A 52,802-nucleotide genomic window follows, 5' to 3' on the forward strand; every position below is an offset into this window, starting at 1 on the left:
TTATCAAATAACAGTAACAAATATTTCACTTTTTGATTAAATTCAACTTGCTTTTTTTCAATCAAATCATCAATTGTTCCCATAATGTTAACTATGTGATGTTGTTTTTGCAAATCGGGAACAAAAATATTAATATCTTTTAAATCGTTTAAAAAGAGACAAGGTTGAGCAGCTCCCTTAATTCTTGTATTAATTGATATTTTCCCAGTGTTTGAATGAAAAAAATAATTAAGATATTCAGACAAGATAATTGAATTATTAGGTTTTAAAATAGCGACATTGCATTGAAATTCATAATTAGGTTCCAAATCATTTATGCAAGCGGATTGACCAACTGTCCCTATTTTAGTAATAACAACATCTTTATATTCTGTTTTTGTTCTTTTTCTAATTTGAAGGAAGGTATTATTATTGATTTTTCTATCATTATCATTAATAAATATTTTTCCTCCTTTAATATTTTTGCAACTTAATAAATAACTGCTGCCATTCTCATCATCTATAACAGTTGAGTGGGTTCCATCAGTTATATTAATACATATATCATTTAACTTTTTATTAGCCATAAAATTATGAGAACATACAAAATTAAAGATTTAGGAAAAGTAATAACAGGCAAAACACCTTCAACCAAAGTAAATATATTTTGGAATTCTAATGATTTCCCTTTTATTTGTCCACCTGATATTAAAAATAATAGATATATATCAAAAAGTATTAAATATATAAGTAACTATGCACTAAATAAATTCAATTCAATAAAATTGAAAGAAAATAGTATTGTTATTAGTTGCATAGGTTATATAGGGTATGTTTCAATTACTAAAAAACTTAGTATTTCAAATCAACAAATTAATGCTATTACTAATATCAATAGAAATATAGTGTCAGAACTTTACTTATATTATCTATTACTAACAAAAAAAGATTATTTCAATAGCATAGGGCAAAATGGAACAACAATGCCCATAATTAATAAAACACTATTTGAGAACATAGAATTATCTATTCATTCTATTGAACAACAACATCACATAGTTAACACTATCCTTTATTTCATCTCTTTTTCTAAAATCTCTTTAACTTTTTCTTCTAGTTCCTTACCCTCCTTTATTAATTCAAACAATTCTGTAGAAGCTTTTCTAAGTTCATCTTGAATCTCTTCGGGTGACAATTTATTAGATTCATCTGCTCCTACATATCTTCCGGGATTTAAAGAATAATCATTCGATTTTATTTCTTCCAAACTTGCTTTTTTACAAAATCCTGGTATATCTTCTAATGTATTAGACTTAAAATCTTTATATGTTTTAACTATTTTATTAATATCTGCTTCTTCTAATACTCTAATTTTTCTATTTAAAAGCTTGCCCATAGAATCAGCATTTATAAATAAAATGTCAGTGTTAGTCTTTTCTTTATTTAGTACTCAACATTGAACTGAGATACTAACATTTGAGAATAATTTATTAGGTAAAGCTAATATAGCATCAATTTTTCCTGCTTCAATCATGGCTTTTCTAATTTTATAATCATCTTTCGTATTAGATGTAGTTGCACCGTTAGGCATAAGTATTGCAGCCTTACCATTATGTGAAAGTTTTGAATACATTAATGAAATTCAAGCATAATTTGCATTCTTCTCATCAGGTTTACCAAACTCTACTCATCTAGGGTCACCATCAAGATAAGGTTTTCAATATTCTTTTAGATTATATGGTGGATTTGCAATAATGTAATCTGCTTTTAAATTTTTATGTAAATCATCAGTAAATGAATCAGCATTTCTATCTCCAAGATTTCCTTCAAGACCACGAATAGCCAAATTCATCTTAGCCATCTTTCATGTTCCTGGATTAGATTCTTGACCATAAATTGAAATGTTGTCGATTAATCCTTGATGTTTTTTTACAAATTTTGAACATTGTACAAACATTCCGCCCGAACCGCAACAAGGGTCATATACTCTTCCTTTATAAGGTTCAAGTATATCAACCATAAGTTCTACTAATGATTTAGGCGTAAAGAATTCACCACCTTTGGTTGCAATATGTTTAGCAAATTCTCCAACATAATATTCATATACTTGACCAAAAAAATCACCATCAGCATCTTCCATATTTAGGTGATTAGTAAAAAAGTCAACTAATTCACCTAATGCATTTTTATCCAAATCACTTTTAGAATAAGTCTTAGGTAATATTCCCTTTAATTGATTATTATTTTTTTCGAGTTCTATAAATGCATTATCAATTACTTGACCTAAATCAACCTGCTTAGAATGTGATGCTACATAACTTCATAGTGAATTTTTAGGTACAATAAAAACATGGTCGGCAATATAATAATCATCTTCTTTTTCACTACCATCACCATTTTTCTTTAATTCATTATATTTGGCAATGTATTTATCACTAACATATTTTAAGAAAACAAGCCCTAAAACTACATTTTTATAATCAGCCGGGTCTACTTTATCTCTAAGTTTTTCAGCTGCTTTTCATAAAATATTTTCATCAATAATTTGAGACATTATTTATTTTTCCACTCTCTTTCAAACTCCATTCAATGTTTTTATAATAAATTTATTTAATCAGTTTCTTTTATAACTTATTTTATCAATTAAATTGATAATAGTTTTTATCAAAATTGTATTAATTAATTTTACTATGAAAACGCAACTTTTACTTAAATGAAGGTTATGCTATTTTTATTTTTTTCTTATTGCAAATAATAAAAACACTAATTTATAATGTTATGTAAATTAGTGAACTTCATAATTATTTATGTTAATGATTATTGTTTAAATTACGTTTTAAATTTAATACATTGAAAATTAGGTGTTGTCCAAAATTTAAGGGTTTGATTGAAAAAAAATAGATTAAATAAATTTATCTTTGCAAGATGAACAACTTCCTAAACTTAATATAATATTTACTTTTTTTACCCTTCTTATAGTGTTTTTTTTATAAGGCGGATATAATTAAATTAAGGAGAGAAAAATTATATGTATTCAAATTTATCGACTTTTGACAATTTTTCGATACTTTTAGAATTAAATAGAAACAAAGAATTAAGAAAAAAGACAAAACCACAAGGATTATTTTTCTTAAACATTGTTAATGTTTTTATATTCTTTGGCATACTTCTATTTAATATTATTTATTATTATACTATTACCAAGAAAGCATCATCTGATGATTTTAGTAAAAATAGTAAAGTGTTTTTACTTATAAAATTAACAATTTTATTTGTATTTTACTTATTTAACACATTTTTAATTGGAACTTTGTTGCATAAAAAATTAGATCTTCTAAAAGAAGAAAATATTGAATATTTGAATTCAAAAGGTTATTACTTGATTTATTGTTATTTAAACAATACAAAAATAAACCGTATAAACTTTTTGAACAAAATTTTTAACACTACCATTTGAATTTATTATCTTTCAATGGAAGTTATGGCATTTTCTAGTGCTAAATTACATGCGGATAATATAAGAATTGCAAATACTTTTGCAATCATATTTTTGGTTAAATTATTTGTAAATTTTGTTTCGCCTTTTATTTTATATGCCAAAATATTTGAAACTAATCCAAAATGTAAATTAAATTCGACTATTGGTAATTTTGTTTCAGCACTTTGAATTTATATCTATTTTTGATTTTATGGAACATTGTTTGTACTATTTAACTATTTAACAATTTATTTTAGTGTAAGTAAAATGTCATTTGTTTCACTAATTTATGCAACGCTTTTCACATTACCCTTTTTCTATTTTGCAAAGGTTGTTGCACTTTTGGTGTTATATAGAAAAGAACAAAGTAAATTAAAATATTTATTCATCTTCTTACCATTATTTATATTTCCACTGCCATCTGTAAAATAAAATAATACTTGTTATTACCACTAAATTGTTATTTATTGGCATTTTTATTTGTCTTTAATGTTATAACTAAATCATCAGACAAAACCTTAAATTAGTTATTGATATAATTTTATATATATAGGAGATTAAATGATATTGTTAACAAACCAAATAGTTTATGAACAAAAATTAGAGATATATGAAAAATATGATAAATTAAAAGTTGAAGTCATTGAAAAAGTTCCATGATTAAGACAGATGAGTGAATATTTCTTTTTTCAATCATTAGTATTTACAATTGGAACAATGCATAATGAAAGATGGTTAAAAAATTTATTTATTAAAATAGATAAAAAAATACTTGAATTTATCATTACGTGAGATGAATCTATTGTAAATTACAAATATTATACTGTTGGTCAATTACAAGTTGCAATAAATAAAATAGATGAAGTTATTGAATTGCTTGGTCCAAAATTAAATAAATTAAAGCAAGCTTGTCCTCCGCCGGTACTTAAACATTGAACATATGCAAATGACTTATATGAATTTTTTACTAAAGAAAAATCAAAATTAGTTGACTATAGAAGTTCTTATATAAGTTCACGTATAAAACGTTTTGGTGGTTCGCTAATATTAAGAAATAATAATGATATAGTTCAACCTTCATATAGAATTTTATTTGAATCATTAGATCCAAGAATTATTATAAATCCTCAGGATGGTTCAATTATAGAAATAAGAGAAGGTTTGTAATATGAGCTTAAAGAAAAATGTTATTTTTACATTATCAATATCCTCATTACCTGTATTACCGTTAACTTTAATATCTTGTTCAAATACAAAAGAAATAACTTCTTTGATTACCAAACTAGAAGATCAAAATCTTGATTTATTTACATTGAATATAACTAATTCCTTTGGAAATTTAATTGATACTTCTAATAATAAAAGTTGATTTGAAGAAAATAAACCACTATTTGCAAGTGCTGTATCATTAGCTAGCGGGCTAAATAATTTGCCAAAGAATGTAAGTGAAAAAGAATATGCAAATCTAAAGAAAAACTTTTTAAATTTCTTTTATGATAGCAAAATAAAAGATGATTTAACTAATGATCAATTAAACGAAATGATAAAAGAAAAAGGTTTTTCTGATGTTATTAGAAAAAATAGTTTGATAGTATTAAATACACACAAAGAATACACTGAATTTACTAAACCATTTTGAGAAAATAATGCAACACTTGACAAAATAAAAGCAAATTTAGATAAAAAATACACCAAAGAATATTTTGATACTAAGTCTGTTATTTTGATTGCTAATGTTCCTAAAATAATAGCTGATTTTTCAGAAGAGAACAATGCGGTTATAGGTTTTGATGTTCAAAATGTTACAATGCATAAAACTAGCAAAAAAGTTTCATTGAATTTAAATATTTCTCATTACTTACAAACAAAATCTTCAAATAATAATCAAAGTTCAAATTTAATTTCCAATAATTTCACCATTGAAATAAAGAAAACTGAGTTAAGCAATATTTCCAAAATTTGAGTCAATGGAAATATAAACAATATAGGTTGATTTAGCCAATACAAAAAATAATTTCTCATATATATAAGAATTATAAGAATCACTAAATTGCATTTGGTGGTTTTTTATTTCACTACAACCTAGCATCCTCTATTATTTCTAAGTCCCAAAACTAAAGTATTTGTGATAAAATAAGTTAGACAAATATCAATAATGATTTATTGAGGCACATATGAAACAAATTAAAAAAGATAATTTATTAAAAAACATTAAGTTAGAAGAATATTTAAAAACCACTCCAAATGTAGAAGGATATTTTGGTGAATATGGTGGAAATTATTTGGATGATGAAATGAAAGTTATTTTTCAAACTCTTGCAAACGAGTATGCAAAAATATCACAAAGTTCATTTTTTAAAGAAGAATTAAATGCGATTAGAAAAAATCTTCAAGGGCGTCCAACACCGATTTATTTTTGCAAGAATTTAAGTGCCAAAATTGGAAAAGTTAAAATCTTTTTAAAACGTGAAGATTTAAATGAAGGTGGTTCACATAAGTTTAATCACTGCATCGCAGAAGCATTGATTGCTAAAATGTTAGGTAAAAAGAAAATTATTGCTGAAACTGGAGCAGGTTCTCATGGAGCTGCTATTGCAGCGGCTGCAGCTCATTTTGGATTAGAATGTGAAATTCATATGGGTAAAATTGATATTGAAAAGCAAAGACCTAATGTTGAAAAAATGCAAATTTTAGGGGCTAAAATAATCCCTGTAACGCATGGTAATCAAACACTAAAAGAAGCAGTAGATTCAGCTTTTGAAAGTTATAAAAAAGAATACAAGACCGCAATGTATTGCATCGGTTCAACCGTAGGCCCTCATCCCTTTCCTAAAATGATAAGAGATTTTCAGATGTGTATAGGAGAAGAATCTAAAGAACAATTTGCTGCTCAATACAATAAACTTCCTGATTATGTTATAGCTTGTGTTGGTGGTGGTTCTAATTCAGCTGGAAGTTTTATTCCCTTTTTATTTAGCGATACTAAATTAATTGGAGTTGAACCTTTAGGTAAAGGTTCGGGTGAAGGTGAAAATGCGGCTACTCTTAATTTTGGTAAAGATGGAATTTTGCACGGTTTTAAATCAATTTTATTGCAAAATCAAAATGGAGAACCTTCGCCAGTTTATTCAATCGCATCAGGTTTAGATTATCCATCAGTTGGTCCAGAACATGCTTATTTAAAGAAAAATAAATTAGTTGAATATGTTGCGATTGATGATGCTGATGCACTAGAAGCTTTTTTAATGCTAGCTAATAGTGAAGGTATAATTCCAGCAATAGAATCATCGCATGCTCTTGCTTATGCTATAAAACTTGCAAAACAGCATAAAGATAAAGACATTGACATTTTAGTTACCTTATCAGGTAAAGGAGATAAGGATCTAGAATTTTTGTTAAGTGAATATAGCAAAGAAATAAAAGCATTTAGAAATAGATAAATGCTAGTCATTATAAGATTAGACAAATAAAAAAGCTTTATTGGGTTATTCGCCTTTTAAAGCTTTTTTATATTTTGCAACTTCTTCAAGATTGTTTTTGAAAAGTGTTTCGAGAATTTTAAATGCAAATTCAAAAGTAGCATAAGGACTACGTCCTGTTACAATGTTTCCATCTACTGTAGCAAGTGCTTCGGTTCTTTTTGCACCAAATAAAAAAGGTGTGTCGATTGGATAAGAACTATATGAAATATTGTCATCAATGATTTTGTTTTCATATAAAACATTAGGAGCATCACAAATTGCAAAGATATATTTTTGTTTGTTAGCTCTGAATTTTTTGATTATTTCAATAGATTTAGTGTCTTTTCTTAATGTTTGTGCGCCTTTACCACCAGGAATAAAAATGGCGTCATATTCATCAAAATTAAAGGTATGTTCTACATCAAGTTTTAAAACATTGCATTGACCAACAACTTGTTTTATTGTAGAATCGGGATTATAAATTGTGATTTTAGAAATGCTAGGTCATTTGCTTAAAATAGCAAGTGTGGTGCCAAGTTCTATATCATTAAAATGATTATGTACTAATACTAATATTTTCATAAATTTTAGTTATTTATTACATTTTTTCAGGAATGTCTAAGTCCATTAAAGCCATAGCGTTTGCTAAAACAGTTTTTGTAGCAAGTACTAATGCTACTAAACTTTCTTCATTTTTGTCGCCTATAACTTTAGTGTTTGAATAAAATGAGTTAAATGAATTAGCTAGTTTTAATAAATAGTGAGGAAGCAAGTTAACTTTATAAGTTTTTGCCATTGTTTCAATTAAATCAGGATATTCTAGTAAGTCATTAACTAGTTTTTTGGTGTATTTGTCTTCAAGCGATTTAGCAGTAGGGTTTTTATATTTTACTTTGCTTAATAATTGGCAACAACGAGCGTGAGCATATTTGATGATGTACATTGGGTTAGTTTCGTTTGCATCATTAACTTTAGCAATATCAAAATCAATTTTTGAATTATAAGATCTTTCAATTAAAAAGAAACGAATAGCATCTTTTCCAACAAGATCAAGTAGTTCATAAAGAGTAAGTGAAGTTCCTAAACGCTTAGACATTTTAACTTCTTTACCATCTTTTACAACTCTTAGTAGTTGGAATAAAATCATTTCAATTTGATCTCTTCTGTATCCTAGATCTTCAAATGAAAATTTTACACGTTCAACATATCCAGAGTGGTCAGCTCCTCAGATATCAATGATCTTACCGTGCTTTTTATCTTTAAGTTCTTCAAATTTTTGCGCGTGGTAGGCAATATCAGCACATAGATAAGTAGAATCACCATTACTTTTAATAATAACTCTATCTTTATCGTCTTTCCCGCCTTTTGTTGTAGCTAGTCAAGTAGCACCATCTTTTTTATAAGTTGTTTTTAACTTATTGATATAAGGTCATACACGATTAAGTTTATATTGTTCGGTTTCTGAAGTATATAAGTCAAATCATACATTAAAACGTTGTAAATCGATTTCAATGTATTTAAGAGCAATTTTTCTTCCGTATTCTCTGAAAAAGTCTCTAATTTCATCAGTATAAGCTACACCTTTGTATTTATCTTTATATTCTTTATAAAATTCCTTGACAAAGTCAATTATATCTCCACCACGGTAGCAATCTTCTGGCATTGGAAAATCTTTATCAAAGATTTGTTGGTATCTACTATAAATAGAAGATGCTAAATTATTCATTTGATTTCCATAATCATTTACCAAATACTCACGAATTACCCTATGACCTGCTTTTTCAAGAACATTACATAATGTAGCACCAATAGCTGCATTTCTAGCATGTCCAATGTGTAATCTTCCAGTAGGATTTGCTGAAACAAATTCTACATTGATTGCACCTTTTTTAACAGTCGCACTTCCGAATTTATCTTTTAATTTGTTGATTGTATTAACTGCATCTACAATTTCATTATTAGTTACTCAGAAATTAATAAATCCAGGTAAAGCAGCTTCTACTTTGGAAATTACAGGAGATTTTTCTGCTTCAATAAGTTTACAAAACTCATTTGCAATTTCAATTGCAGGTTTTTTTAGTTCTTTTTGAAGCAATAAAGGTAAATTAGTTGAAAAGTCTCCGTGGTTTTTTGATTCGGTTAAAGTGATATCTTTTTGTATATTTAATTTTGAAAGTGTCTTCGCCAAAATGGCAATAATCATTTGTTTAGTACTTGTGTTCATAGTATATAAATTATAATATATTTACCAATTTTAAAATATAATAATTAACTATGAAGAAATGCTATTATTTGTGTGGTCCAACAGTATATAACAAGTGTCATATTGGCAATTTACGTCCTATTTTAACTTTTGATTTAATGATTAGAAGCCAGAAATATTTAGGTGAAAATATTTCGTTTTTGCATAATATAACTGATATTGACGACAAAATAATTAATAAAGCCATTGAAACCAATAAAACTGAAAAAGAAATAAGTGAAGAATATACAAAATACTATTTTGACCAACTGAAAAATTTTAATGTTGAGTTTTCAAATATTAAAATTGTTAAAGTTACTGATGAAATAAAAGATTTATGTTCTTACATTCAAAAAATAATTGATAAAGGCTATGCTTATCCAATTGGTCAAAATATCTTTTTTGATGTAATCAAACTAAAAGATGAATATGGCAAAATCAGCGGTCAGGATTTAAGCAAACTTAAATACGAAGAAGGCGAAATTTCAAAGCGTCACCCTGCTGATTTTGCACTTTGAAAAGAAACTAATGTGGGAATTAAATTTGATTCTCCTTTTGGTTTGGGGCGTCCTGGATGACACACTGAATGTAGTTTATTTATTGATAAATACTTTGATGGAGAAACCATTGACATTCATGGAGGAGGAATTGATTTAATTTTTCCACACCATGAAAATGAAAATATTCAACATTTTGCTCTTCATCAAAAACCTATTGCTAAAAAATGAATTCATTTTGGTACATTAAATTACAATAATCAAAAAATGTCTAAATCAATAGGGAATATAATTTATCCTGATTCTTTTTTAGAAAAATATAGTGCTGATAGTTATCGTCTTTTACTGCTTACAACTAATTATGCAAAACCTATTATGGTTACAGATGAATTAATGCAAACTAATAATGCCATAATTTTGAAATTTGAAAAATTGTGAAATAAGTATCAACTTGAAAAAAATGATGCTAAACTAGATTTAGAAAAAATTAAGGTAGTAATGCAAGATGCATCTAATCTTGAATTTGCAAAAGCTTATAAAAATCTACTTGAACTTTCAAAACGTGTTGAAACACTACCTTCATTTTTTGAAGTTATGAGAATTTTAGGGTTTAATTTTCCAAATAAAAAACTATCTAAAAAAACTATTGAAACTTATGAAAAATGAAAAGAATTAGTTGCTCAAAAAGACTATACAAAAGCTGATGAATTAAGAAAAATGCTAATTGAAGAAAATATAATTTAATGTAATTAAAACACTTGGAGGCAAAATGAGTAAATATATTTATGGTAAAAATTCAGTTTTAGATGCAATCAAAAACGCCTTGCCTATCAAAAAACTTTATTTGCAGCATGGCATTAAATTACATTCAAGTGTTAAAAATGTTCAGTTTCTAAATGCAACCGAACTCAATAAATTAATTAATGGAAACCATCAAGGCTATATTGCTGAAATTGAAGAATTTAAATATTATGATATTGGAAGCATTACAAAAGATAAGCCACAAGTTGTTCTTGTCTTAGACCACATTCAAGATCCACAAAATTTTGGTGCAATATTGCGTTCAGCAAATTGCTTTGCAGTGCAACATATTATAATTCCTAAAAATCGTGCTTGCGATATAACACCTACGGTGTTAAAAGTTTCATCTGGTGGATTTAATAATGCCAAAATTATAAAAGTAGCATCGCTACAAGATGCAATTAATTTGTTGAAAAAAAATGGGTTTTGAATTTATGCTTCTGCTTTAAGCGATAAATCAAAACCGTTAAGTAAAACAAAATTTGTTTGTCCGATTGCACTAATTGTGGGAAATGAAGAAATAGGAGTTTCTACAACGCTGCAAAAACAAGCAGATGAAATTATAAAAATAGAACAATATGGTAGCGTGCAATCACTTAATGTTTCAGTTGCTACTGGAATATTGCTACATCAAATAACAAATAAATTAAAGGAAGAAACTAATGAATAATTTAGCTAAAAAATTTGAAGAATTTTGAAAAATTTTAAGTCAATATGAATATATAACTTTATGTACTCACATTGAACCTGATGGAGATACGCTGGGAAGTGCAATAGCATTACAAAATTTAATAAAATTAAATTCTAAAAAATGTAAAGAAGTAAAAATTTCAGGTGGAGATTATCCAAGAAATTTATCTTTTATTATAAATGAGCCTATTTCACTAGTTTCAGATGAATATTTTGCTAAATCATTAAAAATTGTTGTTGACACTTCTACTAAATCACGTATTTTCGATAAAAGAGTGGTTCCACAAGAATCGCTTAAATTAGATCACCATCCTTGTGAAGAAAAATGATTATATGAAATTGGCGGAGACTATTGACCTGCCGCAGGTCAAGTAGTTGCTAATTTAGCAAAAACTTTGAAGCTAAAAGTTAATCAAAAAGCCATCGAAGGTATGGCGATGGCTATAATTACTGACACTAGCAATTTTACTGAAAGAAATATATCAACAGAAACATTTGAAATGATGGTTTATTTAATGGAAAACAAATTAAATTATGCTGAACTTATCAAAAATATGCAACTTAACACTGATGAAATTAACCAAATTTTTGAAGTTTGCCAAAACCGCAAAACTGAAGGATTAGTGACTTATGCTATAAGTGAAAAAGTTGTAACTAATGATATAGTAAGACCTTTAATTGCTAATTTTGTTTCATTAAGTAATAGTGAAGTTACACTTGCAGTTATGAAACAAGTGAGTGGAATTTATAGATGTAGTATCCGCTCAAGAAGTTATTATGATGTTTCAGAAGTTGCAAGAAAATTTGGCGGTGGTGGGCATAAAAATTCATCAGGCTTTAAAATATCTTCTTTAGATGAACTTCTTGAAGTAATTAAATTTATTAATCGCAAATAAAAAAAATGGCGACCACAGCAGGAGTTGAACCTGCGACATCAAACTTAGGAGGTTTGCGCTCTGTCCACTGAGCTATGTAGCCGTTTAAAAATTAGTTTAATTATTATACAACTTAAAAAAACGCAATGATTTAAAGTTGTGTTTTTTTATTGTTTTTTAAATTTTTGTAGTAGGTAAAAAAGCAAAAATTTAATAATTAATTTTCTTTAAGAAAATTTGAATTTTATTTCATTTCATATTAAAGAGTACGTTTATACATTTGCGAAGTATATAATTTTAATGTAGCTTATTTTTTATTAGTTCATTATTCAAAATTATCAAATTGAAAAATTTAAACCCAAAACACCTTCAAACAATGAAATAAAAAATATAACAATATTGCCTTGAAAGGCTATTGAATTTTCATTAATCTATTTATTTAGATTGTCATATTGATATTTACTAACAATTTTATTAATTAAATTTACTAATAATGATAAAAAATTAATTGGATTTTCATTCTTATATTTAGGATTATATTTATTATCTCTTGTAATTATTTTTATATTATATGAAGCTAGTTATTTAGCAAGAACAATATCTTTATTTGCTATTTCTTCAATCCTTCCTGAAACAATGAGTACTTGAATTTATAACTTCACACCTTACAATGATTTTCTAAGACCAGAAAATATACCATTCTTACAACAAATTGTATACATTCCAAGTTTTATAGCATTTTCAGTATGCATTGCTAAAATCAAAACTCCTGAATTTATCTATATTGAAAAAGCAAAAAAATCACTCGAACAAGCAATCCAACAAAATTAATTACACTTAAAACAACATTGAAATTCAACTTTTTCAAACGCTTCAAAAAAAAGTTGAATTTTTAATAGTGTAAAAATTGAAGTTTAATTTTTAAAAATAAGCCGAAAAAAATTTTTGGCTATAATTTCCCGCCGTATGGTTTTTAACTATACAAGGAGGTAAAATTTATGAAATTAAATAAAACTCTTTTAAGTACTTTAGCTACTTTTGTCGTAATGCCAAATATGTTATTATCGGCTAAATTTAAACAAAATAAAGCTAATTTACTAAAAAAATATTCAGATTTGATTTTAAAAATTAAATCTAAAATCGATAGATATTTTTATGTAGATGAAACAATTAATTATGTAAAGAAGATAAATGATGGATATATGCTTTTTCAATTTACAGACTATTATGTAATAGTTGATGCAAATGACAATAAAATGGTTGAAGTTAAAAGAGGCTATATTGAAAAAAGTAGAAAATTTAAATATAGTATCTTTAAAAGACCAAGCAAATTATCCAAAAAGTTTAGTCGTGTAAGAAGAGCAGCATTTGTTCCAGAAGAAGATGATAAACTTTCGTTGATACCTAATATTAGCCACACTCTTAAAGAATCTTGATGATGAGCATCAAGAAATAATGAGAAAAGAGTAGGTTATACTGACCAAACTTATTTGCATGATCGTCTTTATGGCAAATGAGGTGATAGTGGGTTATGTGAATATGTTGCAATTTCTAATTTGCTTTTATATAATGAACTATTTAAAATAGGAGGATTATTTACAGATGACCAATTTAATGAATATTTTGATTATGAAATAAATCCAACTAATATAAAATACTCATCTCCTACTTTTAGATACTATCAAAATAAATTTCCTGATTATTCATTAGTGGCAAAGTTATGAAGATTAAATAACCGTAAAGTTGATTTTTATAGTTATAATGGCTACACTTTGCCAATTAATGAATTTATGAAAGATAAAATAGCATTTGAAAAATATGAATATGAATACAAGAAAGGTGCTTATTATTGACGCACGGTAGAAAATATCAAGAAGAATAATCCTGTAATTGTAAGTACAGCTAAAACAAGACATGCTTTTGTCATTTATGGTTATGATGAAGATGAAGAAATGCTTTTACTAAATTGATTGTGAGGTGATAAAGATTCTATTGTACTAGTAAATTATTGAAAACTAGCAGCTGCAGCTTCTGCACTTAAAATCTTTTTCACCGTAAAACCATCCGATGGTTTTGAATATAGAACGAAAAAACTATTTAAATACGAAAATAAATTCTACACAGGTGAAGAAATCAATGTGATGCTCAATAATCAAATTTAATAATGGCGACCATAATATGAACTTCAGACGAAGGCAACAAAATAGTTTTTTGATAATAAAAAAATGGGCGCTTTTTGCCCATTTTCATTATATATAGTGAAAAAGAAATTATTTATTTTTAGCAACAAACGCATCTAAACGGCTAGCTTTACGTGCGCCATTATTTTGGTGCAATACACCTTTTGAAACAGCTTTATCAATTTCATGATGTGCATTATTGATATATTCAATAGCTTTTTTGTCTTTAGCTTCTACAGCCTTCTTAGCTTTTTTGATAGCTGTTTTTACAGATGATTTAATTGCAGAATTACGTTTATTTGCTTTTAGATTTGATAATATGTCCTTTTGATTTGCCTTGATATTTGCCATAGTTTGGTATGCCTTTCTTGTTTATAAAAATAAATGATTTATTAATTTTAATATAAAAATCAAATTTTCATTCAATTTTAGAAAATTAATAATTTAATTTTTTGATAGTTATAAAAAATGTTATTTTATAATTTAATTACTAATTAAATTATTACTAGGTAAATTTATGTATATTAATAACATTTTCTTCATCTTATATTCAATTTCAATTATATTCACAATTCTATGGACTTTAGTTTTCAAATATTTTATTTTGAACAAATTTATGTTATTTAGAATTGAAGCTAATGAGTATTTAAAAGAAAACCGATTATTTATGCCACAAAATTTCTTGAAAAAGCAATTTTATAAAACTGCAGGTTGATATGCAATTTGAAGTATGCCAATAATTTTATTTCATACAGCGTTGGCTTTATGAGGGTTATTAGGCCAATCTTCTTCTTTGCTTGTAAATATTTTAAGTATTACAAATATATTGGCAATGCCTATAACATTATTTACAAATTATAGATTTTTATTGATTAAAAATCATTTTGATTTCTCAAGAAAAGTAATACCTGTGGCTCATTTAAATACAACTCCATTTTTTGTAAGCGCTAATGATACTAATATTGAAGAAGCATCTAAATTTAATTTAATGTTAAATGATGATGTGGTAATTAAATTTAAAAATAACTATACTAAAAAATCTTATACAATGCAAAAAATAAGTAAGATATGTTCAAAAAATGGTAAGTTAGTTGTTAATAAATTAAATGAATTTTTATATAAAGTTCCATTTCAAGTATTTGTAAATGAAAAAAAATTGGATGCTATCCAACTTTCTTTATTGAGAAATTATTTGTTTATGAAACTTAATAATTCGATGCCTTATTTTGATTAATAGTCGTATTCTGTAGTTTTACCCAAATCAGGTTCGGCATCATATTCTTGAAGTCTATTTAGTGCGTTAATATAAATTTCAAGCGAATCTTTCATTTCGGCATATGTGAAAAATTCATTTGGTCCATGCATTATATGCATAAATTCAGTTGAACCAAAAGCAACACAGTTTTTGAAAATTCTTGCATAAGTTCCACCGCCAATAGAAATAGGTTCTAATTCTGTTTGATGTTTTTCGTTATATACATTCATCAAAATTTTTACAAGCTTATTTTCTTTGCTTACATATTTTGCGGGTTTATAGCTAATAGGTTCAATGTTTATTTTTTTATTAAGAGCAGCAATATATTTTGTTAAATCACTGAAAATATTACTACGGTTAAATGAAACTGGCACACGGAAATCAAAACTAAAAACATAATATCCTGGAATTGTTTTAACAATTCCTAAATTAGCAGTTAATGTTCCTGTTTGATCTTCATATTTTTTGAAAACATTGTGCATATCAAATGTACCATCAAAAAAGTTTTCAGCCATAAACTTAATTACTGAATTAGATTTAAGTTTAGGTTCAAATTCTGCAAATCTTTTGAAAAACTTAATGATAGCATTATCCCCTTTATCGGGAGTGGAACCATGACCTGATTTTCCAATGATTTTTAAAATGTTTCTTTTAGGATCATATACAGTTTCATTTTCAGGGAAAAATGATTGCATTTCTTTTATGTTAGGATAGTAAACATAAAGTGCATCTGGTATTTGATTTATTACTTTTCCACCATCTAATACCAATCCTGGAATTGTGGGAAAAATAACATTCATATGATAAATTAATTTTTCTGCATATATTAAAGGTCAAGCACCATCAGGGGTATAGGCTACTGTTGGATGGCCAAATTCTTTTTTGTATGCTTTCATAGAAAGCATGTTGGTTTCTTCTGCTAAACCAAATACAATTCTAATTGATCAATCTTTATCCAGCAATTTATGATCTTTAATATATTTCATTGCATATATATTAATAATAGTTGGACCTTTGTCATCTAATGTACCACGTCCAAAAAGTTTGTCTTCATCTTTTATAGGTTCAAACGCTGATGAAGTTCATAGGTTTTTATTACCTTCAGGAACAACGTCAAGGTGAGTGAAGATACACATTATCTTTTCACCTTTACCAATTTGGGCAAAACCAAATCTTTTCTTTGGATCTTTATAAATTTTGAAACCAAAATCATATGCCAATTTTAGGACATAATTTAATGCTCTATTGCATTCAATGCCAAATGGATATTCAGCATCTTTGTCTTTTGACAGTTTACTAATTGAAGGAATTGCACAAAGTTTTGCAATATGATCAACCATTTGGTTGAATTCATCGTCCGACTGTTGGTATTTGATATATTCTTTCATTTATTCCCTTTAATTTATATAAGGTATATAAAGCAAATAAAAAGTATGTATTGTCATACTTTTTAATGCAAAAATTATTTTGTGGTTTTTTTGATTTCGGTTTTTGGTTTTGCAGCAGTTGCGGTTTTTTTAACAGGAGTAGCTTTCTTTGTTTCTGTTTTGGTTGCTGGTGATGTAGTTGCAACTTTTTTTGGAGCTTCTTTTTTACCTGCAGCTTCTGCTCTTGCTAAACGTCTTAATTCTCTAGCACGTTCTTTTGCTAATTTAATTCTTCTTTTTTCAGCTCTTACTTTATTTCTTAATCTAATTTCTTTACGCATGATCTATCCTTTGCTTGAATATTTTGTATTAACTATATATAAGCTTATAAGTTTTGGTTATATTAGGTTATATTAGTAAGTTTAACTATTTGATTTATTTAGTTAAAAATAATTAAATATTATAACTATTTTTTATTCTTTTTTCATATTTTAAAGTCGCCAGTTGGACCTAGAATTGAGTCTAGATCTAGTTTGTCTAATGCTTCAAGTTTTTTAGCTACACTTTCTTTTGTAACTGGCTTTTCTGGTTTTTTAGGTTTTTCTTTGGTGAAAATTTTACCTACATCAATAGCTGATTCTGTTGTTATGGTTAAGTCTAAGTCTACACCAGGATCAATTTCAATTTCGCCAGTAGCAAGATTTTTTTCACTAATTTCCATCATTTCCTCGCTACTGTCTTCTTGCGTGATGATTATTTCTTCTTTAGGTTCAAATTTTGGTTTAGGTTTTTCAATTTTTTTAGCAGGCACTGGCAAAGAAGGTTGTTTTACATTTTTATTAATTACTTCGAAATCATCTGATTCAGCAGTAGTTTCTAATGTTTTTTCTTCAAGTTCAGTTGAATCAACTTTTTTACCTAATTTATAGTACTCATCATCATAAATATAACTACGTTTGAAGATTGTAGATTCAGCACTTAGGGTTAAGTCAATATCTTCATTTTGTTTGTAGAATTCTTGAATTTTGCTTCTACTTTCGCCAACTTCATCAGTTAATTCATTAATTGTATATGGTTGAATTAAATAACCGTTGTTATTAGCACCTTTGATTTTAACATATGAAAGTCCATCCTTTAAATCAGAGAATGCTATTGTTTTATAATCGAATTTTTGAGGTTCATTGTCACCATTTGTATATAAGTATACAAGTTCTTTGGTTTGACTTTCGATTCCGATAACTTTTGATTTCACTGTTTTAGTTGGGAAGTAGAAAATTTTTCCACGACTTGATCTTCCAACAGGTTTAATTTTTGAAGCTTTTACACGTTTGAATTGGCCTTGGTCAGTGTAAATAATAATTCTATCAGCACCAGGACGAACGGTGTGAAAGGCTTCAATTTCAAGTCCATTTTCTAATTTAATTAAATTAATACCACTTGCTTTTGAAGAATATTCTGAAATGATTCTATCTTCTATGAAGTAATAAATACCACCAGTTAGAAGAATAAAGAGCATTTTTTCAGCATTAGATATTTTAACATCAACTAATAAATCATCGGGTTTAAGTGGCATACATGTTCTTTTACGACATATTTGCTTATCTTTAAATTCTTCTAGGCTCATTTTTTTAGCCATACCTAAACGGGTAATGAAGATAAAGTTTACATATGTTCTAAATGAAGCTATTTCCATCACACGAATAATTTTTTCATTAGTGTCAAGCGCAACTAAAGAGGATATATGGCTACCTAAATCTTTTCAGCCACATTCTTTTAGAATGTGAGCATCAATTAAAAAGTAGTTTCCTAGGTTAGTAAAAAAGATTAATTTTGAAAGCGAGTTTATTTGGCAGTAGTAGAAAATAGCATCATTTTCTTTAAGTTTGTAAGTGTTAAACTCATTTGATTTTTTGGTTTTTATAGAAACACGTTTGTAATATCCTTGTTCTGATATAAAGAAGTAAAAGTCTTCATTTTTAGCAAGAAGTTTAGTGTTGATTGCATTTGAAACTTTTTCATTGCTTATTTCAGTTTTACGAGGTACTCCATAAGTTTTTTTAATTTCATTTAATTGATTAATTAAAAACTTGTCAAATTCACTAGGATTGGTTAAAAGCAAATTGCAACGAGCAATCATTGCTTCTAGTTCCAATTTTTCATTGCGATATTCTTGCTGATCTAGTTTAGAAAGTTTATATAATCTTAATTCAGCAATTGCAGTAGCCTGTAGGTTTGTAAAACCGAATGTTTCTTCAAGAGCTTGTATAACTCCTTTTCTTGAGTTATCACTTTCACGAATTACTTTAATAACTTCATCACTTATTTCAGCTACACGAATAAATCCTTCAATTATTTCTAAACGGATTTTATGTTTTTCTAGGTCGAATTGAATACCTTTGGTATTCACATCCCGTAAGTGAGTTAAGTATGCATAAAGAAGCATTTCTAAGTTCATTAACTTAGGAGCATTTTCATAAATAGCTACCATATTATAGTTATATGAAATTCTTAGGTCGGTTTTTGACATAAAGTAATTTATAATAGCTTCAGGGTTAGCATCTTTATCAAGTTCTAGATAAATTGATATACCTTCACGGTTTGATTGATCACGAATATCAATAATTCCACTAATGGTCTTATCAATTACAAGATTGCTCATATCTGAAACTAATTTAGATTTAACAACACCAAAAGGAATTTCATAAATATCAATTCCAATTATTTTATCTTCATCTTCTGGATCATAAACAAACTTGTATTTTGAAGAAAGAATAATTTTTCCTTGACCTTTTTCAAAAGCGTCGTATATTCCTTCAATACCATTAATAATCCCACCAGTAGGAAAGTCAGGGCCTTTAATAATTTCTTTTAAATCAGCAAAAGAAGAATTGGGTTTTTTAATTAATTTAATGGTAGCATCTAGTACTTCGTTTAAATTATGTGGTGGAATTTCAGTGGCAAAACCAGCAGCTATACCTTTAGCACCATTTATTAGTAAGTTTGGAATTAATGAAGGTAAAATGGTAGGTTCGTATTCACTATCATCAAAGTTAGGTGCCATTGTAACTACTTTACGATCTAAATCTTTTAAAAGTAGTTCGCTAATTTTTTCAAGTCTTGATTCAGTGTACCGCATAGCAGCAGCAGGGTCATCATCGATTGACCCTTTGTTACCATGCATTTCAATTAGAGGATAATTACTTTTTCACTCTTGACACATTCTAACCAATGCTTCATAAATTGAAGAATCACCATGTGGGTGGAATCTACCGATAACATCTCCAACAATTCTAGCTGATTTTTTGAAGGGTTGGTTGTTTTTCAAGTGTAAGTTTCACATAGAATATAAAATTCTACGTTGTACAGGTTTTAGTCCATCGCGAGCATCAGGAATAGCACGTTGTTGGATAATATATTTTGAATATCTTCCAAAACGATCGCTCATGATGTCAATCATATTTTTTTCAATGATGTTTTCAACAACCTCATCTATATGATGTTTTTCGTCGTTAGTTAATTTCTTCATATATTACCTTTCTACTTTTTTTCCGTAATGACAAAATCATCTTCTATTGAAAAATCAACATATGTATTAATTCAAGTTTTTCTTTCAGTAATGTTATCGCTCATAAGAGTGTTAACATTTCTTTCAGTTAATACTTCGTCATTTATTCTTACTTTTATAATTGAACGAGTTTTTGGATTCATTGTGGTTTCTCACAATTGATCTGCGTTCATTTCTCCAAGACCTTTATAACGTTGAATTTCATAGTTGGTGTATTTTGATGTAACTTCTTTTAGTTGTTCTTCATCTCATACATAGATTATTTTTTCTTTACTTGATTTGATTGTTACTTTATAAAGTGGAGGAAGTGCTATATATACCATTCCATTTTCAATCAATTTTTTCATATAACGATAAAAGAAAGTTAGGAGCAATACTTGAATATGCGCTCCATCGGTGTCAGCATCTGTCATAATAATTATTTTGCCATATTGACATTTTTCAATATTGAAGTTACCTTGTATTCCAGCTCCAATTGTATTAATGATGGTAGCGATTTCTTCATTACCTAAAATATCAACTAATTTAGCTTTTGCGGTGTTTATAACCTTACCACGTAATGGCAAGATAGCTTGAGAATATCTATCTCTACCCATTTTAGCAGAACCACCAGCAGAATCCCCTTCGACTAAGAATAGTTCTTTTTCACTTGAATTTTTTGATTGTGCAGGAGTTAATTTGCCTGAAAGAATTTTCTTGCCTTCAAGTTTATTTTTAACTTTTCTAACTTCATTTCTAGCATTTCTTGCTGCAATTCTAGCATCATAAGCTTTTTTAATTTTAGATAAGATTAGTTCAGCTTCTTTTTTATTTTCATTTAAATAGAATGAAAATTGTTGTGAGAAGAAATCTTCTACAGCTTCACGAGCTTCTGGCGTGCCTAATTTATCTTTAGTTTGACCAACAAATTCAAGAATTGATTCAGGAATTTTTAGCGAAATTATTGCAATTAATCCTTCACGAATATCATTACCATCAAATGTGGTTTTATTTTTTAGAATTCCATTTTTGGTTGCATATTCATTAATTGCTTTTGTAAGTGCGGTTTTAAATGCAGTTTCATGTGTTCCACCATCACGGGTTTTAACATTGTTTACAAAACTGAAGATTGATTCATTGTAGTTATCGGTATAAACTAGCGCAATATCAATTTCAATTTTCTTTTCAATACCCTTTGCATAAAATACTGAACTTAAAAAGTTAGTTCCCTCACCCACAAATTTTACATATTCTTTAATACCTTCTTCAGCTTCAAAAATTATTCTTTCGCTAGTACTTTCGTTGTAAAAGTGAATTTTTAGACCGGGTACTAGAAAGCTTGATTCACGTAATTTTTCCTTTACAATTTCACTAGAAAATTTAGCTTTTTTGAAAATTAAAGGATCAGGTCAAAATTGAACTCTTGTACCTCTTTTAGTAGTATGACCAATTTTGTGTGTTCTTTCAGTTATTTTATCTTGTTCAAATTCTGTTTCATATTCGAATTTATCACGATAAATAGTTGCCTTTAATTTTGTAGAAAGCGCATTAACAACTGATGAACCTACACCGTGAAGCCCACCGCTTGTTTTATAAACTCCTTCATCAAATTTTCCACCAGCATGTAGTTCTGTGAAAACTAGTTCTACTCCAGTTTTTCCGCCAGAGTGTTTATCGATAGGAATACCACGACCGTTATCTTCAACGACACATGATCCATCATTTTTTAATGTGATTTTTATTTCATTAGCAAAACCCGCTAAGGCTTCATCTAATGCGTTATCAACGATTTCTCAGATTAAGTGATGAAGTCCGCTACTATCAGTTGACCCGATATACATACCAGGACGTTTTCTAACAGCTGCTAAGCCTTTCAAGACTTTTAAATCTTTTGCACCATAATTATTATTTGACATAGTATAAACATTATAAATTATTTTTTAAAAGATTTTTTGCTTAGATTAAAAATATAAATATACATTATGTATATTTATAAAGAATTTTTTACTTGTATTTTAAATTAAATATAAATTATTTTAAATTTTTAAAATTATACTTAATATAAGGGGAATTTTTGAATTTAATTATAAATAATTTCGGAATTAGAAATTACTTTTTAAGGAGTGTCCAAAATTCAAGGGTTAAACTAAATAAATGCTATTGTTGTATAATATTTATCAATGAACGATGGTTGCTCGAGTGGCTGAAGAGGTTAGTCTCGAAAACTAATAATGTTAATAGCATTCAAGGGTTCAAATCCCTTACCATCGGCCATTTTTTATATTTTGTTTTTAGAATTTAAAGGCTATAAAATTTATATTTTTCCCTTTGTTTTTGAACTTTTCTTCATATTCTGTTAGATAGTTTTTTATATTAAAATTTGAGTTATGAAAATCATTTGTATTGAAAATAATTTTAGCATTTATAGCATTTAATTCTTCTAATGCAAATTCATATAATCCATCATTATCAGATTTGAAATATATAGTGCCATTATCCCTTAAAACTTGTTTAAATAAAAGAAGAAATTCACGATAAACTAAACGTCTTTTAAAATGCCTTTTTTTTGGTCAAGGGTCAGAAAAAGTTAGCCAAATTGTATTAAATTTTCCATTAAATAATTCCAAAATATTTTTAGCATCACCTATCATTATTTTGAAATTATTTAAATTTAATGCAACTGCTTTTTTCATTGCACTTAATGCAACAGTAGAGTATTTTTCAATTCCTATGTAATTGTTATTAGGGTTTTCAAATGCCATTTCAGTTATCATTTTGCCTTTTCCCATTCCAATCTCTAAAATTGAATTTTCTTCTATATTAAAAGGGAAATTGGTAATAGTATATTCACTATTTTTCAATATTTCATCAGCATTTTTGTTATATCTTAGACGCATAATAGTTTATTATACATTTATTATTCGCGCATTATTTTAAGTTTTAATTAAACTTGAATGTATAGTTAAAATAAATTTTTATTAATTTTAGTCTAATTTTAATTTAAAATAAATTATATTAAGGAAATAAAAATATGAAAATTAATGATGATAACAAAAATGATGCTTTTAAAAGTTTTGCTGATTTAGTCGCAAATTATATTAATGAAAATGAATCAGAAATAGAACAATTAGAAGAAAATGAAACATTAGAAGAAACTTCATTTTCTTCAAAAAATAAACGTCATTTATTTGATATAGGTTCAATCACAAGCATACAAGCATTTAAGTTTGATGGAACTTTGTATAGACAATATGAAGGCGCAAAAATTGTTGCTAATTTGAATGATTTTGTGGTTGTACTTTTAATGAAAACAAAAGTTTCAGAAAAAGATATTACTTGAGTTGTTGGGAAACCAATTCTTTTCTTTTTTGCAAAGAATAAATTTTATAATGCATCAATTACTTTGAACAGATCAAAAAATAATTATATATATGTAAATTTAGCTAGTCCATTTTATATTGATAATGGTGTTTTAAAATACATTGATTTTGATATAGATATTAAAAGCTATGCTGATAAAGAATTTAATGTCATAGATTGACAAGATTTTAAAGAATCAATAGAGAAGATGAATTATCCATTTGAACTAATTCATAGACTTTATGATGAAATAGATTTTCTATATGATCAATTCAAGCATAAGACGGGGATTTTTTCTAAAAAGTTAATTAATAACATTCAAAAAATGCTAATTGAAGAAGGGGATATATAAAATAGTGAAATTTTATAAAATATCTTTATTTAAGGCTATTTTTAAAAATTAACATTATTTTATAAAATAAATTTATAAGATAAAAGAAAGGGTGTAAGATGGCAGAAATTAAATGTCCACATTGCAAGAAAATATTTTCAATTGAAAAAGATGATTACAATTCATTAATTGAACAAGTTAAAAATTCAACTTTTAAAGAAGAAGTTGAACAAAAAGTTCAAGAACAAATCAAGAATATAAAACTTGAAAATGATAAAAAAATTAATGAATATCAAAACCAAATTTTAGCCAAAGAGAACGAAATTGAAAAAATTAGTTTTAAATATGAGAATAGGCTAAAAGAATACGAAAATAATTCCATTAAAGAAAAAGTAAAAATAGAAAAAGAAATCGCTTCTAAAAAAGATAGTGAAATTTCAGAACTTAAAAAATCAATTCTTGAACAAGATCAAATAATAAAAAGTCTCAAAAAAAACGAAGAAGAAAAAATTAAGTTTTCAAATCTTGAATATATAAAACAAATCGATCAGCTTAAAAACCAGCTAACTCAAAAAAGTAATGAATTAGAAAATCAAAAAGAAAGATTAGAAAATAAACATAATTCTGAAATCTTTGAAATTAAAAAAGAAATTCAAAATAAACATCAAAAAGAAATTGAAAAATATGAAGAAGAAACCAAAAATTTAAAAGAAGAAATAGATAGACAAAAGAATTTTAGATTAAATTCAACTACAAAAATGGTTGGTGAAAGCTTAGAACAATTTTGTCAAGACGAGTACTACAACAACATCCAAAAAAACTTAATTTATGATTCTAAAACAGAAGTTAAATTTGGAAAAGATAATGATGCAAGCGAAGGTTCAAAAGGCGATTTTGTTTTTAAAGAAATTGATAAATCAACAAATGAAGAAATTTTATCAATTATGTTTGAAATGAAAAACTATCAAACCGATTCTAGCAATAGAAAAAATGAAGAATTCTTTAAAAAACTAGATAAAGATAGAAATATCAAAAAATGTGAATATGCTGTTTTGGTTACAATGTTAGAACCTAATAATGGTAAATATGATGGTATTGTTGACGTTTCTATATCTCATCCAGAATTTAAAAAGATGTATGTTGTAAGACCACAATGATTTATATCTATAATTCAATTACTTCGGAAACAAGCTTATGATTTATATAAAACCAAACAGCAATATCTTTCTTATGAACAAACAAATATTGATAAGAAAAAATTGGAAAATGATATTTTAAACTTTAAGGAAAGTTTTACAAAAAGTGTTGGCTATGCAAAGGAAAACTTTATTACTGCTGTAAAAAGAATAGATTCAGCTATAAAAGTTTTAGAAGAAATGCGTGAAAACTTTAGAAAAGCCGGTACTCATTTAACAACAGCTGTTAATAAATTAGATAATTTAACAATGAAAAAACTTGCTAAGGGTAACAAAACATTAACTAATTTAATTAATAAAGAAGATGGTGAAGAAGAAAATAATGATTGAAGTTAATTTTAAAAATTATCTTTATTAATGTTATTTTTTAAAAAATTAAAAAAAGAAATTACCTAATTTATTTGCTTTTTTTAATTCTAAGACCCCTAAATTTTGGATAGTAGAATTTATGAAATTTTTTGAATATTGTTTTTATATATCAATAGTTCTAAGCTAGTATAAGTAGAAACTATAACAAAGTAATGAATTGATAATAATGTTGTTAGGAATGAACCAATATTTGTTATACATATTATTCAGAAGAATAATCCAAACACTATTTGTAGGACATACGTCATTATTAATCATTTTTTTCGAGAATAGTCGATTACAAAAATATATATGACTATTGATGCAACTATGATAATGGATATTAAAATAGATACTATAATTAATGTTGTTTTTTCTCAAGACTCTAATAATGTATTATTAATTTTCCCTTTGATCAAACCAAAAATTAAATTTAATAATAAATATCCAACAAATGTAAATCAATAATAGAATATAGCAATAAAACTATTTATCTTGTTTTTATTGTTGTGTTCCGATACATAATTATGCTTTGTTAAAATACCATAGTTGAAAATTCATTCATATACTTTTATTAAGTCAAATGAAAATAAATTATTTTTGCTTATAACTATATTTTTGTTAAAGTATGTTGTAAATTCATCATTCAACAAAATATTTTTAGTTTTAAAAAATCCAACAAGAGTTTTTAAAAAATCATTTTTATCATTAAATATAACAGGTGAACTATAACTATCTAAATTAGATAACTTCTTGTAAAGTTTCTTTTTGCTTTCGATTAAAAAATCTATGTTATTAATTTTGTTGATATTAACTTGATTGAGTATTAGATTATTCAAGTATGAAAATAATGAATTAGATTCATCTTTATCAAGTTGTGAGAATTTAGATATTTTCTTTATGAATTCTTTTTTACTTTTTAATATGTTTCAATAATTTAAATTAGAATTGTAAAAAATAAATTTATATTCATAATCTAAAACTTTATTGATTGCTTCTTTTAAACTTATGTTTTCATTTTTTTCAATATTTTGAATATCTTTAATTATGTTATTGAACTTTTCTATGTCCAAAAATAGTTCATTAGAAAGCATATGAAATAATTCACATATTTTTCTTGAATATGAATATTCTGGTGAAACTAAATACAACCCATCATTATTCATTATAAATTCATTATTTAAGTTTTTGGATAATGAAGATTGGATTACCACTTTTTCTTCATTGAAAATAATGGTGTATTTTTTAAAGGTATAGTTATCTATTTTTTTATTTATAACTTCAAAATTTGAAATGAATTTATCTCACTTATTATTAATTTCTTTTAAATCATCACTATGTTCATTTAAAAATAGTATATCTAAATTATTTGGATTTCTAGTAATGTAATTTTGTAAATGTAATGCAAAATCACCTTCAACTATAAATTCTTGCTTTTTATATATTGATTTTAATTTCTTTATTAATAATTCTATTGTCTTATCACTCATAGTTAATCTTTAATAATTCAATTTTTTTCATCTATCTTTTTGAAATTTCCAAATATCATTTATACAATGACAAATTTTTAAAGCAAAAAAGAATGATTTATTTTTTTCATATACTATAAATTGTAAATTCTACATTAAACAAAAAAAAAAAAAAATGTTTTGAAATTGATTTAGTTTCATTTTTTTATATTATTTCATTAATATAAATTGTTTTTTTGTAATCTGTTTAGTAGATGATAAAGAGCTTTATTCAAATTTCTTCTTATTGAAATTTAACAATATAAAGTAATCTTTTAATCATTAAATTTATTCATATTGTTTTGGATAATTTATAAAAAAATAAACTATAAAATTTTTAATTTTTTACTTTATATAAGCTATTTTTTCAAATTTTAATTGTTTGAAATTTATTTATTTATAAATTCATTTTTTGAAAAGGATAAAGCTATTGTTTTATCCGAACTAATATTGTAAAAATTGATTGTAAAACTACCTTTTTTTATTCATTTTGTTTATTGATATTATGAAGATAATAATTATTTTAAAAATTCATTCTTTCTATAAAATTTTCCGGGTTTTATTTACCTTGTAAAGTAAATAAAACAAAAAAATAATAATATAAAGGAAATATTGAAAGATTTATGAATAGAAAAGTAAAAATAATTTTGTTATCTACGATTACTCCAATCACAACACTTCCATTGATTGCAATTTCTTGCAATAGTGAAGACCCTGAAAAAGAAATTAATAAAATCAGAGTTTATGTAGTTTTACTAGATAAATTTGCTAAAGATGTAATAGATACTGATATAAGAATTACAGGATATAGATCTTCAATATTTTCAGTATCTCATACACATGAAGTTGATAAAACCGATCCTACAATTTTGAAAGTTAACGTAGTTTTAACAAATAAAAATGATAATATCTCAGCTGAAAAAACCTTTGAAGTAAGAGGTTTTAGAAAAATGGTAGTTACTTATACTCCTGAAGAAAAAGTTATTAATCAAGCAATAAATGCTATAACTTTGTCATATGAAGGTGGTAAAGAAGTTCTTAAAAAATTAGATGCTGGTGATTTAGAAATTGATAAAGTTAAGTTGGAAGGAGCAAACGATGAATTTGAATTTAAAAAGAGTTTTAAAAATAAAATTCCAACTAAACAAAATTACAATGAAGGATTTAGAACAATAGTAGTAACTGCTAAGAAAAATGAAAATTCAATAATAAAAGAATTTAAACTTTGTTGCTATAAAACTGATTATGATGTCATTGTAAATCAAAGAGAAAAAGTTAAAAATATTACTTTATCCCAAACTCAAGAAAGTAAAAATGCAGTTGAAGCATTATTTAGTAATGGTAAAACAGAAGTTAAAATATTTTATGACATTGATCAAAAAACATATTTTGATAAAGATTATAATGAATCAGGCAGAAAGCAAATATTAGATATGTCTAAAATAAATTGAGTAGAAGGTACATCATTCGAAAAAGGAATATTGAAGAAACTTGGTGAAAATAAATATAAAGCATTTGTAACATTAGGTAAAAGTTATCAAGTTAATAAATTATGAGAATATATCTATGATAGTAAACAAATTGAAACTAATGTATTAAGTTTTCATAATATTGAAAAAGAAGAAATCGATAGAGTTAGGCAAGATAACAAAGATATAATCCAAACTCCAAAAGAATCAGTAGTTCAAGAAGAAAAAAAGAAAAATGTTGATTTTAATGTTGATGTAGAAAATAGTTTTACAATAAAACTTAAAGATATTGAAAAATCTAATGCGTTGCCTAGCAGTGTCAAAAATGAAAATATTTTATTCGAACTAAAAGATGAATATTCATCAATAATTGGAATTCAAAACTATGAATTAATTTACAATGACAATGAAGGTAAACTAAAAATAAGAGTTACATTAATGATTAATACCCCTAGCACCACAAAAATTGTTGAAAAAGAAGAAATAGGATTTAAAATTGCTAAAACTTTAAATAAAGAATATAGATTACAAGAACTATATACCCTATCATCATCAGGAAAATTGATTGAAATAGATCAAAAGCAAAAAGACAACATTATTAAACTATTGAAATCTATGAAAACATATGAATCAGAAAAGAAAAGATACTTAGTGTACAAAAATGCTGCTTTTTATACAAAAAATAGTAATGATGGTCAAAAAATAGAAGGTATTTCAATTTCTAATTCATCTATAAAAAATGAAGTTATGACTCACGGAAATAATAACAATATTATTAAAGATGTAAATAAAGGCAGCAATAAAGGTATAACACTTATAAATGATGGCAAAAGGTGAATTGCCAAATGAAGATTAGTATTAAAAGATGGCAAAGAAGATGATGAAGTATTTCAACAAGAACTATTTACTGAAGATTAGAAAAAAATAAATAGTTAAATTTTCAAAATTGATTATATATAAAGGCTTTTTTAAAAAAAGATGAGTGCAAATTTCAAGAAAAAATCACTCATCTTTTCCTTAAATTTTGTTTTCTAATTATTAGTTGTAAATAAAAATATTTAGGTATATAGTATAATTTAATAAATTTTTTTATTTTTACTACTTAAGAAAAACAATTGATATTCAAAATTCTAATTTCTAGAAAGAGGAAATGTGAAAGATAAAATAGCGGTTTATTTTCACAAAACTAAAGCAATTTCAGAAAAATATAAACACAATGATATTGTCACATTGCAATTTTTTCAAAGACATAATAATGTTAAATTATGTGGTATGAATGAAGTTCTAAAACTCCTTCAAGACAATACAAATTTGAAAAAATATAAAATTAGATATCTCCCTGAAGGTTCTATTATTCAAAATCGTGATGTAGTATTAGAACTTGAAGGACCTTATTATGAATTTGGAATTTGAGAAGGAATGATTGATGGGATTTTAGCACGTCAAACTTCAATTGCAACCAATGCCTATCGTATAATGCAAGTTGCTAATGGTAAAAAAGTTATTAGTATGGCTGATAGAGCAGATCACTATATCAATCAATCAAACGATGCTTATGCAATAGAAGTTGGTGGAATTAAATATCATTCAACATTGGCATCAGCAAATGGAAATCCTGAATATGCTTATGGGTCTATGCCTCATGCATTAATTCAAATGTTCAATGGAAATATAGTTGAAGCTTGCAAAGCTTATCTAGAAATGTTTCCAGATGATAATTTGATTGCATTAGTAGATTTTCACAATGATGTTATATCCGATTCATTAAAATGTCTTAAGGCATTTGGGAAAATTTTGAAAGGTGTTCGGATAGACACTTCGAAATCACTTGTGGATAAAATGTTCAAAGAAGGTGAAGCTGAGTTCGGTGTGACTCCTCTTCAAGTTAAAAAACTGCGTGAAGAATTAGATGCTAATGGTGGAAACCATGTAAAAATAATAGTTTCATCAGGATTTGACGAAAAAAAGATAAAACTCTTTGAAGAAGAGCAAACTCCGGTTGATTCTTATGGTGTAGGTGCAGCACTTTTACGGATAAAAATACACTTTAGTGCAGATGCAACTAAGCTAAATGGAATAAAAATTGCAAAAGAAGGAAGATACTATTTAAATAATATTAAATTATTAGATTATAATTAATATATTGTAGGAGAAATTATGGACACAACAACTAAAAAATCAAATAAAATTGTTGTAAATGGGGTATTAACTGGTTTATTCACTACACTGTTATTACTACTAGGGCTATTTGCATTAACAATTGCGATCGAAACCTATTTATTGGCTAAGATTCCAAAAATGTCAAGCTATTACAACTTTTTACAAAAAAACTTGTCATTCTTGTACACACCACTAACAAAATGACCAAAAATTGCTGCTTGATTATATCCAGGAATAACAGCACTATTATGCTTACTAACCGGAATAACATTCTTTGTTGGAATTGCAAATGGTGCTAAATTAAAATCTGAATCAAAAGATGAAGATAAGAAAAAATCTATTAAAAAATCATTAAAAGTAGCTTACATCATATTTGCAGTACTATTCATTTTATTTGGTGCATTATGCTTAATTGTTTCGCTACTTTCAACCAATGCAAAAGTATTAAGCATATTAACAAAAGTAAAATTAGCTGATTTTATTACAACAAATAAAAACTTTGTACTAGTAAGTGGAGCAAGTAGAATTGCATTAGGATTTATCATAATTTTAGCTGGAATATTAATTGCAAACAAAATTTATAAATCACAAGAAGTAGCTATTGCAAAACCTAAAAAAGTTAAAAAACAAGCTAATGCTACTGAAAATGTTTCATCACTAGATATTTCAGGTTATTCATTTGACACTTCTACTTCACAACCAGAAGTTCAAGTAGAAGAACCTAAACAAGTATACAAAAAAGAAACTTCAAATACTTTGATGTTCCAATCACAATATGTATTTAAAGCTAGTTTAACTCCTGAAGATGATGTTAAAGAAACACTTCAAGAAGGTGAAACCGAACCTGATAGAACACTTGTTATTAAGTTGAAAAACTTAATAGATGTTTCAGTAGCTTCATCTGCTAAGTCAAGATTCGAAGAAGTTAAAACATTTATTGACCAAGCATTAAAGAAATATTCATTCGAAAATACAACTACTTCTTGAACAAATGAACTTGTTATATTTAGATACAATAACTTACTTTTCAACCACAAAAAAGCAAGATTACTAAATATCTTGCTTGAAAGTGAATACTTCATCAAAAATGAACTTACTGGCAAACCTGAATATAAAGCTCTTTATGAAGAATTCAATTCATTTGTTGTTGAAGAATTTGATAATTACAATAATTTAAATACCCTAGATCCAGTAAAAGAAACTATTAATAAATGCTTAACTAAATTTATGGTTATTAAGCTAAGATTAAGAGCTAAACAAACCAATAATCTTTCAATTAAATATGTAAATGAAAAAGATTTATATGAATTTGGAAACTCATTAATCAATGCTGCTGATAAGGCTATTTCTGATGAAAATATTCAAATGATTGAATCTATCACTACGAAATTAGAAGATCTAATTGGCAAATACAATAGTTTAGCAAAATAATGAAAATTTCAAAAATCAAAACTATATTATCAAACATACTATCAATATCTTTGATAATACTGTTTTTTTTACTAGGGCTTATTTTAGTACTTATAGGTACAAATGTAATACCTGCAAACCTTAAAAAACCAGCTCAAATAACCTGTGATGTATTTGGTGGAATTTTCCTAGGATTATTTACTTTTGTGATTATTAAAATAATCACCATCTTAAAATCAGAAAATAGACACAAGAAAAATGCAATTGATTTAGATTTGTATTTGCAAGATGTTGTACCATCAGATGAACAAAAAAAACAACAATTAGCAAGTTTATTTAAAGATGCTCCTAAAGAAGATATAGAATCACGTAACATTTACTATTCATATTTATTTAGATTGTTTAGAAAAATATACCGTCGTCCAAATTTAGAAATTAAAGATTTAGATTTAAAACACAAAATCGAAAAATTTATTATTGATATTAAACAAGCTTATGGTTATTTTGATGTTTATTTAGCAATTGAATTCACCCAATCAATAAACCGTAAAATCATATTGCGTGGTGAATATAAGCATTATAAAATTTACTTTGATACTATTCGTGAAATTCAAAGTTTTACCCATGATCTTGTAAAGAAAATGTTGGAATTTAGTTAACTAACTAAACCAAGAACTTAAATTAAATAAACTAAAACAATAAAAAAGCTACTCTCCATTGTCCAAGTAGCTTTTTATTTTTTTGACTTTCTTTAATTTTGATTATTCATATTCAGCAGTATTTAACACTTCTGCTTGACAGTCTTTGATAATTAAAGGAATATAAGCCGAATTATGAATTTGTGCGCCAGATGCTCTATGATGTCCGCCTCCGCCTCATTTAACAGCAACATTACGCACACATGCTCCATTAGATCTAAATTCACATCTGATTTGGTTTTCTTTTTCTTGAGTAAAGAAAACTCAAATTTTGTTGTCATCTATTGAAGCTAGTGTTGAAGGTCTATTTCCTTGAAGAGGATCTAAAATGCCCATTTTCTTTTGATCTTCTAATGTAAAATAAAATCAAACAACTTGCTTTTCGATTTGCATATTTTGTTGAATGAAAGCATTTACTCTAATATCTTGCAATGTCTTTTTAGCCATTTCGGCATGGATTAAATCTTTTTTAGCACCAGCTTTTCAAAGTTCTGAAACAATATACATTGTTTTAGAACTTGTTGAATTAGTAGTTAATCTCACTGAATCAGTGTAAATGCCTAAATATAAATAAGTTGCAGCTAGTTCATTTATTTTTCAATTTAAACCAAGTGCAAGTTCAGCAACTTGTTGAGCTGCTGCGGGAGCTTCAGATTCTACTCAACGAATTGAAGCATATAAATCATCATCATTAGGGTGATGGTCTATTCTAATAACATCAGTGAAGATTTTATTATCAAGCAATTCACGGCATTCTAAACGTTCTTTAAAATTGGCATCTACTATAATAGCAAGTGAGTTTTTGATTGGTTTGTTCTTGATTTCATCCATTTTGAAATCTAGATAACTAAATGAACCTTTGCTATTTCCTACAGTCAACACTTTCTTTTTAGGAAAGTTTTCCAAAATCAAATTCTTCATTCCAAACTGAGATCCCAAACAATCTCCATCAGGACGAATGTGGTGAAACACAACAATAGTTTCGTAGGTTTTAATTTTTTCTTCTATAGCTTTAAATAAATTTAATTTTTCTTGACTAATTGTTAGACTCATATTTAATAACCTCTTCTTGCAATTCTTTAACTAATTTCATCATTTCTTTTTTGTTATGTACTGTTGCACCAGATGCAAATGCATGGCCTCCGCCTGGAGCGTATTTTCTACATATTTCATTAATAGTTATACTATTACTTCTTACTCTAACTCTTATACTTCCATCAGGAAGGTCGATGAAAAATAGTCAAATTTTACAATCACCTATATTTGATAAAATACCTACATCATTAGCTTGATTTGAATCAAGTTTAAATTTCTTTTGAATTTTCTTAGTTACGTGGAAATATAAAACCTTACCCAATTTTTTATAATTTAATAAAACATAAGCTGAGAATCTAACTTTCTTTTCGTCTCTATAAGACATTGGCAAATTGATATCTCACACTCTAAAATTAGGTGCTTTGTGTAAATATGTCATAACTTCAAAAGTTCTTTTAGAAACAGCATCATATTGAAATCTACCTGAATCAGTGTAAATTGCTAGATATGTATATCTAGCAGCTTGATCTGTTACTTTTCATTTAGCATTCATTGCAATATAAGCTACTTGTTCACCTGAGGCTATATAATCTTCATTTTCTCAAGTGTAGTCATAATCAATATCAGGTGTTTCTGGGTGATGGTCGATACGAAGCGTTTTAGTGAATTTCTTTTGTACTAAATATTCAGAAAATTGAATACGATTGCTATTGTTTGCATCTACTACTACACCTAGTGAGTTTTCCAAATACTTTTTATCAATTTCTTCAAATTTATCGTGTTTAAAATTCATAAAAGGAAATGAACCAATTGCGTCTCCTAATACAAAAACATTTTTATCTGGATAATTAGTTTTAATAAATTCAGCTAATCCAAACTGAGATCCCAAACAATCTCCATCAGGACGAATGTGGTGAAATATAAATATATTTTTATGACTTTCAATAGCTTCAACTGCTATCTTTCAGTTTCCTTTTTCCATTTTTCTTCTCCTTAATTATTTTGTTAATTTAATTATCATTACTTAATTTTTAAAGTTAAAATAGCAAATTTATTTCTATGTATAAATAATAACAAACTAGAACAAAAAAATGCAAATAAATAAATTTAAGATGAGAACATTATGCTTTAAAAAGCACTCTAAAAAATCCATAATAAACTTATTTTGCGTAAAAAAATATCAAGGGGTTTTTATTGTCTTGATATTTTCTTGGCTTTATAACTACTATAAATAGTAGTTTAAATGGAGCGAAATATTATTAACCTAATTTAATCATATGTTTTAAAGTTCTAATGTATTGGTTAACAAATGAACTTTCATTGTCGTATCATGAATAAACTTTGTAAAGTTTTTTACCATCAACTTCTAATAGGCTTGTTAGTTTTGAATCGAATATTGATCCAGCTTTTGAACCAATGATGTCAGATGATACTATTTCATCTTCACAGTAAATTAATGAATCTGATGCTGCTTTTTTAATAGCTTGGTTGATTTCTTCAACACTAGTATCTTTTTTAAGTTCAACAGTGATATCTACAATTGAACCTGTGATTGTAGGAACACGTAGTGCAATTCCATTCATTTTCTTATTTAAAGAAGGAATAACTTTACCAATAGCTGAAGCTGCACCTGTGGTTGTTGGGATCATATTTGAACCAGCTGCTCTTGCTCTTCTTAAATCAGAATGAGGAGCATCTTGAAGTCTTTGATCAGCTGTATATGAGTGAACAGTGGTCATAAAACCTTTTACAACACCAAATTCTTTTTCTAGTACATTCATAACTGGTGCTAAACAGTTTGTAGTACAAGAAGCACCTGAAACAATTTTGTCTTCTTTGGTTAGTATATCGTGGTTAACTGAATATACTATTGTTTTGATTTCTCCACCTTTAGCAGGAGCAGTAATTAAAACTTTTTTAGCACCTGCTTCTAAGTGTTTTGAAGATCCTTCTTCTGTTACAAATCTACCTGTGCCTTCAATAACAATATCAACTTTTAAAGTTTTTCAAGGTAGCATAGCAGGGTCTTTTTCAGCATATACTGGAATTTTTTTATCATCAATTAAAATTGCATTTTCAGTATGAGAAACTTTGTGATTTCAAGTTCCATGTGCTGTGTCATATTTTAATAAGTGAGCTAAAGTTTTAGCATCTGTTAAGTCATTAATAGCAACAACTTCAATATCTTTATCATTAAAAATTTCTCTAAAAACTAAACGACCTATTCTGCCGAATCCATTAATAGCAACTTTTCCTTTTGCCATTTTTCCTCCATAAATTTATGTTTTTGGTATTAGTAATTATATAGCAAAATACTTACTTTTTCACTAGCGTGTAAAAATTCAAAATTAAAAAGATGGAAGTTAGCATTTAAAACTGCATCCCATCTTTTTGAATGATTTAAAGTGAATAATAGATTATTCTTCGAATAATTCTTGTTCAAATATTTCTGTATCTAATGTTCCATCTTTTAAAAATAATTTTCACTTGGCAATTCATTTATTACCTTCTTTTACTAATAAGATACCTCTAGCATTACCTCCGATATCTTCAGCTTTTCATATATTAACTATTTCCTTCTTACCATGTGTATTGACTTCGCTACTTATACTAGAATTTCTAATTGATAGACCTTCTATTTCTTGTCCATCACTTTTAGTGTAGAAAATACCTTTTTTAACTACCAATAATCTTTTTCCACTATATTCCCTCATATCATTAATAAATTGTTGAATCATTGTTTCTTTTAAAGAAGTATTTACAGCAATTAATGATTTAGAAGAGGATTCATTATAAAGTTCTTGCAATTTATATTTTTTAGTTGTAGTTTCTTCTTTTTTAAAATCAGTTTCTTCTTTTGTAATTTCTTTTTCAGGAGTTGAAGGATTGGTTAAATCCTTTAAGGTTACTTTAACTACCAGTTTACCTTCTTTATTGTCGGGAACTAAAACAATTTTTACAACTTCAATAGCACCTTTGTATTCTTCTTTGATATTTATTTTTACATTTTTTTCAACTACTGTTGAAGGAAATACATTTTGTTTTACTATTCCCTCAAATGTTAAATCAAAACTAGTTTCGGCTATATTGTTAAAATCAAGGTTAGCTTTTTTAAAACCTGTAACATCAAATTCTTTTGAAACTACTTCACTACCTTTCGTTAGAGTGACTTTAATTTTAACTACACCATTGTATTTATCTTTAGATAGAATGTCAATTTTTTGTTCTATGCCAACTGGAGGACCATAACTAACATTATCCTTAACAAGTTTGAATGTACTTTCAACAACTTGATCGGCTTCTACATTTTCCTTACCTTCATATTGAATTGACATACCATTAAATTCTTTAGCAAGTTCTTCTTGTTTAAATCCAGTAATTTTAGTTTCAACTATTTTTGAAGTGTATTTATTGCTTTTGATTTCAATTTCAACTTTATATTTAATTATTAATTGTGCGTGTTCAGCATCTTGAATGAAATCAGTGATAATAAAAGTAGCAGGAATATTTTGAAGTTTTGCAACTGGTAATATAACATTTTCTTTTTGCGTATTATCAACATTTATTGTTGATTTTTCAGGATAATCAAAATTATCTTTATTGTCTTCTGCAAGTTTATCAATAGAAGCTTGGTCAATAATTTCAAATTTTAGTTCGTTAGTTTCACTTTGCTTGGTGTCATATATTCTTTTTCAGGTTTTACCATCTTTGTAGTTTTTAGCAAGTGTTACATAGGCTTTGTAATTACCATTTGGAAGTTTTATTAATTTACCCTTTGTTCCAAAAGTAGTTCCAAATGTTCATCCAACAGTTTTGATATCTAAAATTGGTTTTTTATCAGAACTGTCATATCTTTTGTCAAAGAATTTCTCACTTTTAAAATCATAAAATATTTCAGCTTCAGTTTGACTACCTGAAAATAATGCTTCAACAGCAGCTTTAGCTTCTTGTGTTTGTACTAAACCAATATTTTTAACTTTTTCCCTTTGTTTTATGATTACTTCATAATCTGACTTGAAGCATTCAAGTTTAAATTCTTTTGGAAGTGATTTTGAATCTTTTTTAGCTGTGATTACTATAGTACGATAACCATTATCATAATTATCTTTGGTTGCATTTTCGTTTTTAAATTTAGTGATATATTTAAAACCTTCTTTTTTACCATCTAATTTAAATTTAGCAATTTCTAAATCACCAGCATCTATTTTTTAAGTGCTTCTTCTCCACCATCATATGATAAAGTTACAGCATTAAGTGCGTTTTGCAATGCTTTTTCTTCTGGAGTAGAAGCTTCAGCTTCTTTAAAGCCTTCGATTTCTAATCCACGTCTATTTGAAATTAAATTAGAAGTTTTATTTTTTAAACGGAAATATACTTTGAGAATTTTTGAATCAGTATCACTTACAGATCAAGATTTTTCTACAATTTCATATTTTGAAGGATCATCTATGATGCCTGCAATTGTAGGGATTGTAAAATTTAAATCAGCTTCTTTTGCATCTTTAGCAAATTTATTGCTTTTATCGTTAACATTAACTGTGACTTTTCATAATGCAATGTTAAGAATTTTTAATTCCTCTTCTTGCTCTGGTGAAAGTGTTTTGAAACCTGTAATTGAAAAGTTTGCTGCTTTTGATAAAACACCGCTTTGCTTATGTTTTAGTCTAATTGTTACATTAAGTTTAGTTTTGTTGGTTTTATCAACTTTCGGTTTTATAGAAATTTCAAATACACTTTTATCAATAGGAGTAGTTTCTGTAACTTTGATGTCACTATCAGTAATAGCACTAGCAATTTTATCGCTGTGATTATCTACTGAAACACCACCAATTTTTTCAAGTTCTTTAGCTAAAAGACTTTTAATTTCATCACTAGATTGACTTGGGTTAGTTTTAAAGCCTTTAATAGTAAATAGTTTTTGAGCTATAGTACCCCTTTTGATATTTTTTAGTACAACTAGCACTTCTAGTGTTGTAGGGTCAGTATCACTAACTTGGTGAGTTTGAGTGGCAGTGAACACTGATGTTCGATAACTTGTGATTTTTATATCTGAATCAGTTACTTCACTAGCGAATTTATCTAATGTAGTTACAGAAACTTTGATCTGTCTTATCTCACTTTCGGGGTCCTCATTAGAACATGATGCAGCTAACAAGGGAATAATTGTGGGGGGGTCATTACTGCAGATAATAGAATTATCTTGACTTTTTTGTTCATAAATTTAGTTATATTTCCTCATAATATTTTACTTGTCATTTATTTGTAAAAATAAATGCAATATATAAATTCTAATATAAAAATCTCCTTTATATAAGCATAATTTTTTCTGTTGGGTTACTTTTACAAAAACAAAAAAATTAAAAAGATGAACATTTGTATTCAAACTCCATTCATCTTTTTAATTTAAGAAAGTATTAATTTATTTTTTATTTATTGAAATAGTATTTGTTCATATACTTTATCATCAATTTTATTATTAGAAAGAACTAATCTTCATCTAGCAATTCATTTATTTTCTTCTTTTGTAAGAGCAATACCTTTGATAGAACCATCGCCATCAGCATCTTTAGCAATATTATATTTTCCGCCATGAGTTAAAACTTTATTTTTTAAAGATTCATCAGAAATTGAAATACCTTCTATTTTTGTACCGCCAGTACCTTTAGTATAAAATGCACCTGATTTATATGCTAAATATCTTCTTCCACTACTTTTTGGATCCATATTTTCAAATGATTGAATAATACTATCTCTTTGACTTTCATCAACTTTGATTAGTTGTCCTGATTCAGATAAAGGATATAATTCTGGCAGTTTATAGTCTTTAGTTGGAGCTGTATTATTTTTGAATCCTGATTCTTCTTTTTCAACTACTTTTATAGTGTTGGGATTATTAATCAAATCTTTTAGTGTTATTTTTATCTTTAAAGTTCCATTTGTATTATTTGGTTCTAATTCAATTTTTTCAAGGCTAATAGCTGATTTGTATTCATCTTTTATGGTAACTTTTACATTTGATTGATTTACTACTGAAGGTAATGTATTAGGTTTATCAATTCCTTCAAGTTTTAATTCAAAACTGTTGTCAGCTTCTGTATTGAAATCAAAGTTTTTCTTTTTGAAATCTTCAACTACAAATTCTTTTGAAGCACTATCTGTATCTTTTTTCAATGTAACTACAACAGTTACTGTACCTTTATATTTATCTTTAGAAACTATTTTTATTTCTTTTGTTATGCCACTAGTTGGTGTGTAATCACTGCCATTTTTCTTTAATTTGAACTGATCTTCTTGAACACTATCAACTTCAGTTGATGATTTATTTTCGTAATCTACAGTTAATCCTACAAATTCTTTACCTAATGTATTTTCTTTAAAACCTACAATTTCAGTTTGAACTTCTTTTGAAGTAATTTTTTTGCTTTGGTAATCAATTTCAGCTTGGTATTTTACGATTAGTTTTGAATGTTCAGCATCTTTTTGCAAACTTGTGATGTTGAATTTAATAGGTATATTTTTGATTTTTACTTCAGGTAATTTGATTTTATCTTGTGTAACTTGATCTACAGTAATGGTTTGCTTTTCAGGATAATCAAAATTATTCTTATTTTCTTCTGCTATTTTATCAAGTGCAGCTTGATCGATAATTTCAAAACTTAATTCTTTGGTTTCAAGTTGTCTATTATCATAAATGTAATTTCATTGATTATTTACTTTATAACTTTTAGCCAATGTAACATATGCCTTATATTTATTTTCACCGGTTTTCTTCAATTTACCTTTTCCAAATATTGTGTTATGAGCTCAAGTAATTGCTGACATATCTAAAATAGGTTTTTTATCAGTTTCAGTGTATTTTTTATTGAAATATGTTTTACCAGTAAAATCATAGAATATTTCAACTTCATCTTGTGAACCTGAAAACATAGATTCAACAACTTCTTTGGTTTCAGAAGTTTGCATAAGATCAATAGTTTTAACTTTTTCTCTTTGCTTTATGATTACATCATAATCTGATTTGAAGCATTCAAGTTTAAATTCTCTAGAAAGTGATTTTGAATCTTTTTTAACTGTGATTACAATAGTTCTATAACCATTATTGTAATTATCTTTAGTTGCATTTTCGTTTTTGAATTTAGTGGTATATTCAAAACCTTCTTTTTTACCATCTAATTTAACTTTATCAATTTTTAAATCACCAGCATCTAATTTTTTAAGCGCTTCTTCTCCACCATCATATGATAAAGTTACAGCATTGAGTGCATCTTGCAATGCTTTTTCTTCAGGTGTAGAAGCTTCAGCTTCTTTAAAACCTTCTACTTTTAATTTTCGTTTATTTGATACTAAACCAGTTTCTTTATGTTTTAATCGGAAATATATTTCTAGAATTCTTGAATCGTCTTTATTTATAGATCAAGATTTTTCTATTATCTCATATTTTGTAGGATCATCAATTAAACCAGGTAGTGTAGGGATTGTAAATTTTAATTCAGATTCCTCTACATCTTTTGCAAATTTATTTTCTTTGCCTTCAACATCAACAGTAACTTTTTTTGATGCGTTTTCAAGATTTTTAAGTTGTTGTTCTTCTTCGGGTGTTGTATTTTTGAAACCTGTGATTTCAAATTCTTTTTTTACTTTTGATATAAAACCACTTTGTTTATGTTTTAATCTAATTGTAACTTTAAGTTTAGTTCTATCTTTACTATCAAACCCTAGAGTTATTAAATATTCAAATACACTTTTATCAATAGGAGTAGTTTCTGTAACTTTAACATCATTAGTTGTAATAGTGTTAACTAATTTATTTGTGTGGTTTTCTACAGAAACACCACTAATTTTTTCAATTTCTTTATTTAAAGTGTCTTTTATTTCATCAGTAGGATCAGCTTTAAAACCTTTGATAGTAAAGAGCTTTGTTGCTTTAGTACCCTTTTTGTTGTTTTTTAATTCTACAAGTACTTCTAATGTAGTGGGATCTTCTGAACTCACTTGGTGAGTTTGAGTAGCAGTAAATACTGAAGGACTATAGCCAGTAATTTTTATATCTGCATCAACTACATCTTTTGCAAATTTATCTAGTGAAGTTATTGAAACTTTAACTTTTTTAATTTCACTTGCTGGATCTTGATTAGCACATGAAATTGCTAATAAAGGAATGCAAGTGGGGGGGGTGATTAATGAAGATAATAGAATTATCTTGCTCTGTTTAGTCATAAATTTAGTTATATTTCCTCATAATATTTTACTTGTCATTTATTTGTAAAAATAAATGCAATATATAAATTTTATAAGAAAATTTGGCTTTATATAAGCATTATTTTTTTCTTGCTATGCTTTTATGCAAAAATAAAAAAATAAAAGAAATTTAAATGTTGAAACTAGTTATGGAAGTTATGAAAATCTTTAAAAATTTAATTTTTTAAAAAAAAATAAAAAAAACTTTATTTTTATGTATAATATTTTCCAGCAACCATAACGAAGGGGTTCCACCTGATACCATTCCGAACTCAGCAGTTAAGACCTTCGGTGCCGACGATACCAATAGGGAAAATAGGGCGTTGCTTTTTTTATTTTGTTTTATGCTAAAATAAAAGCATTATGGATAAATCATTTACCCTTGCTTTAAAAGAAAAAATAATTGCTCGTAAATACACAAAATCTTCTGAGCAAGAACTTTTAATGGGTATTTTGTATAGCTCATATCAAGAAGATAATTTTATATATATAACAATTAACACTCTTGATGTTTTTACTTTTGTGCAAAAACTATTGGAGCATCAAAAAATAAGTTTTGAATTTTCAAAGAAAAATCAATTTAAAATTGACGCTAATAGTATTAATTTTGAAAATAATGTTCGTAGGCAAAATTTTTTTAGTGGTATTTTTCTAAATTCAGGGTCAATTGGAGATATTAACACAGTTCATTATCATCTAGAACTTAAATTTTTTAGCAAACTAAAAGCAGAAGAAGCAAAAAGTATATTAGAAAAATACAACATAAACTTCAAAGTATTTGAACGTAAAAATACATTTATTTTATATTTAAAGAAAATCGAAAGTATTTGTGATTTTCTACGTGCTATTGAAATGTATGATGCTTATTTAGAATTTGAACAAACTAAAATCGAACGTGATTTTACTAATAACATCAACCGTTTAACAAATTTTGATTTTTATAATCAAGTTAAACTAGCTAAATCAAACAAAATTTTCTTAGATAGTTTTGATTTTATTATGAAAAATAGTTATCAAAATTTGTTTAACCATAAAGAACTAGAATTTTTTAATTTTAAAAAAGACAACATTGATCTTAGTCTTTCGGAATTAGTGGAAGCTCTTGCAAATCAAAAAATTTACACATCTAAATCATCTTTAAATCGATATTTACAAAAATTAAAAACACTATACAACAAATTAAAATAGATGTTTTTTAACCAAATATTTTTTGGCTTGTATTTTTTGAATTTTTTCAAAATTTAAAAAAACATTTTAAATATAATATAAAGAAATTTTTTAGAGGTGATAACATGAAACAAAACATTTTAATAATTAATGCAGGATCTAGTTCAATTAAATGAACATTATTTGATGTCGAGTTAAATGTTATTGCTAAAGGGTTAGTTGAAAGAATAAAAGAAAGAAAAAGCTTTCTTACTATTTCAATTAAAGAAGAAAAACATACTGAACAAACTAAACTTGCTTCTTTTGACGAAGCAGTTAAGGCTTTAATAGAACAATGAAAAAAATATAATGTAATTCACGATTATGATGATATTACTCATATTTCTTTTCGTATAGTTAATGGTGGTCCTCATCTGCAAGAAACTTGCAGTGTTACTGAAACTGCAATAAATCATTTAAAAGATGCCCTTGATTTAGCACCAGTTCACAATAAAGGTGCTATTGAAACTATCGAAGCTATTCAAAAAGTTTTTGTTAAAACTAATAAAACACTGCATTTTGATACCACTTTTCATAAAACACTCGATAAAGTAGAATATGCTTATCCAATAGACAAAGAATTAACTGAAAAACTAAATATTAGAAGATATGGTTTTCATGGACTGAACCATCATTACATAACCTTAAAAATGCAAAGCATTTTAGGTAAAGATAAAGTTAATATTGTTAATATGCACATTGGAAATGGCGCAAGTTTATGTGCTATAAAAGATAGTAAATCATTTGCTACTTCTATGGGTTTTACCCCACTAGCCGGCATTATGATGGGAACAAGAAGTGGAGATGTCGATGTTTCTATTGTTCCTTATATAGTAAAGCATACTCATTATAAATTAGATGATGTAATGAAGATGTTAAATGAAAAATCAGGACTATTAGGAGTGAGCGGAGTGTCACAAGATTTTCGTGACATTAATAAATTAAAAGCCGAAAATTCTGATGTAAAATTTGCATATGATCTATATGTTCAAAAAATAGTTGACTATCTTGCTATGTATTTAAATAAATTTGAAACTAAGCCAGATGCGATTGTATTTACTGCCGGAGTCGCTGAAAACAACGCTAGTTTAAGATTTGATATTATTAATAAGATTCATTTTATAAACCTTAAAATAAATGAAGATGCTAATAACACTACTACTTTTGATGACTATAAATTAATATCAGATTCAAAAAGTGAAATTGCAGTTTATGTAGTTAGAGCAAATGAAGAGCTTTATTTAGCTCAGGAAGCGAAAGAGATACTTCTCGAAGAAAAATAATGATTAAAGTATTCAGGTTGATGCGACCTAAGTTGAAATTTCTTGCTATTTTAACAATATTGTTAACTATTGTTCAAGTATTATGTTTTTTATTTTCACCTAACTTGTTTGGATCAATTGTTGCTTTATTTAGTCAAATAGATTCAGGAAAAGATATTCGCATCAACATTTTGCAAAATGTAGGTTTTACTGTTCCAACTGTAAAAGCTGCAATAATGTGAATTGCAATTATATTTGCTGCAATTATTTTTGTAGGTGCTTTTACATCACTTTCAGCTGCTTATTTAGCTAATTATGTTGGCATTATGCATTCACGTAATTTGCGTAATCAAATATGAGATCATATAATGCATTTTTCAAAAAGAGAAATTGAAAAATTTACACATGCTAATTTAATTACTCGTTTTACAACTGATATTCAAAGAGTAAGACATTCTGTAACCAATATTTTAAGAACATTAATCACTGGTCCTATTAATATGATATTTGGACTTGTGTTAGCACTTTTAATCAACAAAAACTTATCATTAATTTTAATTTTCTTATTATTTCCAATTTCAATCATTTTAGGAATCATTGCAAAAAAAGCAATTCCTAGATTTAGAAGAGAAACTAAATACTATGAAGATATTAGCCTTGAGGCTCAAGAAAGTATTTTAGGTGTTAGAGTTATTAAATCATATAATCTAGAGGCTCAACAAGAAAATAAATTTCAAGAAGCTAATGTTGGATTTTCTGATTTAATCAAAAGCAATTACAATATGTTAAATATTGGGCTTTCTTTAATATTCTTGTTTGCAAACCTAGCAACTACAGCACTTCTTGCAACTATTGGTTTTATAAACCGTGGTAAGATTGCAACTAAGCAAGAATATCAAGATATAATCCGTGAAATCAACATTTTCATAAGCTATATTTTTGTTATGATCCATGGCGTTTTAAGTTCAACAATGATTAGTTTTAATATAGCTCGTGGAATAAGATCATCTAAAAAATTATTTGAAATTTTAGAAACTAGTCCTTCAATTAAATTCATTGAATCAGATAAAAAAATCACAAATGGAACTATTAAATTTGATAATGTTTCATTTGCTTATTATGAAAAAAATGTTATTGAAAATGTATCATTTACCCTTAAACCCGGTGAAACTTTAGGAATAATAGGACCTACTGGAAGTGGTAAAAGTACAATTGCTAATTTGATAAATCATGACTATGAAACAAATATAGGTAATGTTTATATAGATGGACATAACATCAAAGAAATAGATACAGTTTCATTAAATTCAGCTATTACTTATATTTATCAAATACCTGCTTTAATTAGTGGAACTATTAAACAAAATTTATTGCTTGCAAAACAAGAAGCTACTGAAGAAGAACTCATAGCTGCTACAAAAGCAGCTTGTGCTTATGATTTTATAAATAATTTTTCAAAGAAATTTGAACATGAACTTGAAACTGATGCTGCTAATTTATCGGGTGGTCAAAAGCAAAGACTTTCAATAGCACAAGGCCTTTTGAAAATGCCTAAAATCTTAATTTTAGATGATTCAACTAGTGCTTTAGATTTGAAAACCGAAAGTGTGGTAAAGGCTAATTTAAAAGAATATTTTAAAGCCTATCCTCTTACAAAGATTATCATTTCACAAAAAATTTCTTCTATTATGGACGCTGATAAAATCATTGTAATGCACCACGGAAAAGCAGAAGCTATAGGAACTCATAATGAACTTTTAAAGACAAGTCAGCTTTATAAAGAAATTGTTGCAGTTCAATTAGGAGGACAAAGTGAATAAATCATATTTTAATCCTTTCTATAGTCAAAAAAATCCAAAGGAAATGACTCCTGATGAAAAGAAAGCTTTCAAGAAAAAGCAAGCTGAAGTTAGAAAAGAAACTATCAAAGAATTAGTTAAATACCTATCTTATCGTCGTGGTATTATGGCTATAGTAGTGTTCTTATCAATTTTAAATGCCCTTTTTAGCTCAGGCTCAACTTTTATTTTGGGAATTATTGCTGATAAACTTTTAGGCTTTAACCAATTAAAAATAGGTGGCGATTTTAACTTGCTATTCTTTATTGTGGGTATTGGAGCAATAGCACTTGTTTATATTCTATCTAAAACTATTGATGTTTTAATTTCAATTATTATTGTCAAAATGGTAACTTATGCCATAAAAATAATGCGGGGTAATGCTTACAAAGCATTGATGAAAATGCCAATTTCATTTTTTGATTCCATTAATGCTGCTGAAGTTATGACTATTATTTCGAGTGACGCTGATAACGTTGTTTTTGGATTAAGTGATACTATTCAAAGAATGTTAGATGCTTTCTTTTTAGTAGTAATTTCATTTGGTTTTATGTTTTACTTCTCGCCTTATTTAGCTCTTGTAGTACTACTTTTAATTCCACTAACTTTTTCATTTACAAGTCTAATTATGAAAAAGTCAATACCACATCTAAAAAAACAACAGGATCGTTTGACTAAAATGTCTTCTTATATTCAAGAACATTTGAAAATTCATCACTTAATTAAATCATTTAATCAAATAGAAAAATCTAATAGAGATTTTAAAGTTAAAACACATAAGTTTTTTAAATCAACATTTAAAGCAAGTTTATACTCTGAAATAATTTATCCATATGCCCTAGCTTCTTCTTACATCATTCAATTTATTGTTGGTTTTTTGGGAATAATATTTTTTATGAATAATATTTCAACAGGTTCAGGGCAACCATTTTCTGTTGGTATTCTAACTTCATTTGGTATTTATATTCGTGTAATGTCTATGCAAGTAACATTCTTTTTCCAAAACTTTGCACATTTTCAAATCTCTCTTATTTCAACTGCTAGAATTTTACAAATCACCAAATTAAAACCACAAATTGATGAAAGCAAACTTTCAGAATTATATGAAATTAAAGGCAATGTAGAATTTAAAAATGTTTCATTTTCGTATTTAAATAAAGAAGATAATCTTCAACTTAAAAAAGCAAGTTTTAAAGCTAAAAAAGGTCAAACTTTTGCAATTGTAGGCCCTACTGGTGCTGGTAAAACCACAATCATTAATTTACTAAGTAAATTCTATTTGCCTTTAAGTGGTGAAATTAAAATCGATGGAAAACTTTCTTCTCAAATAAATGAATCAAGTTGAAGAAATCAAATTTCAATTGTTTTACAAGACACTTTCTTATTCAAAACCACAATTATGGAAAATTTAAGATATGCTAATAAAAAAGCTACTGATGATGAAATAATACAAGCTGCCAAACTTTCAAAAGCAGATGAATTCATAATGCAACTTAAAAATGGATATAATGAAATAATTTTAGAAGGTGGAAGCAACCTCTCTCACGGCGAAAGGCAATTAATTGCAATCACTCGAGCAATAATAGCAAACAAAAGTATTTTAATATTAGATGAAGCTACTTCTAATATAGATACAAGAACTGAAAAATATATTCAAAAAGCAATGCTAAATTTAATGAAAGGTAAAACTTCATTTGTTATAGCACACCGCCTATCTACTATCATAAATGCAGATAAAATCTTAGTAGTAAATAATGGTGAAATCATAGAATCAGGAACACATAAAGAACTTTTAAGTAAAAAAGGATTTTATGAAAAACTATATAATTCAGCATTTTCTGAAGATTAACATTAAAGAGCTAGCAAGCTCTTTTTATTTATTTTTGTTTAACCAATAAATAAATTAATTGCTAAAAATATACTAAAATTTTATTAATAATTAATAACTTAACCAAAACCAGGAAATTGAAATAGTAATGGAACTAAAAAATCTTGAACAGTGATATGAGTATTTTAAAAAAGACAAAACTTCTTTAAAACTCTTAAAACAATATGTCAAAAAATATGACCAAAATTTATTATTTAATACAAGTATTAAGCCAATAAATAATAAATTTGTTGCCAAAATTGGAATGGGTAATAACCGTTTTAATGAAATTACTATTAAAGCTTTAATTAAAGCTTATCTTTCAACTTTTGCCGTAAAATCTCCTATATTTACTCACAAGTTAAATATATTAATTGCAAGCGATGAACACGGCATTGGCAAAATCAATAATTTTGTTGAATATATTACTGAAGTTGTAAATGGATATGGTTTAAGTTCTATTTGTTTTAAAGCACAAACTCCTGTTACCAAACAATTTTTAATTTTTGCTATCAAAAAAATTGAAAAATTAGATGGTATCATTTATTTTTCAAAATTTAATGAAAATGATTCTTATTCACTTGAATTTATTGATAATTATGGAAATGATTTAGAAGATGAAAGAATACTAAAAATAAATGAAGTATTCCAAAATATGGATATGTTTGATATCAAAACATTTTCAGATCGTCCAACTTATTTAAATATAGATATGTTGCTAGAAGAGTATACTAACTATGTTTTAAAATTTAATTACAACCATTATGGTAATAAAGTTTTAAATTTAGGAATTTACGCCAGTCAAACAATTCAACCTTTCATCAAAAAAGTTATGGGTTGAAATGATTTAGCTTACACTTTCATCAGCCACAAAAAAAGTGAAACTTTTTATAACACTATTCAAAAAAATATAAAAACTTATCGTAAGTTTGATTATCTAGTTAAATTTTCAAGTGACTATCAAAAGCTTTATTTATATGAAAACTCATCTCGTGGGTTAATTAACACTTATAAACACATTAAACCTTGAATTTTATATTCTGTATTAATTTCTTATTTAAACCAAAACTATCCTACTAATGATGAATTTGAACCTTTTAAAGAAATTATTGTTTCTGATATATGTAATTTAGAATCTATTCAAAAATTATGTGCTAAATATAAAATTAAATATGACACTAAAATCTTAGCTTCAACTAATTATAAAACCTTGAAAAATTCAACGCTTTATGTATCGGAAGATAATAAAGCTTATATTTCAAATCAAGTTTCGCAAATATCGGATGCTATGATAGCATTATCTATAATTTCAGATATGGTTAATTACTATAAAACTCAAAATACAAGTATTTTGAAGTTATATAAGAATTTAAATAAAGCTAATGAACCAGTTTATATCCATTCATTTGCAAACAAAGTTAATTTGAAAAATCTAGGTGATTTTGAAACGAAATTATTTATGCAAAAAGATATAGCAGGATTTCAAATAGAAACACTAGATGATTTAAGGTATATTCACGACCAAACTGATAAATATATTTGTAAAATTAAATTATTTGATAAACATGAACTTTTTATTAAATACTCATATCAATTTGCTTCAATAGTTTGCTATGTTAAAGAAATTGGAAAATCTAAAAATAAAATTTTTAAAAAAGTTTCCCAATTCTTTAAACGTTTTACTTTAGGTTATGATAATTACATTCTAAAAACTATTGAACAAAAAACAAAAGAAGTTAAAAATACAATTGAATTCAAAACCGAAACTATTGAACAAAATGTTTCAGATGAACAAACAGAAACAAAAACTGAAGAACAAGTTGAATAAAACTTGTTTTTTTCTTTGTTTTGAATTGTAAATTTAAGTGCAAAATAATCAAAATAAAATTTAATTGTGAAGATCTTTTTTTTTAAATAAAAAGAGGTTCCATATTGCAACAAGAAACTTATATGGAGTATACAACTGAAAATATAAATTTTTTTATCCTTATAATTTATATCAAGGAATGAAAATGCAAACTAAAAATAAAATTAAATATTCAAGTTCTTTAATTTTGTCAATGATAGGTTCAGAAGCATTTAAATTAGGGACTGCTATTTACATTTATAAATTTACAAATAGTTTTTGATTAGTTTCTATTTTGTATTTGCTTATACAAATACCAACATTTATTTCTTATTTATTAAACTACAAAATAACCAAAAAAAGAAATTTGAAACATATTCTTTTATGAACGGATATAATAAGTTTTTCAATTTTAGCAACAATTTTAATAGGTTATTTTGTTATTATTAAGTCAAATAATTTATTTGGATTTTCTATATTTTTATTAGTTATAAATTCACTATTAAGTATTGTTCATTCATTTAGATTTATTGCCTTAAAAACTATTATTTATAATATTTCTAATAATGAAAAAGATGTTAAAACTTATAACGTTTTAACTACCATTTCAACTTCCATAGCTTTTTTATTAGCTCCTATATTTTCTTTAATTTTATTTAGTAAATTACCATTTTGAGCACTTATTTTACTTAACATGGTAACTTATTTAATTTCAGGGTTTTTATATTTTTCATTTAAATTAAACGAAAAAGAAATCGAATTAGTAAAACAAGAAAAAACAGATTTAACAAATCAAAGTAACATTAAACAAAATAATGCTTTGAAGTGAGTTTATACTTTATCATCTAGTTTTATTATTGGTATATTTTTATATCCGAAACAATCCGGAATGTCTCAATTTTTTAAAGTAATAGATTTTGATGCTAACAAATGATCTTTCTTTTTAACCATAATTTTTGCATTATTTGGTTTGGCGGGGAGTTTATTATCTCTAATAATAAGAAATAAAAACATTAAACTTTTATGAGTTTTAACACCAATGAATTTAATATTCTTGATAACTATTCCTATATTATTTTCTAATGTTAATAATAAATTTAAAAATATTGCATATTTAATAACTATTGGTTTTCAGCAAATGCTTTATTCATTTTTTATTACTATTTTTTATACAAATTCTTACTTCCTATTTGATAAAGAAAAATTCAAAAACAATACAATTTACACTCTAATTTTTAGAATTATTTCTTCTTCTATAATTATTATCTTATTGACTTTTGTAAGTATCAAACTAAATTACTTTATTACTTTTACAATTTTTGCAACTTTAATTTTTATTAGCAGTGTGTTAATTACTATTTCAGAAAACATAATAATGAAGATAAAAACAAAAGATAAACTTACTGATAATACTAATGAAGTTGAAAAAGAGCAAGTTGAATAAAACTTGTTTTTTTCTTCAATTTTAGAATTTTACAATAATGTAATTTTCGCTTAATTTAGTGTAAAATAATACTGCATTGACACAGCATAATAGTATTTTGTAAAGTTTTTTATTTTGTACAAATTTGAAAGTAAGAAAGCTGTATCCCGAAATCATTAGAATAAAAACCCTATAAAAGAATTATTAATTGTCTTTGCAAAATTAGAAAGGCAAAAATATATGTCAAGATTCTTAGGATCAATGTTTAAAAGAAGTAGACGTTTTGGTTCTTCTCTTTTAGAAAATAACAAAGAATTTTCAAAAGGTAAAAAACGTACTACTGCACCTGGTCAACATGGTGCTAAAAAAACCAAACCATCAGATTACAAAACTCACTTAGTTGAAAAACAAAAAGTAAGATATATGTATGGTTTAAATGAACGTCAATTTAAAAACTTATTTGGAAAAGCTGCTCAAAAGAAAGGAATTACTGGGGTTATTCTACTTCAAATGGTAGAATCACGTTTGGACAATTTAGTATTTAGAGCAGGATTTGCAAAAACTAGAGCGCAAGCACGTCAATTTGTATCACATGGACATTTTATTGTAGATGGTCATAAAGCAAATATTCCATCAATGCAAATTGAAGTAGGTTCAAAAATTGAACTTAAACCAAGTTTGCAAAATAATTCAGAAGTTAAATCAGCTATTGATACAATGACTATAAGTCCTTGAATTAAAAGAGATAAATTCACATTTACTTACAAACGTTTACCTGAACGTAAAGAATTCGCTCATGATATTAATGAAGCATTAATTGTTGAATACTACAACCGTTAATAGGAAAATTTATTATTTCATATTAAGACTAAGATGTCCATCATATCTTAGTTTTTTTAATTTATAAACTTAGTTATAAACAAATATAAATGATTTTTTTTACTTGTTATCACAAAAAATGTTTTAAATAAGTTAAATTTTTGTTTATTTTTCACTTATTAAGGCGTTTTTTTTTTTTTTTGTTTTGCAATACAATTCGAAAGAATTTTACGTAAAAATTTAAGGAGAAAAAATGGCTGAGAAAAAGTTTCTATTAAGAGAAACTATCCATCCACAAACAAAACAAACTGTTTATTTAATCTCTGAAGTTGGAGTGCAAGCAAAACCGGTAGTCTTGCCAAACTTACTAGAATCATTAAAACAATTTGTTATGCAAAACGCGAAAGCCCCACAAACTA

At 26.4% G+C, this 52,802-nt stretch carries 40 protein-coding genes, 2 tRNA genes, 1 rRNA gene and 1 pseudogene; 26 read left to right on the top strand and 18 right to left on the bottom strand.

Features of this window, described 5'->3' with window-relative positions:
- On the bottom strand, positions 1–566 hold a 566-nt coding region (locus JN03_RS03585; protein ID WP_208317692.1), incomplete at its 3' end, for a restriction endonuclease subunit S.
- 6 nt (positions 567–572) lie between these two features.
- On the opposite strand from JN03_RS03585, the pseudogene JN03_RS10040 reads away from it, so the two are divergent.
- Positions 573–1,004: pseudogene (locus JN03_RS10040) on the top strand (restriction endonuclease subunit S); the annotation flags it as partial.
- Positions 1,005–1,051: 47 nt separating this feature from the next.
- Here the strand turns inward: JN03_RS10040 and JN03_RS02900 are convergent.
- The gene (locus JN03_RS02900) at positions 1,052–2,533 is read right to left on the bottom strand and encodes a type I restriction-modification system subunit M (protein ID WP_134076704.1); all 1,482 of its coding nucleotides are present in this window, start codon (positions 2,531–2,533) and stop codon (positions 1,052–1,054) included.
- 474 nt (positions 2,534–3,007) lie between these two features.
- Between JN03_RS02900 and JN03_RS09820 the strand changes: the two genes are divergently transcribed.
- The 4 genes from JN03_RS09820 (at position 3,008) to trpB (ending at position 6,897) form a co-directional block, all read left to right on the top strand.
- Positions 3,008–3,889 (top strand): hypothetical protein, encoded by an 882-nt coding sequence (locus JN03_RS09820; RefSeq protein ID WP_134076705.1) that lies wholly within the window; start codon positions 3,008–3,010, stop codon positions 3,887–3,889.
- 129 nt (positions 3,890–4,018) lie between these two features.
- Positions 4,019–4,624 (top strand): hypothetical protein, encoded by a 606-nt coding sequence (locus JN03_RS09825; RefSeq protein WP_134076706.1) that lies wholly within the window; start codon positions 4,019–4,021, stop codon positions 4,622–4,624.
- A gap of 1 nt (position 4,625) precedes the next feature.
- Complete coding sequence (locus tag JN03_RS09830; protein WP_134076707.1) at positions 4,626–5,471, top strand: hypothetical protein; 846 nt, start codon at positions 4,626–4,628, stop codon at positions 5,469–5,471.
- 160 nt (positions 5,472–5,631) lie between these two features.
- Positions 5,632–6,897, top strand: coding sequence for a tryptophan synthase subunit beta (gene trpB, locus JN03_RS02920; protein ID WP_134076708.1), 1,266 nt, complete (start codon positions 5,632–5,634; stop codon positions 6,895–6,897).
- 45 nt (positions 6,898–6,942) lie between these two features.
- Here trpB and JN03_RS09835 read toward each other — a convergent pair whose 3' ends face one another.
- Positions 6,943–7,500: a DJ-1/PfpI family protein gene (locus JN03_RS09835; protein WP_036440980.1), complete on the bottom strand. Its 558-nt coding sequence runs from the start codon at positions 7,498–7,500 to the stop codon at positions 6,943–6,945.
- A 16-nt stretch (positions 7,501–7,516) separates the two neighbouring features.
- A complete protein-coding gene (gene argS, locus JN03_RS09840; RefSeq protein ID WP_134076709.1) occupies positions 7,517–9,142 on the bottom strand; it encodes an arginine--tRNA ligase in 1,626 nt (541 codons plus the stop codon).
- A 50-nt stretch (positions 9,143–9,192) separates the two neighbouring features.
- Between argS and JN03_RS02935 the strand changes: the two genes are divergently transcribed.
- From JN03_RS02935 to JN03_RS09845, 3 genes are read left to right on the top strand one after another with little or no spacing between them, the layout of a single operon-like run.
- Positions 9,193–10,401, top strand: a complete 1,209-nt coding sequence (locus JN03_RS02935; RefSeq protein ID WP_134076710.1) for a class I tRNA ligase family protein — start codon at positions 9,193–9,195, stop codon at positions 10,399–10,401.
- Positions 10,402–10,426: 25 nt separating this feature from the next.
- Complete coding sequence (rlmB, locus tag JN03_RS02940) at positions 10,427–11,128, top strand: 23S rRNA (guanosine(2251)-2'-O)-methyltransferase RlmB (protein WP_134076711.1); 702 nt, start codon at positions 10,427–10,429, stop codon at positions 11,126–11,128.
- Positions 11,121–12,044: a DHH family phosphoesterase gene (locus tag JN03_RS09845; protein ID WP_134076712.1), complete on the top strand. Its 924-nt coding sequence runs from the start codon at positions 11,121–11,123 to the stop codon at positions 12,042–12,044. The genes rlmB and JN03_RS09845 overlap by 8 nt, the downstream gene beginning before the upstream one ends.
- A gap of 6 nt (positions 12,045–12,050) precedes the next feature.
- Here the strand turns inward: JN03_RS09845 and JN03_RS02950 are convergent.
- Positions 12,051–12,126 (bottom strand) — tRNA-Arg (locus JN03_RS02950).
- Positions 12,127–12,422: 296 nt separating this feature from the next.
- Between JN03_RS02950 and JN03_RS09850 the strand changes: the two genes are divergently transcribed.
- Positions 12,423–12,854 carry a hypothetical protein gene (locus JN03_RS09850; protein ID WP_036440965.1) on the top strand — a complete coding sequence of 144 codons (432 nt, stop codon included), beginning with the start codon at positions 12,423–12,425 and terminating at the stop codon, positions 12,852–12,854.
- Between the two features lie 167 nt (positions 12,855–13,021).
- On the top strand, positions 13,022–14,185 hold the full coding sequence (locus tag JN03_RS09855) for a putative cysteine peptidase (protein ID WP_134076713.1): 1,164 nt from the start codon (positions 13,022–13,024) through the stop codon (positions 14,183–14,185).
- 108 nt (positions 14,186–14,293) lie between these two features.
- Here JN03_RS09855 and rpsT read toward each other — a convergent pair whose 3' ends face one another.
- Positions 14,294–14,554: a 30S ribosomal protein S20 gene (gene rpsT / locus JN03_RS02965; protein WP_036440961.1), complete on the bottom strand. Its 261-nt coding sequence runs from the start codon at positions 14,552–14,554 to the stop codon at positions 14,294–14,296.
- 265 nt (positions 14,555–14,819) lie between these two features.
- On the opposite strand from rpsT, the gene JN03_RS02970 reads away from it, so the two are divergent.
- A complete protein-coding gene (locus JN03_RS02970) occupies positions 14,820–15,437 on the top strand; it encodes a hypothetical protein (protein ID WP_134076714.1) in 618 nt (205 codons plus the stop codon).
- Here the strand turns inward: JN03_RS02970 and JN03_RS09860 are convergent.
- The 4 genes from JN03_RS09860 to parE form a co-directional block, all read right to left on the bottom strand.
- The gene (locus JN03_RS09860; RefSeq protein WP_134076715.1) at positions 15,434–16,846 is read right to left on the bottom strand and encodes a Sapep family Mn(2+)-dependent dipeptidase; all 1,413 of its coding nucleotides are present in this window, start codon (positions 16,844–16,846) and stop codon (positions 15,434–15,436) included. The two genes, JN03_RS02970 and JN03_RS09860, sit on opposite strands and share 4 nt — an antisense overlap.
- Positions 16,847–16,920: 74 nt before the next feature.
- Positions 16,921–17,166: a hypothetical protein gene (locus JN03_RS02980; RefSeq protein ID WP_134076716.1), complete on the bottom strand. Its 246-nt coding sequence runs from the start codon at positions 17,164–17,166 to the stop codon at positions 16,921–16,923.
- Between the two features lie 125 nt (positions 17,167–17,291).
- Complete coding sequence (locus JN03_RS09865; RefSeq protein WP_080697561.1) at positions 17,292–20,351, bottom strand: DNA topoisomerase (ATP-hydrolyzing); 3,060 nt, start codon at positions 20,349–20,351, stop codon at positions 17,292–17,294.
- An 11-nt stretch (positions 20,352–20,362) separates the two neighbouring features.
- Positions 20,363–22,285 (bottom strand): DNA topoisomerase IV subunit B, encoded by a 1,923-nt coding sequence (gene parE / locus JN03_RS09870; protein WP_036440952.1) that lies wholly within the window; start codon positions 22,283–22,285, stop codon positions 20,363–20,365.
- Between the two features lie 269 nt (positions 22,286–22,554).
- Between parE and JN03_RS02995 the strand changes: the two genes are divergently transcribed.
- Positions 22,555–22,643: transfer RNA gene (locus JN03_RS02995), tRNA-Ser, on the top strand.
- A gap of 17 nt (positions 22,644–22,660) precedes the next feature.
- On the opposite strand, the gene trmB is transcribed toward JN03_RS02995, so the two are convergent.
- Entirely contained in the window at positions 22,661–23,266 is a 606-nt protein-coding gene (gene trmB / locus JN03_RS03000; protein WP_036440949.1) for a tRNA (guanosine(46)-N7)-methyltransferase TrmB, read from the bottom strand.
- 134 nt (positions 23,267–23,400) lie between these two features.
- Between trmB and JN03_RS09875 the strand changes: the two genes are divergently transcribed.
- Positions 23,401–24,081, top strand: a complete 681-nt coding sequence (locus tag JN03_RS09875) for a DUF402 domain-containing protein (RefSeq protein WP_080697531.1) — start codon at positions 23,401–23,403, stop codon at positions 24,079–24,081.
- A 98-nt stretch (positions 24,082–24,179) separates the two neighbouring features.
- Positions 24,180–25,592 carry a DUF2130 domain-containing protein gene (locus JN03_RS03010; protein WP_051601248.1) on the top strand — a complete coding sequence of 471 codons (1,413 nt, stop codon included), beginning with the start codon at positions 24,180–24,182 and terminating at the stop codon, positions 25,590–25,592.
- 110 nt (positions 25,593–25,702) lie between these two features.
- On the opposite strand, the gene JN03_RS09880 is transcribed toward JN03_RS03010, so the two are convergent.
- Positions 25,703–27,094, bottom strand: coding sequence for a hypothetical protein (locus JN03_RS09880; protein WP_134076717.1), 1,392 nt, complete (start codon positions 27,092–27,094; stop codon positions 25,703–25,705).
- 641 nt (positions 27,095–27,735) lie between these two features.
- Between JN03_RS09880 and JN03_RS09885 the strand changes: the two genes are divergently transcribed.
- The 4 genes from JN03_RS09885 (at position 27,736) to JN03_RS03035 (ending at position 32,810) form a co-directional block, all read left to right on the top strand.
- A complete protein-coding gene (locus JN03_RS09885) occupies positions 27,736–29,499 on the top strand; it encodes a variable surface lipoprotein (RefSeq protein WP_134076718.1) in 1,764 nt (587 codons plus the stop codon).
- A 234-nt stretch (positions 29,500–29,733) separates the two neighbouring features.
- Entirely contained in the window at positions 29,734–30,720 is a 987-nt protein-coding gene (locus tag JN03_RS03025) for a nicotinate phosphoribosyltransferase (RefSeq protein WP_134076719.1), read from the top strand.
- 18 nt (positions 30,721–30,738) lie between these two features.
- Positions 30,739–32,172, top strand: coding sequence for a hypothetical protein (locus tag JN03_RS09890; RefSeq protein ID WP_134076720.1), 1,434 nt, complete (start codon positions 30,739–30,741; stop codon positions 32,170–32,172).
- Positions 32,172–32,810 (top strand): hypothetical protein, encoded by a 639-nt coding sequence (locus JN03_RS03035; RefSeq protein WP_036443494.1) that lies wholly within the window; start codon positions 32,172–32,174, stop codon positions 32,808–32,810. Before JN03_RS09890 ends, JN03_RS03035 begins: the two co-directional genes overlap by 1 nt.
- A gap of 102 nt (positions 32,811–32,912) precedes the next feature.
- Here the strand turns inward: JN03_RS03035 and nrnA (JN03_RS09895) are convergent, their stop codons facing one another.
- The 6 genes from nrnA (JN03_RS09895) to JN03_RS09910 form a co-directional block, all read right to left on the bottom strand.
- Positions 32,913–33,902, bottom strand: a complete 990-nt coding sequence (gene nrnA, locus JN03_RS09895; RefSeq protein WP_134076721.1) for a bifunctional oligoribonuclease/PAP phosphatase NrnA — start codon at positions 33,900–33,902, stop codon at positions 32,913–32,915.
- Positions 33,886–34,866, bottom strand: a complete 981-nt coding sequence (nrnA, locus tag JN03_RS09900) for a bifunctional oligoribonuclease/PAP phosphatase NrnA (RefSeq protein ID WP_036440925.1) — start codon at positions 34,864–34,866, stop codon at positions 33,886–33,888. The genes nrnA (JN03_RS09895) and nrnA (JN03_RS09900) overlap by 17 nt, the downstream gene beginning before the upstream one ends.
- Before the next feature lie 277 nt (positions 34,867–35,143).
- A complete protein-coding gene (gene gap, locus JN03_RS03050; RefSeq protein ID WP_036440924.1) occupies positions 35,144–36,148 on the bottom strand; it encodes a type I glyceraldehyde-3-phosphate dehydrogenase in 1,005 nt (334 codons plus the stop codon).
- Between the two features lie 153 nt (positions 36,149–36,301).
- Entirely contained in the window at positions 36,302–37,219 is a 918-nt protein-coding gene (locus JN03_RS03055) for a lipoprotein 17-related variable surface protein (protein WP_134076722.1), read from the bottom strand.
- A gap of 866 nt (positions 37,220–38,085) precedes the next feature.
- A complete protein-coding gene (locus tag JN03_RS09905; protein WP_134076723.1) occupies positions 38,086–39,039 on the bottom strand; it encodes a lipoprotein 17-related variable surface protein in 954 nt (317 codons plus the stop codon).
- A gap of 275 nt (positions 39,040–39,314) precedes the next feature.
- A complete protein-coding gene (locus JN03_RS09910; RefSeq protein WP_166666770.1) occupies positions 39,315–42,101 on the bottom strand; it encodes a lipoprotein 17-related variable surface protein in 2,787 nt (928 codons plus the stop codon).
- 248 nt (positions 42,102–42,349) lie between these two features.
- Between JN03_RS09910 and rrf the strand changes: the two genes are divergently transcribed.
- From rrf to rpsD, 8 genes are all read left to right on the top strand, one after another.
- Positions 42,350–42,454 (top strand): 5S ribosomal RNA (gene rrf, locus JN03_RS03070).
- Between the two features lie 31 nt (positions 42,455–42,485).
- The gene (whiA, locus tag JN03_RS03075) at positions 42,486–43,310 is read left to right on the top strand and encodes a DNA-binding protein WhiA (protein ID WP_119863807.1); all 825 of its coding nucleotides are present in this window, start codon (positions 42,486–42,488) and stop codon (positions 43,308–43,310) included.
- A 104-nt stretch (positions 43,311–43,414) separates the two neighbouring features.
- Complete coding sequence (locus tag JN03_RS03080; protein WP_036440902.1) at positions 43,415–44,611, top strand: acetate/propionate family kinase; 1,197 nt, start codon at positions 43,415–43,417, stop codon at positions 44,609–44,611.
- On the top strand, positions 44,611–46,410 hold the full coding sequence (locus JN03_RS03085; protein ID WP_036443509.1) for an ABC transporter ATP-binding protein: 1,800 nt from the start codon (positions 44,611–44,613) through the stop codon (positions 46,408–46,410). Before JN03_RS03080 ends, JN03_RS03085 begins: the two co-directional genes overlap by 1 nt.
- On the top strand, positions 46,403–48,277 hold the full coding sequence (locus JN03_RS03090) for an ABC transporter ATP-binding protein (RefSeq protein WP_277870483.1): 1,875 nt from the start codon (positions 46,403–46,405) through the stop codon (positions 48,275–48,277). The genes JN03_RS03085 and JN03_RS03090 overlap by 8 nt, the downstream gene beginning before the upstream one ends.
- Before the next feature lie 127 nt (positions 48,278–48,404).
- Positions 48,405–50,123 carry a hypothetical protein gene (locus JN03_RS09915; RefSeq protein WP_134076725.1) on the top strand — a complete coding sequence of 573 codons (1,719 nt, stop codon included), beginning with the start codon at positions 48,405–48,407 and terminating at the stop codon, positions 50,121–50,123.
- Positions 50,124–50,307: 184 nt separating this feature from the next.
- Entirely contained in the window at positions 50,308–51,585 is a 1,278-nt protein-coding gene (locus JN03_RS09920) for an MFS transporter (protein ID WP_134076726.1), read from the top strand.
- A 219-nt stretch (positions 51,586–51,804) separates the two neighbouring features.
- Positions 51,805–52,404, top strand: a complete 600-nt coding sequence (gene rpsD / locus JN03_RS03105; protein ID WP_036445363.1) for a 30S ribosomal protein S4 — start codon at positions 51,805–51,807, stop codon at positions 52,402–52,404.
- Positions 52,405–52,802: the final 398 nt, after the last annotated feature.

Origin of the sequence: Metamycoplasma hyosynoviae (assembly GCF_004365165.1) — a bacterium.
GTDB lineage: Bacteria > Bacillota_I > Bacilli_A > Mycoplasmatales > Metamycoplasmataceae > Metamycoplasma > Metamycoplasma hyosynoviae.